A 57,671-nucleotide genomic window follows, 5' to 3' on the forward strand; every position below is an offset into this window, starting at 1 on the left:
TTGTATGATCAGGGATATGCATGCGTGATCCAGGTACTGAATTATCACTATGTGGCAGTAAAAAATGTTAGCGGATCCACAGTAGAAATCATGGACCCTGGATACAGTAACCGCCCGACCATAGCATCTTATGCGAATCCACTCAGGATTTATTATTACAAAGTGTCAGGAAATCCGTCACCACAGTTTAAATGCCACCTTGATTTTCCACAGGAAGGCGGCAGTTATGTCGACTCTGTATATATTCAGGGATGGGCAGTAGTTCCGTCAGGATGTACCCATGTTACAGCATGGTGTAATGGACAGGTGTTTGATGTTCCGTTATATGACAGGGGCGATGTGCCGGATGGTAAGGGATTTGCTACATATATTCCTGTAGAGTATTTAAAAAATGGCTCCAATACGCTGGATATTTTTGCATATCATGATACAGAAACATGGAATGTATGCAGCATCAAGATCAACTATACAGACAGTGAAGGACCAACCATCTCAAATGCAAAGATTACAGATCTGACATCTACTGGTTATACGATCACCTGCGAAGTGACAGATAATGCCAAAGTTGCATCGGTACAGTTTCCAACCTGGACACATAACAATGGACAGGATGATCTGATCTGGCATGAAGGAACCATATCAGGAAATCAGGTTTCCTGCAGAATCAATGTATCGGATCATAATGGCGAGGTAAACTGTGTCTATCAGACAGACATATATGCATATGATACTGCAGGCAACTGCACTTCATATATCAATCAGTTCTTACCATATGTAGATGCTACAGCGCCGACAATTTCAGATGTGGAGATTGTGGATGTATCTGAAAACGGATATACAGTAAAATGTACGGCAACAGATAATCACGCGATAGACAGGGTACAGTTTCCGACATGGTTTGAAGCAGATAATCCATTTAATGGAGACGGAAGCTGGAAAACATCATCCGCGTATAAAGGAAAGCTTGAAAATGGAAAGTATGTATTCAGAGTAAATACCAGTGATTATAAGAAACAGGTAGGAACGTATCACACGGATATCTATGCGTTTGATGAATGTGGAAATTATACCAAATACAGTACAGATACGCTTATAAAAAGAACACCGATCACTGCAAAACTGACAATGAGTCCGTCAGGAAGCGCAGTGAAAGGAAGTCAGGTAAAACTGAACGCAAGTGCAAGCGGAGGAAGTGGAAACTTTACATATAAGTTCTGGATCAGTGATGAAAACAATGAAAACTGGTATCTGCTGAGAGATTACGGAAAGAGCAGTACCTATACCTGGACTACAGGAGCAGTTGGAAAGAAACATCTGTATGTAGATGTGAAGGACAGTTATGGAACAGTAAAAAGAGTCGGAATTACATTCGAAGTGAAAAATAAGGCAGTAACAGCAAGTCTGAGTGCAAGCCCGTCCGGAAGTGCCGTAAGTGGAAGTCAGGTAAAACTGACAGCAGGTGCAGGTGGAGGAAGTGGAAACTATACGTACAAATTCCTGATTTGTGATGCAAAAGGAAATTGGTACAAACTTCGGGATTATGCCAAAAGTAATACCTATACCTGGACTACAGGAACAGTTGGAAAGAAAACTTTGTATGTAGATGTCAAAGACAGCAATGGAACAGTAAAAAGAGCAGGAATCACGTTTGAAGTAAAAAACAAAGCATTGACTGCGAGTCTGAGTGCAAGCCCGTCCGGAAGTACCGTAAGTGGAAGTCAGGTAAAACTGACCGCAGGTGCGAGTGGTGGAAGTGGAAACTACACGTATAAGTTCCTTGTCTGCGATGCCAAAGGAAACTGGTACAAACTTCGTGACTATGGAAAAAGCAATACCTATATCTGGACTACAGGTGCAGCAGGAAAGAAAACACTGTATGTAGATGTTAAAGACAATAATGGAACGGTCAAGAGAGCGGCATTATCTTATGAAGTAAAAAGCAAAACTGCCTTGTCGGTAACACTTTCTGCAAGTCCTTTGGGAAGCACAGCCAGTGGATCAAATGTAGTTTTGATAGCAAAAGCTACAGGTGGAAGTGGAAAGTATACGTATAAGTTCCTGATCTGCGATGCCAAAGGAAACTGGTACAAATTACAGGATTACAGTACAGATAATGCCTGTGTATGGAAGACCGGAGCAACCGGAAAGAAAACTTTATATGTGGATGTAAAAGATTCTACAGGCCAGTATGTGCGTAAACCAGTTACTTTTACAGTAACTGCAAAGAAATAGAATCTGATGTAAAGATAAATGCAACCTCTTGAACAGTGGAGTCAGGGGTTGCATTTACTTTTTCAATTAAGTGGGGATAAAAATTGGGTGATAAAAATTTTTATATAAATTAGCACTCAACTCTTGATAATGGAAGTCGATTTTTGTCCTGCTTTGTGTATAGCAGAAATGCCTATTTTACAGGCTTTCTGAGCATTCAGTCATTTTGTCTGGTATCGTAGAGTATCGTCAAATTTATCGCAAATGTCGTAAATTTGTCGTAAAAAAATGATGAGAAATGGAGAGTGCTAATAAAATGAAACTGACTTATACAAATGTGAATGGATATCTGATTCCCAATCTCACCTATAAATCTGGTGAGCAGATGGAACAACTTGGCAAGTATGGATTTTTACGCAGAGACTATCTGAAGAATCATAGAAATTCATTGTATCAGGTGATGCTTTTGCAGGATAGCATTGGTGAGCATCTGTTGGAAGTAGACAAGGCAGCCAGAGAACGGGAAGAAATGATTCTGAAACAGTTGGAAGAAAAAGATCCATTGCCGGATAAAGAGAAAGACCAGATGGCATGGGTAAGAGCAGCCAATGGTCACAGAGCGATTGCGGAAGAAGTTATCCTGAAAGAATTGATCTATGTATAAGATAGATGAACACAGGAGATAACAGATAAATTTACAGAAAATTGAATATTGTGAGCAGGTAAGGCGTGAGTCATAGAAATGTGGCCCACGTCTTTTCTTTTTGCTCTGAAAGGAAGTGATGAACATGAATAAGAAGTTCCTGAAGCATTATATGGAAACAGAACCGGAAGGTACTTCCAAGAAGTATATCTTTTTGGTGGACAATCAGGATATTGCAATGAATATTGTGATGTCCGGTTATCAGGCACTTTATCTGGGGCAGGAAGATGATGAATACTATTTCAGCGTAAACAGTTTCATAGAAGATATGCGGTCTATTCAGTTTCATGGAACCTGTCAGAGTGCGTACCACTATGTGGCTGCTTGCACGACCAAATGGATGAATGACCGGATTCTGGAATTCTGCAAGGATGCTGGTCTGGACGGAAAAGTCGGATGGCAGTTGTTTAAAGAAAAAGAGTATCTGGGGAAACTGGACAATCAGCCAGAAGTAGGGAAAGCTCTGGAGCAGTTTATCCTGCGGTTTGAACGGGAACCGAAGAATGATCCGGAATTAAGCCGTTTTCACAAGTTTGATTCCAAAGGGAAAGTTACCGGTGTGCGGGACATGGAGATTGTGGATTATATTGTGGAGAATGTGAGCTTCTTTGTAAGGGGAGAGATTCCCTATTATTATGAGCATGGCGTTTTTATTGAGGACACTAAGGGGGTAAAGCTGAAATACCGGATTCAAAAGTTAATTTATCGAGATCAGGTTAACAGCAGCACGATCCAGAGAGTTTATAACCTTTTGATTACACAGCCACAGATTTACCGGAATTCGTATGAACTGAATAAGCAGCCTGCCCACTGGATCAATTTCAAAAATGCTTATTATGATGTGCTGACAGGTGAACTGGTAGAGCATGATCCGAAGTATCTGACAATTAATCAGATCCCCTTCCCATATTATCCGGAGGACAGGGAAAAAGTCCTGGAAGGTGGGGCAAATATCAGAAAATATCTGGATTCTTCCATACCGGACAAGGTGGAACAGCAGATGTTCTGGGAGTATTTTGGATATTGTATGACTACGGATACTCAGTTCCAGAAATTTTTGATGTTGAAAGGAAATGGAGGTACCGGAAAGTCAGTTGCAGTTGCACTGATCCAGCATGTAATCGGGAATGAAAATACGTCCAGTATCTCATTGCAGGACTTGAACAAACGGTTTTATGCAACCGGGATGTACGGAAAACTGTTAAATGCCTGTGCGGACATTCCATGTAAAGCAATGGACACAACCGATGTACTGAAAAAGGCAGTTGGTGAAGATACGCTTTTGTATGAGAAAAAGGGAAAAGATGCCGTTTTTTACAAGGCGTATGCAAAGCTGCTTTTCTCAACCAATGAAATGCCGCAGAATCTGGAAGATAAATCGGATGCTTTCTACCGGAGACTCCTTGTGTTGGATATGAATCAGATGATTCCAAGAGAGGAAAAAGATATACGCTTGAAAGAAAAAATCAAGGCAGAAGCGGATTATGCAATTCATATGGCAGTGACAGCACTGAAAGATGTCTATGAACGTGGGGAACTTATTGAAAGCGAACACAGCAAAGAATGCGTCCGGGAACTGCGGCGGTTATCAGACAGTGTATGTGCTTTTCTTGAGGACAAACTGGTGAAGGAAAAAGGAAAGCGGCTGAAACGCAGTGACGTGTTCCGGATGTATGAAGAATACTGCGAGGACAATGGACGTCAGGGACATGCAAAATCAGGATTTTTCAAAAATATGGAGGGCAAGGGGTTTCAGGCAAGGAAATATAACGGTGATTACTGCTACCAGGATATTGCAATCCGGGAAGAAGATTTCCAGCCTCTGGAAGCAGGGGAGAAAACACCCTTTGATGAACACTCTGAACAATTAAAATTGAATATATAACAGATGGTTTGGGGCATTTGGGGCAAAAAAGGCAAAAATGAACGAGGTCAGGACAGGGCAAAAAAATGGAAAGGCTGTCAGGAGGTTCAGAAAAATGCCCTTTTTGCCCCAGTTGTTCTTTTATCAATAAAAATAAAGAAGAAAGAATGAGGTATGATTATGAGAATGATGAAAACAAACAAAAACGAGACAATTATGGTGATCGGGATTGATCATGGTTATGGCAACATGAAAACTGCAACCAGGTGTTTCCCATCCGGTGTAGTCAGATACGAGAAGGAGCCGATTTTTCAGAATAACCTTCTTGTTTACCATGGTATGTTTTATCAGATTGGTGAGGAGCATAAGGAGTTCTGTGCGGAGAAAACGCAGGACGAGGACTATTATGTGCTGACACTGGCTGCGATTGCGAGAGAACTGGAAGGAAAAGGAATGAACAGGGCAAAGGTACACCTTGCTGCCGGATTGCCTTTGACGTGGGTGGCTACTCAGAAAGAGGATTTTCAGAAATATCTGCTTCAAAACGAGAGCGTGGATTTTACGTTCCGCAATAAACAGTATCATATTGAGTTTGAAGGAGCGGATATTTACCCACAGGGATTTGCGGCAGCTTTTTACCGCTTGCAGGATTTTAAGGGGATCAATATGCTGGCTGATATTGGAAATGGAACCATGAACATCATGTATATCAACAACTCCCGTCCGGTGGAGAAGAAATGCTTTACAGAAAAATATGGAACGTACCAGTGTGTGCTTGCAGTCAGGGAAAGTCTGCTGAAAGAACTGGGAACGGTGGTAGATGATCTTGTGATTGAACAGGTAATTCGTACTGGGACAGCAGATATCGGAGAAAAATATCTGGCTGTGATCCGTAAAGCTGCCAGTGATTACACAAAAGAGATCTTTCACAAGCTGAGAGAACGGGAATACAACCCAGAGCTGATGCGCTTATATGTAGTTGGCGGTGGTGGCTGTATGATTCAGAATTTCGGGGAATATGACAAAGAACGGGTGACGATTGTACGGGACATTTGTGCAACCGCAAAAGGATATGAAGCTATGACGGTGAGAAAAATTCAGAAGAACGGAGGAATGCTGGTATGAGAAAAGAACGGAAAATTATCAACACCAATATTCGGTTGAACCTGTGTGATGAACAGGATAGGAAAGCATGGGAATATCTTCAGACCATGGACAGGCAGAAATATAAATCCTATACGAAAGCAGTTGTGGCAGCTTTGAATGATTACTTTGCGAGAGAGTACCAGAATGAAGAAGATCCATATCTGGAAACCAGAGAAAAGGAAGATGCTTTTCTGGAAAGAGTAGAGAAAGCTATCCGAGATGGAGTGAAAGAATCCGTTCCAATGGCTATGGCAAAAAACTTATTTGAGATGCTTGCACCGTTTGTAAAAGAATCAGCAGGAGAAAAAGCATTGCCTGATCTCATAAAAGAAAAGGCGAGTGAGCAGCACACGGAGGCTATGACGGACTGGGAACAGGAGGCAGATCTGGATGCAGCATTGGATTTTGCGGATAGCTTTTAAATGGCTATAAATAAAATAAAGCAGTCCGGCTTTCTTACAAAAATCGGGCTGCTTTAAGTGGAGCTGTTTTTACTTCTTGGATATGGACGTTTATCATCCGTCAGGTTTAACAGATAATCAACACTGGTATTATGAAATTCTGCCAGCTTAATCAGAATCTGAGTGGGAATATCAACATCGCCACATTCATAATTACTGTAAATACGCTGGCTGCAGTTTAAGATTTCACCCATATTTTTCTGTGTCAGGTCACGATCTTCACGCAGATCACGAATTCGTTTATACATGATTTCCACCTCATGCCTAATAATAAACTAGCGAGATATTCACTATTGAGATATAGCGAGAAATTCGCTACAATGAGTTCATAAACTTAGGAGGGAGAAGAAACAGAATGAAGAAGAAGCTGAAAAAGGTTTTGATATGGTTTTTTGAACTGAGTTTATTTTGTGGATATTTTTATATTTTATTCGTGAATCTGGTATGTGGATTTGGCTATGGTGGGATAGAAAGCAGGGGACAGGCGATTAAAATTCTGGCTGTTGCGTTCCTGCTGGCAGCCGGACTGCCGGGACTGATCTGGTATCAACACCGCAGGATCATGAAATTGGAAAAGTTAATGGATGAAGTTTTTGATATCGTCAAAAAAGTAAAATAACAGAACAAATGGAGTCAAGTGACAGCGTAGAATAGATTCACAAAAACAGAATAACAGAGAAAAAGGTGGCAGTGATGGCATTTTTCAGGGAGAAAATCCTGGAGATGTTCATGACTGCCAATTTTTATGCCTTTGAACAGGAAAGAAGATGAGTCGAAAGAATAGAAACAGCAATAAAAGGAAATCTGGCAGAAGAAAAGGCAGATGTGGTCAAAAAGAATGGAGTGCCGGATACGGCACATGATTGTCCGGTACTCCGCACCGGAGTGGCATGTGAAAAGCCTGTTACGGAAATCAAGATTCTCTGCAAAGGGGAGTAATCTGGTTTTCCTACACAGCCTTTCCACACACCACAAGACCACCGTCATCAGCCGCTTTTTATTCTGGAAGATGCCGCAGGGAAAATGGTGATCCGGTTCTTACAGTGGGCGGCAGATGACAGGCAAGTTTCGCAAAGTGGCAAGCCACTATGCACCGGAGCCAGCCTTTGGGCTGTTCCTAAACTTGCCAGAGGGCTCCGCCCCTTGGAACCCCGGCACGTCAATAGCGTAAATATCCCTGCGAAATGTCCACCGGACATTCCTACGGAACACTTACTGATTGACTAGGACTTGTCTCCGCTGCCGCTCCGGTCGGTGCAAAGCTGACGTCCACTGGACGTCATGCACCCTGCACCTGTATAAGAGAGCGTTGCACTCTCTTATAAATCTCCTGCTAATATGCTACCAGAACGATGTACCTGTTAATAAAGAATGAAAAATCAGGCAAAGAAAGGAGATAAAAGCCTATGAGAAAACGAAATTATACAGTAACCATACGGATGAATAAAGCAGAATATGATCTGCTTCAAAACAAAGTGAAAGAATCTGGAAGAACACAGCAGGAAGTTGTGATAAAAGCAATCGCAGACTTGAAGATAGCATCGGCAGAGGAAGTGGAAGAACTGAAAAGACTGAACCAGATGTTTGCAGACATCCTTTGTCAGCTCCGGGGAGCGACTACAAATATCAATCAGATTGCAAGAAAACTGCATACAGATGGAGAAATCCCAAACGACAGTATGTTGTATTTCCTCAATAAAAATATTTTCAAGTATCGGAAGGAGAGTGAGAGGATATGGCAGTTAATAAGACGATTAATAAGCGGACAAATACACATGGAGCAATGAGAAACTGCATCGAATATGTGTTGCGACAGGACAAGACCAGCGAATTGCTTACCTATGTAACAGGCCCGTACCGCTATGATGAGATTACTTATGATCTGGTGTACAGAGCCTTTCTGGAAGAAAAGAAGATGTGGGATAAAGACACCGGGAGAATGTACGCCCACAACATTATTTCCTGGCATAAGGACGAGCAGATCACCCCAGAGCAGGCATTTGAATTTGGAAAAGAGTTTGCAGAAAAATGGTTCAGTGGATTCCAGACCTTAGTAGCGGTACATAAGGATAAAGATCATATCCATTGTCATCTGGTTACAAATTCGGTGAGTTATGAAGATGGGAGAAAGCTGCATAACACCAGAAAAGATCTGGAACGTATGAAACAGTTTACCAACCAGATGTGTCGGGAGCGAGGACTGACAGTTGCCGAGAAAGGAAAGCATTTTGATGGAAGTCAGATTGAAAAAGGGGAAGTCATTGCATGGAGCAAAGACAAATATAATCTGTTCCGTCAGCAGGTAAAGGACAGCTTTGTAGCGGACTGTGCAATAGCGGTGTTAAAAGCAATGGAAAATTGTATCAGTAAGGAAAAGTTTATAGAAAAAATGAAGCAGTTTGGGTGGAACGTAAACTGGACAGAGAAACGGAAGCACATCACATTTCAAAATCAGGATGGAAAGAAAGTGCGTGACAGTAATCTGTCCAAAACATTCCATCTGGACATCAGCAAGGAGGGGTTAGAGAATGAATTTAATGGAAATAGGCAAAAAATCAGAGATGCAGCCAATAGAAACTGCGGAGCAGCCGAAGAACTCAGAAACTATTACAGAGAGCTTGACGCAGCAATCGCAGATACCAGAGGAATCACCGATCAAGCTCAAAGTGGAGAGAGATATTCTCGTACAGAGTTTCGAGAAAGCGAAAGAGTTTATGCGAACACAGAAAAAGCAGATACAGACACTGGAAGAAGAGAAACGGATGATCTTATCCGACAGGCAGAGATTGCGAGAAGAAGTTCGGAAATCAACCGTAGAAATTCAGCGTCTGACAACCGAACTGTCCGAAACGCAGAAGCTGAATCAATCGCTTCAGCAGAGCAACGACGATCTGAGGAACAGAAATGGCTTAATGAGCAGGAGCGAGCAAGAGCAGCTCGAAGGAGAAATAAAAGACGTTCGGGACCAGAACTCTAAATTGCAGATACAGGTAAACAAATCATCGGTTGAGGCAGTAGATGAAGCCCAGAGAAAGCAGAAAGAAGCGGAGAAAAAGACAGAACAGGCAGAAGCAAAAGCCCGTAATGAAAAGAAAAGGGCAGAGCTGGAAATCCGTAAAGCGAAAAAAGAAGTAAAGGACAGAACGGAAAATATGAAGGCTATGGAATATTTCTGGGGAATGGGATACGTTACGGTAATTCTGTTTGCAATCGTACAGAATGGTGCTTTTCAGAATGACTTTATAGATTTTTTCAGGACTCCATTCGTGTGGTATGTTCGATTTTGTGAATGGTTGGTACATCCAACCTATGATAACGGATTCAACCAGAAAATAGCATATACAGGTGGAGAAGCGTGGGTTATCAGGATTCTGGCAATCGTAGCTGTGCTTTTTATATTGGCTATCGTGATGATAATAACCGTGGAAGTAGTAAAACGATACAAAGAAATGTGGGATGAAATTTCACAGATGTTTTTAGTTGGAAGTCTTTCAGGGATTGTAGTACTTGGAGATGTAATCAGAGAATATCTACCTGTGAATTTGATCTTGTTATTTGGATTTATTAATGTGGGAATGATGTTGCTACGAGTGCATCTTCAAAAGAAATTTGATTATCTGTAAAATGAAATAGGGTGAAAAGGGTGTAACCACACTATAGATTTACACCCTTTTGGAGTTAATTTTGTGATAATTTTCTATCTTTATCAAGGAAAAAAGTGCAATGGTGTCAGGCCTGACATGACTTCCGGTGCAGAAATCATAGGAAATGTTAATAAAATCATCGTAGTAGGTTATTTTTTCATAGTCCTGGTGTTTTATTTTGGAAAATAATTCCTAATCTAAATCTTTATACAATCTTAATACAGAATCAGAGACTCTTATACCATCTTTGAAAGCAATTATATATAATAAAAACAGCACAAAGATAGCATTATTTAGAATCAATAATAAGGAGTTCTGATTATTTATGACAGAAAAAGCATATAAGAAAAAACATCTGACATCCTTTCAGTTAATTATTCTGGGGTTTGCAGGAGTGATTCTTTTTGGAACCGTTCTGCTGATGCTTCCATTTTCCACTTTGGATAAAGTGACAACCCCATTTCATGATGCTCTTTTTACAGCCACTTCCGCAGTATGTGTGACAGGTCTTGTGGTGAAGGACACCGGAAGCTACTGGTCTATGGCAGGACAGGCGATTATTCTTGCACTCATACAAATTGGCGGGCTTGGTGTGGTAACGGTGGCAGCATCTGTTTCCCTTCTTTCTGGGAGAAAAATATCTCTTATGCAAAGAAGCACCATGCAGGATGCGATATCAGCACCTAAAGTGGGAGGAATTGTCAGATTAACAAGATTTATTTTAAAAGGGACATTTCTGATTGAAGCTGCAGGGGTGCTGTTGTTATTGCCAGTTTTTTTACCTGATTATGGTGGAAAAGGAATCTGGATGTCTGTCTTTCATTCAATCTCAGCTTTTTGTAATGCCGGGTTTGATATTCTGGGAACGGCCGACAATCCCTTTCCTTCCCTGACCGGGTATTCTGGAAATGCCCTTGTAAATGTGGGAATTATGCTGCTGATCATTGTAGGGGGAATTGGTTTTCTCACCTGGGATGACATTTATACGAATAAACTGAATTTTAAACGTTACCGTATGCAAAGCAAGATTATTCTGATGACTACCGCAGGCCTGATCTTATTTCCGGCATTTTTTTTCTTCGCCTGTGATCTAAAAACTCTATCCGCGGGGAAACGTCTGTTAGCTGCGGTGTTCCAATCGGTAACGACAAGGACGGCAGGATTTAACACGATTGACATTTCAAAGATGAGTGAGGCTTCAAAAGCAGTTATGATCCTGTTAATGCTGGTTGGTGGTTCGCCAGGTTCTACAGCTGGTGGAATGAAAACGACAACCTTTACGGTGCTTAGTTTAAATGCGATTGCGACATTTCGAAGCCAGGAAAATGCAGGGGCTTTTGGGCGAAGGCTGGAATGTCATGTGATAAAAAATGCAGCAACGATAGCTATGCTTTATTTTACCCTGTTCTTTTGTGGTGGAATTGCAATCAGCGTATACGAAGATCTTCCACTTTTAGACTGTCTGTATGAAGCTGCTTCGGCTGTAGGCACGGTAGGGCTGACACTAGGGATTACACCGGGACTTCATGTCTTTTCACAAAATGTGCTGATTATACTAATGTATCTGGGACGTGTGGGCGGTCTGACCTTGATTTATGCGGTGTTTTCTGGAAGAAACAAGGGGAATGCAAAGCTGCCCCTGGAGAAGATTACAGTTGGATGAGAAGGAGAAAGATAAAATTATGAAGAATGTATTGCTTGTTGGACTTGGAAGATTTGGAAGACATATTGCTATGCAGTTAAGCCAGCTGGGACATGAAATTATGGCGGTTGACTGGAATGAAGAAAGGGTGGATAAAGTACTGCCATTTGTGACTAATGCACAGATTGGTGACAGCACTAATGCGGAATTTTTACGCTCCCTTGGGATTGGAAACTATGATATCTGTTTTGTAGCCATTGGAGGAAGCTTCCAAAATTCCCTTGAAACAACGTCACTTCTAAAAGAGTTAGGAGCAAAACTGGTAATCTCCAGGGCTGAACGTGATGTTCAGGAAAAATTCCTTTTACGCAATGGTGCCGACAAAGTGGTTTATCCGGAAAAACAGGTTGCAAAATGGGCCTCTATCCGTTACACAGATGACCATATCCTTGACTATATGGAGGTGGATGCTTCCCATGCGATTTTTGAGGTAGAAGTGCCAGAAGAATGGGTTGGAAAGACAGTAGGTGAGCTGGATATCAGGAAACGTTACAACATTAATATCCTGGCGGTAAAGGGTGAAGGGGAATTCAGTATTGCAGTTTCCCCGAATACATATTTTGCAGAGAATAATAAATTACTGGTGTTAGGAGAATACAGGGCGCTTCAGAAATGCTTCCGTATATAATTAAATTGCCAGAGTGACTGATAAAGAGGTGATGGTAATGGTACAGGGAATGCTAGCGGTTGCTGTATTTTGCATGTTTGGGTTTGGCTTTTATATTGCCAATAAAATAGATCAGTTTTTGGATACCATACAGGAAACTGTCAAAGACAAACCGGAAGGAAAGCAGACTTTATCGAAGATACTATTTTTGAACAATCTTTCGGATAAAGAATTGTTAAAAGAGGTTCACGAGTGTAAAAGCCAATATAAAGAAGCAGAAATTATCATTTTTGATGGACAGGCTGAAGAGGCAGAAAAGATTTTGACCATAACACAGTCACATGATATAATTTCCAAAACAGCAGAAAAAGGGGATAGGCAGGATGAATCAGAAAATTGAAGATGATACTCAAAAGGCAGATGACCATATTCTTGTATGTCTGTCCGCAGCACCCTCGAATCTAAAAATAGTAGATACAGCAGCAAAGATGGCAAATGCGTTGCAGGCTCGTTTTACAGCTTTGTATGTGCAGACCGGTACAAAAGCAGAATCCATGGATAAAGAAAAGCTGGAAGAACATATCCGGTATGCGGAAAAACTTGGGGCAGAAATAGTAATGACTCATGGGGAAAATGTGCCCGTGCAGATTGCAGAATATGCCAGACTTTCCAGTGTTACAATAATTGTTATCGGACAAAGCAATGCCAGACGAAATCACTTTTTCAGCAAATCAACTCTGACGGAAAAGCTGATTGAAATTGTGCCGGACATCGATATCCATATTATCCCGGAGGCGGTAAAAAACAGAACCTATCCGAAGCGGTCATTTACATGGTATGCGGAAAAACCATCTGTAAAAGATTATTTTCTGACCGTTTTTATATTTGCAGTATGTACTTTAATTGGTTTGCTATTCCAGAAGCTAAATTTCACGGATACGAACATTGTAACCATATATATTCTGGGAGTTCTGCTTACCTCAATTGTGACAGATGGATACCTTTGTAGTATAGCAGGCTCCTTTTTGAGCGTATTCTTATTTTGTTTTTTTCTCACAGAGCCAAGAATGTCTTTTCAGACATATGCAGTGGGATATCCGATAACCTTTCTTATCATGCTTATTTCATCCGTACTTATGGGAGTACTTGCGGCAAAGCTGAAAACACATGCAAAGCTTTCTGCACAGCTTGCTTTTCGCACACAGATTCTGTTTGATACAGACTGCCTGATACAGAAGGCAAAAGGGGAAACAGAGATTCTTGGAGTTACCTGTACACAGCTTATCCGCTTATTAAACCGTAATATTACAGCATATGTAGTGGTAAATGGAACTTTATCAGAGGGAAAACTTTTCTCTGGGGAAAAAGAAAATATTGAGGATTTTTTAACACCAGAAGAGCAGAAGGTAGCCAAATGGACTTATGAAAACAAACAGCGTGCCGGCGCATCCACGCACCATTTCCCCCAAGCCAAATGTTTATATCTGGCAATCAGAAGTGGGAATAATGTTTACGGTGTAATTGGGATACCGCTACAAAAAGAAACACTGGATTCTTTTGAGTACAGTATTCTGCTATCTGTAATAAATGAATGTGCGCTTGCCATGCAGAATGCACAAAATGCCATGGAAAAAGAGAAAAATGCTGTTTTAGCCAAAAATGAGCAGCTCCGTGCAGATCTTCTCCGTGCAATCTCCCATGATCTTCGGACTCCGCTCTGCTCTATTTCCGGCAATGCAGATATGCTTCTTAGCAACAGCGACCGCTTGGACGAGGTTACCAGGCATCAGATTTACACCGACATCTATGATGATTCCGAATGGCTGATCGGAGTTGTGGAGAATCTTCTTTCCATTACCAGATTGAATGATGGAAGATTGAAATTTAAATTTACGGATCAGCTTTTGGATGAAGTGATTGCAGAATCACTTCGACATATCAGCAGGAAACATGATGGTTATAAAATTGTGACAGACTGTGAAGAACTGGTTCTTACACGTATGGATGTTCGCCTTATTATACAAGTTTTTGTAAATTTAATTGATAATGCCATAAAATATACGCCGCCAGGTTCTGTAATCCATATTCAGGGAAAGAAATCTGGTGGGAAGGCGCAGATAAGCGTGGAAGATAACGGTCCTGGAATCCCAGAAGAAATGAAGCCTCATATCTTCGAGATGTTTTATACAGGGAAAACAACAGTTACGGACAGCTATCGGAGCCTGGGACTTGGTCTGGCACTTTGCCGCTCTATTATAGAAGCACATGACGGAACACTGGTTCTGACAGACTATACTCCGCATGGATGCAATTTTACTTTTACTTTACCCTTAAGCGAGGTGACATTAAATGAATAAGACATTAATCCTGGTAGTGGAGGATGACAGGCCCATACGAAATCTGATTGTCACTACATTAAAAACACATGACTATAAATATCTGTCGGCAGAAAACGGATTTTCGGCTATTTTGGAGGCTTCTTCCCACAATCCGGATATTGTTCTATTGGATCTCGGGCTTCCTGATATGGAAGGCGTGGAGGTAATAAAGAAAATCCGTACCTGGTCCAACATGCCGATCATTGTGATCAGCGCCAGAAGTGAGGATACGGACAAAATAGAGGCATTGGATGCAGGGGCTGATGATTATATTACAAAACCATTTTCCGTGGAGGAATTACTTGCACGTATCCGTGTCACCCAAAGAAGGCTTGCCATAACGCTGGCAGGGGAGCAGCTGGAGATTTCTGTTTTTGAAAATGGTGAATTAAAAATAGATTATACAGCCGGCTGTACATATCTGAAGGGAGAAGAACTGCATCTGACACCCATTGAATATAAGCTGATCTGCCTTCTATCCCGTAATGTGGGAAAGGTATTGACGCATACGTATATTACCCAGCAGATTTGGGGGCGGTGTTTGGAAAACGATATTGCATCTCTTAGGGTTTTTATGGCGACATTACGAAAAAAACTGGAACCTGAGAAAAATGGGGTGCAATACATCCAGACTCATATTGGTATTGGATATCGTATGCTTAGAATTGAGAAAACTGAGCAGGAGACTGACAACTAATGGTTAGTCTCCTGCTTAATTATATGCTCCAGTTTTAATTCTGAGAATGCTTTTCGTTGTGTTTTCTGCGGTTTTCTTTCCAAAGCTTGTCTGCTACCGGTTTCCAGTGTTCTGCATAATGGTCACATTTTGAACAGAGATGTTCAGCACTTTCCGGTGACGGCAGGTCAGTGGAATGTGCACCGGCAGTAGTAACCATTTCGCGAAGTTTCTGCGGATTTTCCAGCATCAGACACGGGCGGAGCATATTTTCATTGAATGGCTGATTCCTGTGATAAGCCATCATCATTGGAGAACGCAGGGTTTCAAGTAAAGTCTTTTCACGGATGTTTGAATCAGAATAGTGAATGAATACACAAGGATCAATATCGCCATTCTGATACTGTACGGAATAAAACGTGAAGAATTTGGAACTTTAGACAATTTGTTCTTGGCGATATTATTTCTGACTATTATACCAATTTGTTCCTACCCAATTGCTATCAAGAAAAATTCTCAAAGAGAAAATCGTAATAATCAACGAAAAATGGCATTTGTTTTTAATTTTATATCATATCTGGCGGCAATGCTGATTGGCTATTTGGCAGGTTGCAGCAAAATGTTGCAATGGATTTTTAACGCTTATTTTTTAGCAGTTATGATACTTACGATTATAAATAAAGGATTTAAAATTCGTGCCAGTGGACATGCGTGTAGTTGTACATTACCTTATCTAATTTTAAGTGATTGCTTAGGATGGATAGTAGCAATAATATGTATGGTTTTCTATTTGGCGGAATTCTGGTCTTCTATTGAATTAAAGAGACATATTGTGAAAGAATTTCTTTTGGGAAGTGTCGTGGCGTGTCTGGCTTTTTTGATAACTGTATGGATATGAAAAAAGCACTGAAACCGTTTGATTATTGGTTTACAGTGCTTTTTCTTTTGCCGAAGAGGAAAAATGCGGTGAATTTAAGTTTTGCTAAGCTTCACTCAGTTCTGCTTTTACGAACACCATTTTTTCTTAGGTTCATATTTCCCACATCCATCACAGGTTTGAGGCCAGTTGATTTTCCATTCAAAATATTCATCTCTGGTAATCACACCGGATTTCAGCTCATCCATCCGAACTACCCATTCTTTCAAAAAATCATTCAGAATTCCATAATCAAACCACATACAGACAGGTGCATGAGCAGGCCAGTTATCATTATCATGGTAGTAAACGGATGTGTCAGCTACTTCATTACATTTTTCTCCGGGAAATTTTTTGGGGAGAAACAGATGCAATGCAGATGGATTAAATTCATCCAGCCAGAAAAGTAGTTCCATCATTTCAGGAGCATCCCGTCCAGCAGTGTCGTAGAGAGTATACGGGTTGACATCAAGTGCTTTTGCCATCTTATCGACCAGATCTTTTTTCGGGACACGAACGCCTTTTTCATATTGTACAATTCTATGCTGATCGGTCAGTCCAATCTTCTCTGATAATTCTTTTTGCGTCATTTTCCGGAATGTCCGGATTTTTTTTAATTTCAGATTAAAATTCATAAAGCCACCTCTGTATTAGTCCTGATAAATTTCATTTAATATAGAAAAACCAAGAAATGAATAATTATTTGTCCATATTATAACATAAATTAACAAAAAATCAATGAAAAAGAGTACAAAAAAGAACCTAAAATGCATGAGATGGTATTGACATTGGCAGTAGAGGGGGATATAATGGCATTAAATCAAATAGGTACAAAAATGTATACCTACAAAAATGTGCAACTTTGATTACAGAACCTTGAAAATTAAATGAGCTGTATAGGTGCCTTTCAGGGCTTAAAGGATAATACAGGGTTCCACCGCTGTACCAGAGAGTAGGATGTGGGAGCCGAAGATACTCCGGCAACGGCTGGTATGTTTGAGAAGAAGCTGCCAGTATTCAGAAAGATTTCTGATAGAGGTCAACTTCCCTTAGGATGTCGATAAATGTGCCAGTGGCACATTTTCGGTAGTAACGTTGACACCGCCTATACGAATGGAAGCCAACACGCCGAACAGAATGGAAAATCATTGTAAGCAGTCCAATCAAAAATAAAATGCACTGACAACGGGCATAACCGCTGTCTGGGAGGTGATGCAGAAGAATACGGAGGAAAGGAGGTATGTGCATCATGAGGAAAACAACAGAATATAATGCGGAGAATCGTCTGACCGTAGACATTGAAGGCTTAATGGCAATGTTATCCTGCGGAGAAGTAACTGCAAAGAAAATTGCAGACTATGCAGAAGCAAAAGTGATTGTTGGAAGACGTGTTCTTTATAACGTGGATAAGATAAAAAAATATCTTGATGCAATGGCAGTGTAATGAAAGATAAAAGGATAAAATACAACAACTTTCCTTCGGAATGAAAAAGGGGCAAAATATTCCTGTAAAAACAGCGGATAAAAAATTAGCATTTTGCAGGAATTTACCCTTGGAAATCTTAAAATATTATGTTAATCTGTGAGCAGATATCAGACAAAAATGACTGATACGACAGGACAAAAATCATTCCGAATAACAAAGAAATGAAGTGAAAGGAATGATCGATATGGCAAGAAAAGATAATAAAGGCAGAAATTTAAAAACAGGTGAATACCAGCGTCCGGATGGACGTTATGAGTATCGTTATAAGGATGAAATTACTGGAAAGCGTAATTCGGTTTATGCAGCTGATCTGGCGAGTCTGCGGGAAATGGAAAAGAAGATCAATAAGGATATGGATGATCTGCTTATTACCGATGCATCAGTCAAGAAGCTGACCGTAAATACGTTGTTTGAGCGATACATGGCAACAAAGAATATCAAGGAAAGAACAAAAAAGAATTATATCCGTATGTGGGACTATCGGATACGAAATACTTTGGGAAATATTCGTGTTGTGGATTTTAAGACATCTCACGTAAGGACATTCTTTTCAGCATTGTCAGATGAAGGACTGGCACACAGTACGATCAAAGGTCTTTATGGCTTATTGAATCCCAGTTTTGAACTGGCAGTGGAAGATGGAATTATCCGTAAGAATCCGGTAACAGGAACACTTGGAGATTATGGGACTCCGGCAAAGGAGAAAGAAGCTCTGACGCTTGCACAGCAAGAGAAACTTCTGAAGTTCGTAGAGCAAAGCAAAGTGTACAAGCCACATCTTCCAATGATGCAGGTTATGTTTGGAGCCTGCCTGCGAGTGAGCGAGACAATCGGCTTAACCTGGTCAGATGTGGATATGAAGAACAGGGAAATCCATGTAGGTGGACAGCTTGTATATTATGAAGGCGATGAGGGATATTGTTTCCATGATTCAGAAACCAAAACGGATGCAGGTATCAGAGATATTCCTATGACGCAGATGGTATATGATGCATTCCGCAAGCAAAAAGAACTGAATCTGATGCTTGGGTTACAGAGCAAGGTGGAGATCGGTGGACGTAGTGGATTCATCTTCAATACAAAGCATGGACGTCCGATCATGCCAGCAGGAGTAAACAGTTTTCTGAAAAATATTGTCAATGCTTACAATAAGAAAGAAACCACACTGGCAGAAAAAGAGAACAGAGAACCGGAGCTGATGCCTCATATTTCTTCGCATATCCTCCGGCATACAGGATGTACCAGACTGGGTGAGAACAATGTTAATCCAAAGGTTATGCAGTATGTGATGGGCCATTCAGATGCACAGATTACCATGAATGTCTATAATCATATTGCAGAGAAGTCTCATGTGGAGAACGAGATGTCCAAAATGAACCTGCCAGAAACGGTACCTGCTGTGGTATGAACCATAAGTCGTTGTCGTAAAATGTGGTAAGAAAATCAGGAGAATATATTTTTCCAAAGATTTGTCGTAAAAATGTGGTCAAATCAAGAAAATCGAGTGCGAAAGCAAGTGAAAAACCTCTGTGAAGCCCATAAAATCAAGGATTCACAAATTCTTCACAAAAAATTAGCACTCACCTCTTGACTTGGCTAACGACACGTGTTATATTACCAGTATAACAAAGATAACCCAAAGGGTACGGAAAGAAATTTCGGTATCCTTTTCCTACGATATAGAGGAGGAAAGCCTATGAATATCAGTAAATTTACACAGAAATCCATTCAGGCTGTTCAGGACCTTGAAAAAGTTGCTTATGAGTATGGCAACCAGGAAGTAGAGCAGGAGCATCTTCTGTATGCGCTGCTGACACAGGAAGACAGCCTGATTCTCAAGCTGATTGAGAAGATGGAAATCAATAAAGATTATTTTATCAACGTAGTAAAGAAAGCTCTGGATGCGAAGGTTAAGGTATCTGGCGGTGATCTGAGATTTGGTCAGTATCTGAACAAGTCGCTTGTAAATGCGGAGAACGAAGCAAAGGCAATGGGAGATGAATATGTTTCCGTTGAGCATCTGTTCCTGTCCCTGCTGACACAGCCGAGCCCGAGCATGAAGAAGATCTTCAATGAATTCGGTATTACCAGAGAAAGATTTCTCCAGGCACTTTCTACCGTGAGAGGCAACCAGAGAGTTGTCAGCGACAACCCGGAGGCAACTTACGATACCCTGAATAAATACGGTGAGGATCTTGTCGAGAAGGCAAGAAATCAGAAACTTGATCCGGTCATCGGACGTGATGCAGAGATCCGCAACATTGTCCGCATCCTTTCCCGTAAGACAAAGAACAACCCGGTACTGATCGGTGAGCCTGGTGTTGGTAAGACAGCAGCAATCGAAGGTCTGGCACAGCGAATCGTCGCAGGCGATGTCCCGGAAGGTCTGAAGGACAAGAAGATTTTTGCCCTGGATATGGGTGCTCTGGTTGCAGGCGCGAAGTACCGTGGTGAATTCGAGGAACGTCTCAAAGCCGTTCTCGAAGAAGTGAAGAAGAGCGAGGGTGAGATCATCCTCTTCATAGATGAGCTTCATCTGATCGTCGGAGCCGGTAAGACAGACGGTGCGATGGACGCAGGTAACATGCTGAAACCTATGCTTGCCAGAGGTGAGCTGCACTGTATCGGTGCAACTACACTGGATGAGTATCGTCAGTACATCGAAAAAGATGCTGCACTGGCACGTCGTTTCCAGCCAGTCATGGTAGATGAGCCAACGGTAGAAGATACCATTTCCATCCTTCGTGGACTGAAAGAAAGATACGAAGTTTTCCATGGCGTTAAGATTACAGACAGTGCCCTGGTAGCCGCAGCAACCCTTTCACACAGATACATCACAGACAGATTCCTGCCTGATAAAGCCATCGACCTGGTCGATGAAGCCTGTGCCCTGATCAAGACCGAACTGGATTCCATGCCGACTGAGCTGGATGAGCAGAGACGTAAGATTATGCAGATGGAGATCGAGGAATCTGCCCTTAAGAAAGAAACAGACAATCTGAGCAAGGAACGTCTTGCAGAACTGCAGAAAGAACTTGCAGAGATGCGTGACACCTTCAATACTCAGAAAGCCCAGTGGGATAATGAGAAACATTCCGTAGAGAAGCTCCAGAAATTACGTGAGCAGATCGAGGATATCAATAAACAGATCCAGAAAGCGAAACAGAACTACGATCTGGAAAAGGCTGCAGAACTGCAGTATGGTGAACTTCCGAAACTCCAGCAGCAGCTTGAGATTGAAGAAAAACAGGTCAAAGAAAGTGATCGCAGTCTGGTACATGAAGCTGTTACAGATGATGAGATCGCAAGGATCATCTCCCGCTGGACCGGTATTCCGGTAACAAAACTGACCGAAGGAGAGAGAACCAAACTTCTCGGACTGGAAGATGAACTTCACAAACGTGTGATCGGACAGGATGAAGGGGTTCGCCTTGTTACAGATGCAATCCTTCGTTCCAAAGCAGGAATCAAAGACCCGTCCAAACCGATCGGTTCCTTCCTGTTCCTTGGACCTACCGGTGTTGGTAAGACAGAACTTGCCAAGACTCTGGCAGCGACTCTGTTTGATGACGAGCAGAATATGGTGCGAATTGATATGAGTGAGTACATGGAGAAATATTCTGTATCCCGTCTGATCGGAGCGCCTCCGGGATATGTTGGATATGAAGAGGGCGGTCAGCTTACAGAAGCTGTTCGTCGTAAACCATACAGCGTAGTACTGTTTGATGAGATTGAGAAAGCACATCCGGATGTATTCAATGTACTTCTGCAGGTTCTGGACGATGGTCGTATCACCGACTCTCAGGGCAGAACGGTAGACTTCAAGAATACCATCCTGATCATGACTTCCAATATCGGTTCTCCGTATCTTCTCGATGGAATCGACGAGAACGGAGACATCAAACCGGATGCACAGGAACTGGTCATGAATGACCTGCGTGGACATTTCCGTCCAGAGTTCCTGAACCGTCTGGATGAAATTATCATGTTCAAACCATTGACAAAAGACAACATTGGCGGCATAGTAGACCTTATGGTGCGCGAACTCAGTGACCGTCTGGCAGACCAGGAACTTTCTCTGGAACTGACTGATGCAGCAAGAACTCAGGTAATCGAGAACGGCTACGACCCGGTATACGGTGCACGTCCGCTGAAACGTTATCTGCAGAACTATGTAGAGACACTTGCAGCCAAGAAGATCCTTTCCGGCGACGTTCATCAGGGAGACACTCTTGTGCTCGATGTCAGAGACGGTGAGTTTGTGATCAATACGAAATAATCTGTTGCTGTGTAAAGTATTCAGCGGCAGAATACCACAGGAGGTAAATTATGATACCAAAAGATCCGGTGATGCTGTTGAGCTACGTCAACACACAGCTCAGAGATTTTTATTCTTCTCTGGATGCTTTTTGCGAAGACAAAGATGTGTCCAGGGAAGAACTGGTGGAAAAACTCGCGTCGATTGATTACGAATACGATGCGGAGAAAAATCAGTTTTTATAAAGGATTCCCGGCGATGATGGGAGAGTAAAAGAAGACTTAGACTGGAGATTTTCGATGAAAGATTCTCTGTGTCTGTCTCAATTCAAAACTTCTAAGGTGTCAAGGCATACAGAACTTTGCTAAAAACGATACAGAAAAGAGCTGAACTCGCATCAAAGATGCTCAGACAGCAGCATTTTCTGTATCAACGCAAAAACCTGTATACCAGAAACCTTCACGAAGTTTTTCAGGCGAGCCAGAGGCAGAGAATCTTCCCGAAAATCATCGGCCACGGGTCTTCTTTTTTTATACTTCCATTTATCCCCGTACTTTATAGCGGGTAGTGTGGTGAATGGGGAAGAACCCGGCCGGAGGTCAGCGTAGCCCGATACCTCGCGGTGCCTGATAGATGATTAGCCCAGCGCGAAGCGCGGTCCGGGGAGTGGCAGCCCACCGTGAAGCTAATAAATTAGAGCAAGAGAATAGCTCTGGGTATAAACAGTCCCGTTCAGGAAACCTCTGGAGGAATTTATGGTAACACTTAGGTTCTCTACAGTCTGCGTTATGGAGAAAAAGTGCATTGTTTGAGCCGTGAGGCGAGTTATGCACTTTTTCTTCATGTATTTAGCAGAATGGAAAGAACCATAGTGTTTCCAAATTCCGAAGCTGTTTTCGAACGGGACTGTTTATATACCAGAGCATTACTTTTCTTATATTTATTAGCCTGCCAAATCATTTATTAGCTACAAAATCTAAAAATTCTGTGAAATCTTCAAAAACCAGTTGCTTTTTTTGTGCAAATCCATATAATAAACAATTAGCCGACTAATTAATAGCCGCCTAATCAATTGAAAATATTTTTACGGAGGTGAAGAGGTGTTTATAGACGAAGAACCAGGGTTTTGCCAGGAACACAGCCAGAGCTTTCTGTCAATGTTCATGCGGATCGACCGCCGGTTTATGGGCAAATGCTTTGGTCAGATGCAGGAAGTAGGGATTTATCCGGGACAGATTCCGGTGCTGGGACTTCTGGCACACAGGGACGGACTGAGCCAGCGGGAGATCGCAGAGCATTTGCGGATCAAGCCGCCGACCGTCAACGTGACCGTCCAGCGACTGGAAAAGGCAGGATTTCTCTACAGAGAAGCAGATGAAAAAGATCAGCGTATCTCCAGGATCTACCTGACAGAGAAAGGCAAACAGGCGAAGGAAAATGGCATGAAGAAAGTGAAAGAGAATGAAAAGATCCTCCTCAGCGGTCTCAGTGATGCAGAACTTTGCCTTTTGAGAAGAATGTTGGAGCAGATCACGGAGAATATTGATAAGATACCGGGCAGCTCCGGAAAAAATGACACAAAGAAAGCGAGGCAGCAAAAGTGATCAAACTGATGAAGTATCTGAAAAAATCAGCAGGCTATGTAGTTCTGATCATAGCACTTCTGTTTCTGCAGGCATACTGCGATCTGTCTTTGCCGGACTACACATCCAAGATCGTGAATGTGGGTATTCAGCAGAGTGGTATCGAAGATAATGTGCCTGAAAAGATCAGACAGACTTCCATGGACAGCTTACAACTGTTTATGGACGATGACGACAAGGAAACCGTAGATTCTTTTTATGAAGAAGATGGAGATGATCTCGTACTCAAAGAAGATATAACAAGTGACGAACGAGACGAACTGAACAGCATCTTCGGCAAGCCGATGATGATCGCAGCAAGCTTTTCATCCGGAAGCGATGAAGTTACAGCCATGCTCTCCCAGATGGGCGTTCCGGAGGGAACCGACCCGATGCAGGCGATCGCCATGATGCCAGAGGAAGCACTTGACGCGATGACTGAGCAGATCAGCGAGAAGATCGACAGCATGCAGGATTCCATCATCACCCAGGCAGGCGTTGCTTATGTAAAGAGTGAATACGAGGCGATGGGCGAGGATGTCGATGCGATCCAGATGCATTACATCAAGATCGCAGGTGTCAAGATGCTTGGCATGGCACTGGTAACGATGCTCTGTGCGATCTGTGTGGTATTTCTTTCTTCCAGAGTGGCAGCAGCACTTGGACATGACCTGAGAAATGCCGTGTACCGCAAGGTTATCACCTTCTCAAGCCGTGAATACCATAAGTTTTCCACAGCATCCCTGATCACCCGCTGTACGAACGATATCCAGCAGGTGCAGCAGGTAATGGCAATGCTTTTCCGTATTGTTCTTTATGCCCCGATCCTTGGTATCGGAGGTGTGATCCGTGTACTTAAGACCGATTCTTCCATGACCTGGATCCTTGGTCTGGCAGTCGGACTGATCCTGGTAGTTATTATCGTTCTATTCCAGGTGGCAATGCCGAAATTTACCGCATTACAGACACTGGTCGACAAGTTGAATCTGGTAACACGTGAGATTCTTACCGGTATCCCGGTCATCCGTGCATTCAGCCGTGAGGAACACGAAGAAGAACGTTTCGAAGAAGCAAACGAGCGACTGACAAAGACCAACCTGTTTGTCAACAGATGTATGACCTTCATGATGCCGACCATGATGCTGATCATGAACGGTGTTTCCGTACTGATCATTTACAGCGGTTCCTATGCCGTTGATAACGGAACCATGCAGGTAGGTAACGTTATGGCATTCATCCAGTACGCGATGCAGATCATCATGTCCTTCCTGATGATCACAGCCATGTCCATCATGCTCCCGAGAGCAAACGTGGCAGCACTCCGTATCAACGATGTCCTCAAGACAAAAGTAAGCGTCACAGATCCGGAAAATCCGGTTCAGCCAGCCGAAAATGTCAAAGGAACGGTTGAATTCGACCATGTAAGTTTTGCTTATCCGGAAGCAGGAGAAAATGTCCTGACGGACATTTCCTTCAAGGCGGAGAAGGGTGAGACGATCGCCATCATCGGAAGTACCGGAAGTGGCAAGAGTACTCTTGTAAACCTGATTCCTCGTTTTTACGATGTGACAGAAGGTAAAGTTCTGGTGGACGGTATCGATGTCCGTGATATGACACAGAAAGAAGTAAGAGCCAGACTTGGATATGTGCCGCAGAAGGGAGTTCTTTTCTCTGGTACGATCGATTCCAACATCCGTTACGGTAAGACGGATATTTCAGAAGCAGAAGTAAAAGAAGCAGCAGAAGTTGCCCAGGCAACGGAGTTTATTGAGACAAAACCGGAGAAATACACATCCCCGATCGCACAGGGAGGAACCAACGTATCCGGTGGACAGAAACAGAGACTTTCGATCGCGAGAGCGATTGCCAAGAAACCGGAGATCTTTATTTTTGACGACAGCTTTTCCGCACTGGACTTCAAGACTGACAGTACACTGCGTAAAGCACTCAAAGCACATACAAAAGATGCGACAACGATCATTGTTGCACAGCGTATCAGTACGATCCTGAATGCAGACAAGATCATTGTCCTGGATGATGGACATATGGCTGGTATCGGTTCTCACAAAGAGCTGATGAAGAACTGTGAGGTTTACCGCCAGATCGCAATGAGTCAGCTGTCAGAGGAGGAATTGGCATGAGTGAACAGAGACGACGTGGACCGATGGGCGGTCATGGAAGAGGCATGCGCCCGACAGAAAAAGCAAAAGACTTCAAAGGTGCGATGGGCAAACTGTTCCGCTACATGGGACGCTATAAACTGCGTTTTGTGATGGTGTTCATTTTTGCGATCGCAGGAACAATCTTTAACATCGCAGGACCAAAGATTCTTGGTAAAGCGACGACCGAACTTTATACAGGTCTGGTTGCAAAGGTAAACGGAACCGGAGGCATTGATTTCACGAAGATCGGAACGATCCTTCTGTGGACACTGGGATTATACCTGGCAAGTGCATGTTTCTCCTTTATACAGGGATGGATCATGACCGGAATTTCCAATGATGTAACCTATAATTTAAGAAAAGATATTTCAAAGAAGATCAACAAACTGCCACTCAACTATTTTGAGAGCAGGACAAACGGTGAAATCCTCTCCCGTGTAACAAACGATGTTGATACACTGCAGATGAGTCTGAACCAGAGTCTGACACAGCTTATCACATCTGTGACAACTCTGATCGGTGTATTTATCATGATGCTTTCCATCAACGTGTGGATGACACTGGCAGCACTTCTGATCCTGCCGGTTTCCATGTTTATCATCCAGGCAGTGATGAAGCATTCACAGAAATACTTCCAGGCACAGCAGAATTACCTTGGTGCAGTCAATGGTCAGATCGAAGAAAATTTCGGCGGACATGACGTAGTAAGAGTATTCAACAAAGAAAATGATGTTCTGGAAGAATTTGAAAAAGACAACAAGAAACTTTATGAATCTGCATGGAAATCACAGTTTTTCTCAGGAATGATGATGCCGATCATGCAGTTCGTAGGAAACCTCGGATATGTAATGGTAGCACTGCTCGGTGGAGTTTTTGTTATCAAAGGTTCCATCGAAGTCGGTGATATCCAGTCATTTTTCCAGTATATCCGTAACTTTACACAGCCGATCCAGCAGATCGCACAGGTAACGAACCTCCTGCAGTCTTCGGCAGCGGCATCAGAGCGAGTATTTGAATTCCTCGAGGAAGAGGAAGAAGTACAGCAGCCGGAACATCCGGATTCTATCGAAGGTCTGAATGGAAATGTGCAGTTCGAGCATGTAGAGTTCGGCTACAACCCGGATAAGATCATCGTTCATGATTTCTCCGCAGATGTGCATGACGGACAGAAGATCGCAATTGTAGGTCCAACCGGAGCAGGTAAGACGACCATGGTCAAACTCCTGATGCGTTTCTATGATGTAAATAAGGGCGCGATCAAGGTAGACGGACACGATGTCAGAAACTTCAACCGAAGCGAACTTCACGAGATGTTCGGTATGGTGCTTCAGGATACCTGGCTGTTCTCCGGAACGATCATGGAAAACATCCGTTACGGCCGGCTGGATGCCACCGATGAGGAAGTGATCGCAGCAGCAAAAGCAGCACATATCCACAACTTTATCATGCAGCAGCCGGGTGGATACCAGATGGTGCTGGATGAAGAGACCAGCAACATTTCCCAGGGACAGAAACAGCTTCTTACGATTGCGAGGGCAATCCTTGCGGACAACAAGATCCTGATCCTTGATGAAGCGACATCTTCCGTCGACACAAGAACAGAAATGCAGATCCAGAAAGCGATGGATAATCTGATGAAGGGACGAACCAGTTTCGTTATCGCACACAGACTTTCCACAATCAAAGATGCAGATCTGATCCTCGTTATGAAGGACGGAGATATCATTGAGCAGGGTAATCACGAAGAACTTCTGGCAGCCAAAGGATTCTATGCAGACCTTTATAACAGCCAGTTCGACAATGGTTCTTCGGAACTTTGCTCATAAAGCCAGAAATAAAACCAGAATTTTAAGCCATCGAAAAGGCAGCTATTGGCAGGAGTCAGCTCTTGTCAACGGCTGTCTTTTTCGGTATAATATCTCTCTAAAGCTATGGACAAGATCTGGAAAGAAACAGTTTACAGCATCCAGATCTGTATATGATAGGATAGAGGAGAAATCACGAATGGAAAATGGCAGAGAGTATCTTCAATATGTAATGAAGTGTCTTCACACAAGACTGGCCCAGATCGACCAGGCAATCCTCGAAGGTGAAAAGGAAGTTGAGGATATGCATGAATATTACTGGGAAAATTATACGGAGATGGACGAATATGGTTATGAGAATTATGATAACCAGCAGGCTCTGTTCCATCAGATGCATGCAAATGAAGAACAGTTTCTTTTAAGAAAGCGATTCAAAAAGATGCTGGATTCCCCGTTTTTTGGCCGGGTGGATTTTCAGTATGACGGAGATGATGAGCCGGAGACTTTCTATATCGGGATCGGCAATCTTTCTGAGACGGCCGGAAGCCTGCCGCTGGTATATGACTGGAGAGCACCGGTCAGTGGGCTGTTCTATGATTATGACAAAGGACCGGCATCCTATGAGGCACCATCGGGGACATTTACAGGCGATGTGGTTTCTAAATGGCAGTATAAGATCCGCCGTGGAAAAATGCTGTATGAATTTGAGAGCGATGTCAAAATCGATGACGAGATCCTGGGTGCAGAGCTTGGAAGTAAAGGCGAAGTACAGCTTAAGAATATTGTAAGGACAATTCAGAAGGAACAGAATGCGATCATCCGCAATACGCAGGATCGGATCATGGTGATCCAGGGAGCAGCCGGAAGTGGAAAGACTTCTGTGGCATTGCACAGAATCGCATATCTTCTTTATCATGACAGGGAAAATCTGAAATCATCCAACATACTTGTCCTTTCACCGAATGGTGTATTCACAGATTATATTTCACATATTCTTCCGGAACTGGGCGAAGAAAACATCCGGGAGATGAGCTTTGACCTGTTTGCCTATCGGGAGCTCAGGGGAATTGCAGCAGATTGTGAAGACAGGTATGACCAGATCGAGCGTGTGATTCTTGTCCCGGAGATGCAGGAGCTGTGCAGAAAAAAACAGTCTGTGGAATTTGCTGCAAAGCTGGATGGGTTTATGCTTGGGCTGGAAGACGAACTGATGAATTTCCGGGATGTGGAATACAAGGGATGCATCCTCAAAGAAAGAGAGATCATTGATCTGTTCTATTTCAAATTTCTGGATATTCCGCTTCTTTCCAGAATGGAAGCAGTCGCAGAATATTTTATTGACCAGGTGGAAACACTGAGAGACAGGGATCTTGTGGACGAAGAAAAGGAAGAACTGACGGAGAAATTTCTGCGGATGTATGAGACGAGAGACTGTTATGTACTGTACAGTCGTTTCCTTGCACAGGAGGGCTATAAGCCGCTTCCCCGCATACCTGCAGAAAAAAGAAAACTTCGCTATGAGGATGTTTATCCGATACTGTATCTGAAATATTCTCTGTTCAGATGTCGCAGCCATCATGGGATCAAGCATGTCGTAGTTGATGAGATGCAGGATTATTCCTGGATGCAGTTTGTTCTTCTGAAAAAACTGTTTCCATGCAGGATGACCATACTGGGGGACAAGGCACAGACCATGGAAGAACAGCAGCAGGATGTCCTTACATTCCTGCCGAAGATTTTTGGCAGAGATATCCGTAAGATCGTGATGAACCGCAGCTACCGAAATACCATGGAAATCGCACAGTATGCAAATCAGCTTACCGGGATTTCGGACATAGAGCTGTTTGAACGTCATGGGGAACCTGTGGAAACCAAAACCTTTGAAACAATGGAAACAGCGCTGGATACGATAATTGAACAATGGGAACAGCACAGGGCAGAGTATGAGACAGAGGCACTGATTCTGTTTACAGAAAAGGAAGCGGAACATGCATTCCTGTACCTGGAAGAAAAACTGAAAACGCGTGATTCACAGGGCGAATATCAGATTACCTATATGAATCGCGACAGTCAGAGTTTTAAGAAAGGTCTGACGGTGACGACTTTTTATCTCGCAAAGGGACTGGAATTCGATCAGGTTTTTGGGGTATATCGAACAGAAGAAAACAGCGGACTTGCTTCACAGGCGAAGTATATCACGGCAACCAGGGCACTGCATGAACTGCATATGTATGAGGTCAGATAACGAGGGCAAAGGTGCTTTTCTGACAAGCCTGCCAGGGAAATTTGTTGACTTATTTGTAATAAAATTGTAAAATATAGCATGTTATGCGAGTTGAACTTAACGATCATTAAGGAGGTTATTATGAGAAATAAAAGATTACTTGCAATTTCTGCAATCGCGATTTCCGCATCTGTTTTTATGACAGCATGCAGTTTTGGCGGAGATACAAAAGATAATGCAGAATCGGTAGTGTCTGTGACAGAGACACCGACACCGGAAGCGACTGAGACGCCGGCTCCGACACCGACAATTGCACCAGATGTGCAGAACAGCACAACTTATACTTCTGCAGATAAATCCATAGCGATCAACCTTCCGGATGCTACATGGGCAAACAAGACGGATGAGACAGATATGGTCAGCTTTGAATCACCGGATAAAGGTAACATCCTGATTCTGCACGGACAGGGAGAGGATACCATGGCGGCAACTGTTGTTCCAAGTACACAGGATATGGCAGTATCTCTGGAACAGGCAGACGGAGACAAGGTCAACGGAACCGACTTTGAGATTCAGGAATATACATCCAATGATGTCAGTGGAATCGGTGTATACAGCTATACGACTAAAATGCTGAATACAGAAAAGAGCAATGGAAATCTCTATGTTGTTCACAAAGTATTTGCAAACGATACAGAGTATTATACAATTGAAGCCGGAGTAAAAACAGAAGATGCACTTGCTTCTGTTAAGGCAGCGGTAGAGTCTTTCCAGATCCTTGGAGATTCCACACTGAAGGAAGCAGCTCCGCAGCAGGCTGCATCCAATACGCAGGCAGCTGACAACAGTTCAGCAGATGCCAATAATGCAGATGCTTCCACAGATCAGCAGGCAGCCGACAATGCCGGTACAACAGACGCAGCGGCAGCAGATAGTTCATCAGATGCCTCTGCAGATAGCGGAAGTGACAATTCCGGAAGTACAACAAATTCCGGCGGATTTACCGACGAACAGCTGTCCAATACCGATGAGACAAGAACACTGTACCGCAACTCTGACGGACATGCATTTGTGATCACACCGGACGGAAACGGAAACTGGGTTGACTTTGATGGAAATACTTACAATTTCGTTGATGAACAGGATGCGTATGATGCAGATGGCAACAGCTATTACTGGCACGGAGAAGCGGCAGACGTATATTATATGCCTGTTCAGTAGTGATTTGGTAATGATTCAGTAACAGGATGTTATTGTTCATGGGAACAGTAACAAGGCGAAAGGCAGGTGAGAGATCATCTGCCTTTTTAAGCAGCATGGAGAGTGGAGATCTGAAATGCTGTCTCATCAAATTAAGAGGGAGTAGATTATGGGCGCATATGAGAAATTTGCACAGGTATATGACCTGTTCATGGATAACATTGATTATGAGGGCTGGGCAGAGTATGTGACAGACCGGCTGAAAGAGTATAACATCACAGAAGGACTGGTCCTGGAGCTTGGATGCGGAACAGGAACAATGACAGGATTGCTTGCAGGCAAGGGTTATGATATGATTGGTGTGGACAATTCTGAGGAAATGCTTGCAGAGGCAATGGAGAAAAAAGTAGAATCCGGTCAGGATATCCTGTATCTTCTTCAGGACATGCAGGAATTTGAACTGTACGGAACGGTACGGGCAGTGGTGAGTGTCTGTGACAGTCTGAACTATATCACAGACAGAGAGGAACTGCGGCATGTATTTGAGCTGGTAAACAATTACCTGGATCCGGAGGGGATTTTCCTGTTTGATATGAATACCGTACATAAGTACAGAGATCTTATGGGAGATACTACGATTGCAGAAAACCGCGAGGAAGGAAGTTTCATCTGGGACAACAGTTTTGATGAAGAAGAAAGCCTTAACTACTACGAACTGGCTGTGTTCCTTCCGAGAGAAGACGGCCTGTATGAGAAGTCCGAAGAAGTGCATTGTCAGAAAGCATATCCACAGGAAGAGATTGAAGCATTGATAAGAGAGGCAGGAATGGAACTCCTTGCCGTTTATGATGCATATACACTTGCTCCGGCTACAGAAAACAGTGAACGGCTTTTCTTTGTGGCACGGGAAAAAGGCAAGAAGAAATCATAAAACAGAGAGGTTTACAGAGAATGAAAGACTATATTGTAAGAGCGATTGCAGCAGACAGTCAGATCCGTGCGTTTGCGGCAGTAACAACAGAAACTGTAGAGACAGCAAGAAAGGATCACAATACCAGCCCGGTTGCGACTGCCGCTCTGGGACGCCTTCTTACCGCTGGCTCTATGATGGGTGTTATGATGAAAGGAGATAAGGATATTCTGACTCTCCAGGTAAAAGGCGACGGACTGATTCAGGGAATCACCGTAACCGCAGATTCCAAAGGTCGTGTCAAAGGTTATGTTGGGAATCCGGAAGTGATCATTCCGGCCAATGCAAAAGGCAAGCTGGATGTATCAGGAGCAGTTGGAAATGGATTCCTTCAGGTTATCAAAGATATGGGTCTCAAAGAGCCTTATGTAGGACAGGTGGCATTGCAGACAGGTGAGATCGCCGAAGATCTGACGTACTATTTTGCAGCAAGTGAGCAGGTACCATCCGCAGTAGGTCTTGGGGTACTGATGAACAAAGACAACACTGTCCGTCAGGCGGGTGGCTTTATCGTACAGGTTATGCCGTTTGCGGAAGAAGAGACCATTGCAAAGCTGGAAGAAAATGTCCAGAAGATCCAGTCTGTTACGACACTTCTGGAACAGGGGCATACGCCGGAAAGTCTTCTGGAACAGGTACTGGATGGATTTGATATTGAGATCAATGACACGATTCCTACAGAATTTTACTGTAACTGCAGCAAGAGTCGTGTGGAGCGTGCGCTGATCAGTATTGGACGTAAAGAACTGAATGAGCTGATTCAGGAAGGCAGGGAAGTAGAGCTGAACTGTCATTTCTGCAATACCAATTACACATTCAGTGTGGAAGAATTAAAAGAAATTCTCAGGAAGTGCAAATAGGAGGACGAAGCGGTGAAAGACGGGTTTATCAAGGTGGCTGCCGGAACGCCGGATGTACGGGTGGCAGACTGTGAATTTAATGCTGCGGAGATCATCCGCATGGTTCATGAAATGGAAGAACAGGGTGCAAAGGTCATGGTCTTTCCGGAACTCTGCATCACTGCCTATACCTGCGGTGATCTGTTCTGGCAGGAAAATCTTCTGGAAGAAGCGAAGGTACAGCTTGTCCGTATCACGGAAGAGACCGCAGAAGTGGATGCGATCATTTTTGTGGGACTTCCGCTGGAATATAATGGCAAACTGTACAATGTGGCAGCCGGTCTGAATCATGGAGAGATCCTTGGATTTGTGCCGAAACTTTATCTGCCGAACTATAATGAATTCTATGAGGCAAGATATTTCACATCAGGAGAATGCCTTGATGGAATCGTGCGTATAGACAGAAGTGCCTGCAAAGAACGTTACGGAACAGTTTCCAAAGAAGCATATGAAGAGGAAATCTGGATTTCTCCGAATACGATCTTTACCTGTGAGGAGATGCCGAAGCTTCAGATCGCAGCTGAGATCTGTGAGGATCTCTGGGTACCGAACCCGCCAAGTGTTGCGCATGCGTATCACGGCGCAAATCTGATCGTAAATCTGTCTGCGAGCGATGAAGTTGTCGGAAAAGATTCTTACAGAAAGAGCCTTGTGAGTGCACAGTCAGCAAGACTTCTCTGTGGCTATATTTATGCAACGGCAGGTGAGGGAGAATCTACACAGGATGTAGTTTACGGAGGTCAGAACCTGATTGCCGAGAATGGAAGTATCCTTGCCGAGAGCAGAAGGTTTGTGAACGGTGTGATCTATGCAGATCTTGATATGCATCGTCTTGATAATGAGAGAAGAAGAATGACGACCTGCCAGTTTGCACCGGATCTGGCACCGGACGGACAGGATATCAGCTATAACGAAGCAATATTCTCGATCAAAAAGACAGAGACGGTTCTTTCAAGAAAATTCGATTCCAGACCATTCGTACCGGGAGTCCGTGAAGAGAGAGAACGCCGATGTGATGAAATCCTGAATATCCAGGCAATGGGACTGAAAAAACGTCTGGCACATATCCACTGCCAGAATGCGGTCATTGGTCTTTCCGGAGGTCTGGATTCTACACTTGCACTTCTTGTGACGGTACGTGCATTTGATATGCTGGGGATGGATCGGAGTAAGATCACGGCTGTGACCATGCCATGTTTCGGAACAACGGACAGAACATACAACAATGCCTGCAGTTTGAGCGAATGTCTGGGAGCAACTCTGAAAGAAGTCAATATCCGGGAAGCAGTAAATCTGCACTTTCGTGATATCGGACATGATCCGGAAGTTCATGATGTTACTTATGAGAACGGACAGGCACGCGAGCGTACGCAGATTCTGATGGATATTGCAAACCAGTCCGGTGGGATCGTGATCGGAACCGGTGATCTTTCGGAGCTGGCACTTGGATGGGCGACCTATAATGGAGATCATATGTCTATGTATGCGGTCAATGCATCCGTACCGAAGACACTGGTGCGTCATCTGGTAAGATACTATGCGGATACCTGCGAGGATCAGAAGCTTGCAGAGATTCTTCTCGATATTCTGGATACACCGGTAAGCCCGGAACTTCTGCCTCCGAAGGATGGTGTGATTTCTCAGAAAACAGAAGATCTGGTGGGACCGTATGAACTGCATGACTTTTTCCTGTATTATATGCTTCGTTGGACTTTCCCGCCGAAAAAAATCTTCCGTCTGGCACAGAATGCATTTGCCGGAGAATATGATGATGAGACGATCCTGAAATGGCTCAGGACATTTTATCGCAGATTCTTTATGCAGCAGTTCAAACGCTCCTGTCTTCCGGATGGCCCGAAGGTCGGAAGTGTTGCAGTATCACCACGAGGAGATCTGCGTATGCCAAGTGATGCAAGTGCAGCTCTGTGGATGAAAGAGATTGATCAGATTCAGATCTAGTCAGAGGTTTCTGCTTTTGTGACAGCTTCATCAATGGCATGGATCAGCATCAGCGCAGTATATTTCTGGTCACTGGAATATTCGAGATTATCCAGGGACTGACGGGAATAGATCTGGCTGGAAAGAGAGTCCAGTACAGGTTCTACAAGCGGGAACATTGCAGAAGTACTCTCACTTAAATTGGCAAGATGGATTGCTTTTATCTGGTCCTGGTCTACGGTGACTTCCACATCAAAAGTATTGTTATTCAGACGGATGGAGGTACGATAGATTCCAGGCGTGTATTTTGAGACGGCATCGGTAGATGCCGTTTCTGACTTTCCGGAACCAAACATGAGAAAGATCAGCACACCCAGAATCAGGAGCAGCAGCAGAAAAATTCCTGTATAGATTACTTCTTTCATATGTAGAACGACGATCTTTGTTTTGGAACTCATGATTCAAGCCTCCTGATTTTCAATAATATGGTTTCCGTTCAGAGGATTTCGTGGGAGCAGATTCTGTATATCTTATTACAATTCGAACAGATTTATGTTACATTAGAAAAAATTATTTTTGAGGAGGGCATGTATGTCGCTTCAGTTTATCATTGGAAATTCCGGTTCGGGCAAATCATATACGGCATATCAGAATGTGATACGTCAGGCCTCCTGTCATCCGGAAAAAATGTATTATGTAATTGTTCCGGAACAGTTTACAATGCAGACACAGAAAACACTTGTAGAAATGCATCCGCAAAAAGGAATCCTGAATATCGATGTGCTGAGTTTTGAGAGACTGGCGTATCGTGTATTTGAGGAGGTTGGCGGAGATACCCGCAAAGTACTGGAAGAGACAGGCAAAAATATGGTTCTTCAGAAACTGGTACAGGACAGCAGAAATAAACTGAGTTATCTCAAAAACCAGATGAAAAAACCGGGATACCTGGATGAGGTAAAATCTCTGATCTCCGAATTCATGCAGTATGAGGTGCATGAGGAAGAACTGGACAAAATGATCACAGATGCGGCAGATAAACCGCTGCTGCAGATGAAGCTGAAAGATGTAGCAGTGCTGTATCAGGCATTTCGTGAGTATCTGTCAGAACATTTTATGACATCGGAGGAAGTGCTGGAAGTTCTTGCAAAAGAGATTCCGTTTTCCGAAAAACTGCGGGGAAGCACCGTTGTGCTGGATGGGTATACCGGGTTTACACCAGTACAGCATACCGTGATCCGGGAATTGCTGCAGGTCTGCGAACGGATATCGGTAACGGTGACGATGGATACCAGGGAGGAACTGCTGGCAAAAGGCAAACCACATGAGCTTTTTTACATGAGCCACAAAATGATACGGTCACTTGCTGAGTTTACAAAGGATATGGAAGATCCGATATGGATAAGACCAGATGAAAGATCACGCTTTGCTGATGCGCCTGCATTGAATTTTCTGGAGCAGAATCTGTTTCGCTATCATAAAAAGGTTTATGGGCAGGAACAGAGAGATGTGCAGATCTTTCAGGCAGGAACGCCGGAAAAAGAGATGGAGGAAACGGCAAGAAGAATCATTCGACTGGTGCGTGAGCAGGATTGCCGTTATGGACAGATTGCAGTGATCACAGGAAATCTGGAGGAATACGGCAGCATTGCCAGACATGTGTTTGCGGAAGCAAAGATTCCGTTCTTTGTAGATGAGAAGCATTCGGTTCTGATGAATCCGTTTGTGGAATATATCCGTGCAGCGCTTGAGATGGCAACACAGGGGTTCAGCTATGAGAGTGTATTTCGTTATCTGCGTTGTGGAATGTCTGATCTTTCGCGGGAAGAAACAGACCGCCTGGAAAACTATGTGATCGCACTGGGAATCCGGGGATTCCGTAAATGGGATGAGACATGGGTAAGAATCTATCGGGATATGGATCCTGCATCAATTATGGAACTGAATCAGATCCGCGAACATTTTGTGGAGGAAATTCGTGAACTGGCTGAGGGATTTTCCGGCAAAAAGAAAACCATAGAGGAATATAGTCGGTGTCTTTATGCGTTTATTGTGAAAAGTCGGGTGCAGAAAAAACTGAAATGTCAGGAAATGAACTTTAAACAGCAGGGTGAACGTGCGATGGAGAAAGAGTATGCGCAGATTTACGGCATTGTTATGGAGCTGCTGGACAAGATCGTCAGCATACTCGGAGAAGAAGTGGTATCGGCAGAAGAGTTCCGACAGCTTCTGGAAACAGGCATGAGTCAGGCGAAGGTAGCACTGATTCCGCCGGGGGTCGATCAGGTGCTGATCGGTGATATGGAGAGAACACGACTGAAAGATATTCGTGCGTTGTTTTTCGTTGGTGTGAATGAAGGCTGTATACCGAAGAATACGGAATCGGGTGGAATTCTTACTGAAATGGACCGTGATTTTCTTGGAGGGCAGGGAATTGAGCTTGCGCCGGGACCAAAGGAACTGATGAATATGCAGAGATTTTATCTGTATCTGAATCTGACGAAACCAAGTGAAAAACTCTGTCTTTCTTATAGTCAGGCCAATGGAAAGGGGGAGGCGGTCGGACCGGCATTTCTGATCAGGACCATACAGACACTTTTTCCCAAAATCTCTGCAGAACGTGCGGAAGAGCCGGATAATGAGATGGATCTTCTGGAAACTCCGAATACATCTGTAAGTTATTTTCTGGAAAACCTGACAGAGGAAGAAAAGCGTAAGGATAATCCGGTGTTTGAAGAATTGTACAGCTGGTATCTGAACAGTCCGGAATATCGTACAATGGCAGAAAGACTGACGGATGCGGCATTTCTGCGAAAACCGGAAGACCAGATCAGCAAAAGTGTGGCGAAGGCACTGTATGGGGAAATATCTCCGAACGGAGCAACCAGACTGGAGCGTTTCTGTGCGTGTGCATTTGCGCATTTTCTTAAATATGGTCTCGAAATCACGGAGCGGGCAGAATATGAATTTCGGGCGATGGATATGGGAAACATCATTCATCAGGCACTGGAGGATTTCGCAACAGAGCTTCGACGCAAAAAGCTGAACTGGAGCGAACTTTCTGATGAGGAACGAAATGAGATTGCAGATGCATGTCTGGATAAGGTGGCTGCGGATTACGGAAATACGATCCTTCAGAGCAGTGCGAGAAATCATTATATGATCGAGCGTACAAGAAGAATCCTGAGAAGGACCGTGTGGGCGTTGCAGGAACAGCTTAAAAACGGAAAGTTTGAGCCGGAGGGATTTGAAGTTTCCATAGGCGGAGGACGTATTGACCGTCTGGATGTAATGAAGGAAGAGGACAAAGTTTATGTAAAGATCATCGACTATAAGACAGGAAATACTTCGTTTGATCTGGTAAGCATTTATTATGGCCTGCAGATGCAGCTGGTTGTGTACATGGATGCGGCTATGCAGGCTGAGCAGCGAAAACATCCGGATTGTCAGGTAAAACCGGCAGGAATCTTTTACTATAATGTGAAGGACCCGATGCTTCAGAAAGAAATGGAAGAGGATCTGGATGAACTGGATCCGGAACTTTTCAAAAAGCTGAAAATGAACGGACTGGTCATGGCAGACAGGGATGTGATCGAAAGCCTGGACAGAACAACGATTTCACTGCCGTTGTCATATACGACCAAAGGAGCCCTTCGCAAAGGTTCGTCGGTGGCAGAAGAAAGGCAGTTTGCACTTCTGGATACCTATGTCAAAAAGAAGATCATGGATATCCGGGAATCTGTCATGAGCGGAAATGCAGACGTTTCGCCATACGAGATGGGAAATCGGAATGCATGTACGTACTGTCCGTATCAGGGGACCTGTGGATTTGACCGTAAGATTCCGGGCTATGAATTCCGGAGACTGAAACAGTTTGCGGATGAAGAAATATGGAAAGCATTTGAAAAGGAGGTGGATGACGGATGGGAGTAATGTGGACAGAAGAACAGCAAAAAGTCATTTCACTTCGTGACAGGAATATCCTGGTCAGTGCTGCCGCCGGCTCAGGTAAAACGGCGGTGCTTGTACAGCGTATCCTGAGCAAAGTGCTGGATCCGGAGAGACCGGTAGATATCGACCGTCTGCTGATCATGACATTTACCCGTGCCGCTGCAGGGGAGATGAAAGAACGAATTTCAGCGGCGATCGATCAGGCATTGTTTGAACATCCGGAGCATGAACATCTGCAGAGACAGGCGACACTGATCCACAATGCGCAGATCACAACGATTGACGGGTTCTGCGCTTATATTATCCGAAACTATTTTCATATGATCGAGCTGGATCCGGGATATCGTACTGCAGAAGAAGGAGAGCTGAAACTTCTTCGGGAAGATGTCATGAAGGAAGTTCTGGAAGACGCTTATGCGAAAAAGAATGAAAAGTTTTTAAATCTTGTCGAATGTTATGCGACCGGAAAGACCGATGATGAGATTCGTGATATGATCTACAAACTGTACGATGCTTCCATGAGTCATCCGTTTCCGGAGGAGTGGCTGGAGGAATGCCTGCAGGTCTATCGGGTGGATACCCTGGAAGAACTGCGCAAAACCGTGTGGATGGACCTGATCTGGGAGGCGGCACAGGAAAGTATTGCACAGATTCGGGAATTTTTGTCGAGGGCAACCGGGATCTGCAGAGAAGAGGGCGGCCCGTATTTTTACGAAACAGCACTGGAAGATGATATTTTGCTGTTAAGGGCGGTTGAAGCACTGGCAGAAGAAAGGGATTATGACAGGCTTTCGGAAATGCTCCGAAATCACAAATATGCCAGACTTTCCACCAGGAAAGATCCTGCAGTTGACGAAGAAAAGAAGGCACAGGTGAAAGACCTTCGAGACAGTGAAAAAGAACTCTGGAATGAACTGGAAGAAAAATATTTTAATCAGACAGAAGAAAAAATTCTGGAATATCTGCAGTACTGTCGTATACCGATGGAGGGCCTGACAGAGATCACGCTGCAGTTTAAGGAGGCTTTTGCGGCCAAAAAGAGAGAAAAGAATCTGCTGGATTTTACTGATATGGAACATTTCGCACTGGAGATCCTGATGCACAGAGAGGGCGATACGGTGACTCCGAGTGCCGCTGCCCGGGAATTGTCGTCACGTTATGACGAAGTTATGGTGGATGAATACCAGGACAGCAACCTGGTCCAGGAAATGATCACCAATCTGGTGTCTGGCTGGGCAGATAAACGCAAAAATATTTTTATGGTAGGAGACGTAAAGCAGAGTATTTATCGTTTTCGACTGGCAAGACCGGAGCTTTTTATGGAAAAATATCACAGTTATTCACTGGAAGACAGCAAAGAGCAGAGGATTGACCTGCACAAAAACTTTCGAAGCAGAAAAGAGGTGCTGGCTTCTGTGAACTATCTGTTCCGGCAGATCATGGGGGAAGACCTTGGCGGGATTGCATACGATGATGAAAATGCACTTTATGCGGGGGCATCTTTTCCGGAGAGAGAAGACAGGAAAGAGCCGGAAACAGAGGTACTTCTGATTGAAAAGGACGGAGAAGAACTGGAAGAACAGGGAAACCAGACGATTCAGGAACTGGAAGCTCTGGCAATCGCACAGAGGATTCAGAAACTTGTAGGCACAGAGGAAGTACTGGACAAAGAGACCGGCACATATCGAAAAGCCGGTTACGGAGATATTGTGATACTTCTTCGGACTTCTACCGGCTGGGCGGAGCCGTTCAGTCAGGTGCTGGCAGCCAAAGGAATCCCGGTTTATACGGCATCCAGAACCGGATATTTTTCTGCACAGGAAGTAGTGACGGTACTTAATTATCTGCGAGTGTGTGATAATCCGCTGCAGGATATTCCGCTGACGGGCGTCCTGCATTCGCCCATTGTCGGATGCAGTGCACAGGAGCTTGCGATGATTCGAAGCACCTGCCCGGATGGCATGCTGTATGAGAGCCTTCAGGCTTACTGTGAGAGAGAGGCACAGACAGAAGAAGAGATTCTGCTGAAAGAAAAAACAGGGCATTTTCTGGAACAGCTTGAAAAAATGCGTGACCGGTCTGTCTATACACCGGTGCATGAACTGATTCAGATGATTCTTGTGGAAACAGGATATGGAAATTATGTGAGAGCAATCCCGGGAGGTGCACAGAGAGGCGCAAATCTTCATATGCTGGTGGAAAAAGCCATGGATTATGAAAAAACGAGTTACCGTGGTCTGTTTAACTTTGTTCGTTATATCGAAAAACTTCAGAAATATGAGGTAGATTTCGGAGAGGTCAATCTGGCAGATGCCGGAAGTGGTGCGGTACAGATCATGACGATCCACAAGAGCAAGGGGCTGGAATTTCCAATCGTATTTGCAGCAGGCATGGGAAAACAGTTCAATTTTCAGGATATCAATAACCGTTTCCTGATTCATCCGGATATGGGTTTTGGCGTGGATGTGATCCTGCCGGAAAAAAGACTGATCTTAGCAACTGTACACAAGCAGATCATAAGAAGACAGCTCAAGAGAGAAAGCCTGGGAGAGGAACTGAGGGTACTTTATGTGGCTCTGACCAGAGCAAAAGAAAAACTGATCATTACAGGCACGCTCGGAAAGATTGCAGATGTACTTACGGCAGTGTCCTGGCAGATGCGTCGCAGGGAGACTTTGCTTCCAATCGGCACACGAGGGGAGGCAAGAAGTTACTGGTCTTATATTTTGCCTGCGTTGGCACGGCATGAGGCTATGCTTCCTCTGTTCAGAGAATATGGAATCACAGAACGTCCATTTCCGGTGTGTGAGATGGAAGATGCAAGGTTTGTGGTGCATAAGGTGACGGTGGCAGAACTTGTGCAGGGAGAAATCCTGGATCAGACGGACAGCCAGATGCAGGAAAAACTGCTGAAAGAATGGGACAGCAGCCGGATTTATGAGAAAGAGATTCATGAGATTCTGGCAGAGAGATTTTCTTTTCAATATCCGTATGACTATCTGAAGGAACTTCCGGTGAAGGTCAGTGTTTCAGAGCTTAAGAAGCGAAGCTGGCAGGGAGAAGCGGAAAAAGAAGAAGCGGTGTTTTATGAGACGGATGTGGAGGAAATCATTCCGGCATTTATTTCCGGAGTAAAAGAAGAATATCGTGGAGCTGCGAGAGGAACGGCATACCATCGGCTGATGGAATGCCTGGATTATGCAAATGCAGAGAACGCACGTCAGATCCAGAAACAGATACGCCAGCTTGTCGATACTAAAAAAATGTCACAGGAAGAAGCAGAATGTATCAGGATTTCAGATGTTCTGGAGTTTGTGGACTCGGAAGTCGGACAGCGGATGAAAGCAGCGGCAGAGCGGAATGCGCTTTACCGGGAGCAGCCGTTTGTCATCGCACAGAAGATGAAGCAGATTGAGACAGGATGGAATGGAGAAGAGACTGTGCTGGTACAGGGAATCATAGATGCATATTTTATAGAGGATGAGGAGATCGTACTGGTGGATTATAAGACGGATAAGGTTTCCCCTAGTGGAGAACAGCATCTCGTTGATCTGTATCACACACAGCTGGAGGATTATGGGGCTGCATTGGAACGCATGCTTCAGAAGAATGTAAAGGAAACATATATTTATTCTTTCACACTTGGAAAGATGATACAGTTATAAGAGAAAATATGAAAAAATCATGGGGACGGAGTTTTTCGCGGCATTTTGGTGCTGCAAAACCGTCCCCGTATTTTTTATACTCTCCATCCGGCAGGATATTTGTTTTTGAGCGTTGCACCGACCAGTTTGCCAAATCCGATCGGATATCCCTCCGCACAGAGCAGATGCCAGCCTTTGGCATGTGTGGCTTCTTCCGGTTCGATATTTAATGTCTCACCTTTTAAATAGCGTGTGAGACGCTGGTCAGATACAGGAAGCGAGATGACGGCTTCTGCATTGCCTTTACGAAGAGCCAGAGCGAATGGCTGAGAAGGCTCAAAACGATTCTTTTTCAGATCACCGAGATACAGACCGTTTCGAAGAAAGGTAAGGCCGCGAAAATCTCCGCTGACTGGTGGCAGATAGTAGACTTTGTCTTTGCGGGTTTCAACGCGGTTCCAGTCGAATGGCTGTCCGCCAAGAGTTTTAAGGCCGATTTCTTTCAGGAACAATTCCAGCCATTTTCGTGTCTCGGCATTTGGTTTGGCTATGGAAAACTGTCCGATCAGATCTGTTTTGCCTTTTTTGCGGAACAATGCGAGAAAATGCCCTTCCCCCTGCATTTTGTGAGGAAACAGATGTACACATTTCTTTAGCTGTGGGTCGCCATTGCCCCATTCCGGGACACCCGGGGCGAATCCTTCGTATGCAGGAAGTTCCAGAAGTTCCATATCCGGACGGTTTTCCAGAAGGTGAGAGACGACAGCTTCATCTTCTTCCGGGGCAAAGGTACAGGTTGAGTACAGAAGCTGCCCACCTGGCCGGAGCATATCCGCAGCCTGCAGGATCAATTCCTTCTGCAGGACAGAAAGTTCCCGGGATTTTTCAGGTGTCCAGTCACGGGCAAGTGCTTCTTCCTTACGAAACATGCCTTCACCGGAACATGGGGCATCGAGCAGAATCTTATGGAAAAATTCAGGAAAGCGTTCACCTAAATGTGCTGGTGTTTCATTTGTGACAAAAGCATTGGTAATGCCAAATAATTCTACATTGCGAAGCAGTGCCTTGGTTCGGGAGGAGCTGATGTCATTCGCAACAAGCAGTCCGCTGCCATTTAACATAGCTCCAAGTGCAGTTGCCTTGCCTCCTGGTGCAGCACAGAGATCCAGGACATTTTCGCCGGGAGTGACCGGAAGGCAGGCGGCTGGTGTCATGGCGCTTGGTTCCTGCAGATAATAAAGACCTGCCTGATAAAGCGGACAAAAAGACGGACGGACATCTTCCGGGTAGAAATAACCGTTCGAGATCCATGGAATCGGCGTGACCGGGAACGGAACGATCCGCTCGAATTCCTCACAGCTGATCTTGGCAGTGTTGACACGAAGCCCGTAGGTACGTGGTGCTTCATAGCTTTTCAGAAAATCTTCGTATTCGTCACCCAGCATATTTTGCATACGATCAAGAAATGCAGGGGAAAGAAGTTCAGTAATGGTGTGTTCAGACATAAAAATCTCCCTATTTAGTAAAATATGATACCAGGGTCAAAAGTGCATGGCACGAAATAATCTGTATGTATCATAAAAATTATAAAGTAGTTGAAGAAAATAGAAAATACTATTGACAAAACTATATTATATAACGTATAGTATTGCTAACGAAATAATATTATATCGGTTGACAATATTACAGAAAATATAAGAAGGAAGTGAGAGCATGGTATTTAACACAGGTGCGGCACTTCTGGACGCGATCGTTCTGGCTGTAGTATCGAATGAGAAAGACGGGACCTACGGTTACAAGATTACCCAGGATGTACGGAGTGTGCTGGATGTATCCGAATCAACGCTGTATCCGGTGCTGCGGAGACTGCAGAAGGATGAATGCCTGGAGACTTATGATCAGGCATTCGCGGGCAGGAACCGCAGATATTACAAGATCACAGAGAAAGGCATGGCACAGCTGAATCTGTACAGAGTTGAGTGGAAGAATTATTCGACAAAGATTTCGAAGCTGTTTGAGGGAGGCATAGAGTTATGAACAGAGTGCAGTTTATGGAACAGTTAAAGAGACTGCTTTCTGATATCTCTGAGGAAGAAAGGCAGGAGGCTCTTGATTACTACGAGAGTTATTTTGACGATGCAGGGGAAGATCAGGAGGCAGAGGTGATCCGGGAGCTTGGAAGTCCGGGCAAAGTAGCCGCTATCATAAAAGAAGATTTAAAGAACAGTTCACAGAATTACGGGGAATTTACCGAGACAGGATTTCAGGACGAACGAGTGGAGGATGAGCGTCAGATGCCGCAGAGCCGTGCAGAGCGTGGGTATCATGCAGAACGAAAAGGTGGAAAGGCAAGCAAAGCCAGTGTGATCCTGGTACTGATTCTGCTGGTATTTGTTTCTCCGTTTATCAAAGGCGCAGTGGGAGGAGTCCTTGGATTTATTGTAAGCCTGGCATTGCTTCCGTTTCTGATCGTATTCGGGATCGGAGCCGCAGTAGTTGGACTTTTTATAGCAGCAGTCGCAGTAGTCGGAGCCGGAATAGGAACCTGCTTCAGTGCACCGCCGTTTGGAGTCCTGATCGTTGGACTTGGCTTGATACTGTTTGCACTGGCACTTGTCGGACTCGTGTTTCTGAAATGGGCAGCGACCCGTGCACTTCCGGCAGTTCTTCGTAAGTTTACAGATTTTTGCTGTCGGATTGTGAACAGAGGCGTAAAGGAAGGTGAACGGGCATGAAAAAATCTTCAAAAGTGATGTTACTTACAGCTGCAGTTGTTGGTGTGGTCGGAATCGGCATGAGCATCGGAGGCGTGGCGATGGGGGCAACGATCACAGGCCTGAATTTATCAAAATATGGATTCAGCGAAGCAATTAAGCAGACAACGAAATATGTCAGTCTGGATGATAAAGATGACTGGGAACAGGACTGGGATGAGATCATGCAGCTTAAACCGGTTAAAACAGATACTGACAAAGAAATGTTTGAAACAGCACCAACTTCTGATCTGGAATTTTCACTGAGTGGAGATGAACTTGAGTTTCAGTCTTATGATGGAGATAAGATTCGCATAGAGGTGTCCGGTTCGAAGAAAGATAAAGTAAAAATCGGCACAGAGGATGACTGTTTGATTCTTGAGACGACCGGCAGGATCCAGGACCGTAAGATTACAGTGAGTTATCCGAAGGGGTTGAGATTTAAGGAGACTTCTATTGATGTTGCGGCGGGTACAGTTACAATGTCTGATGAATTCCGGACAGATGATCTGGATGTATCTGTAGGAGCAGGAGAGTTTACAAATACAGGGAAGATCAGTGTAGCCAATGATACAACGATCACAGTCGGCACAGGAAATGTAGAATTGTCAGAGCTGGATATATGTGATCTGGAAGTTAAATGCGGTATCGGAAATGTTGACCTTGACGTTCTGGGAAAAGAAGCAGACTATAATTATGCGATTTCCTGTGCAGCAGGTAACGTTGATATTGGTGACAGTTCCTACAGTGGTCTTGGTCATGAAAGGGATATCAGTAATCCTGGAGCGTCCGACAGGATGAACCTGGACTGCGGGGTCGGAAATATCACGGTAAATTTTGAAAAGTAATTTTATTTATATATCATTTTATTAAGAAAGAAGGAATCTGTTATGAGTAACAAAAGACTTTACAAATCTTCTGTAAATTATATGCTGTGTGGTGTGTGCGGCGGTATTGCGGAATATTTTGACATTGATCCAACGCTGGTGAGACTGGCATGGGTAGTCCTTACCTGCTTTGGCGGTGCCGGAATCTGGGCATATATCATTGCAGCAATCATCATTCCGAAAGGCTGATCCTGCAAAAAACTGAGAATACCATATAGAGAATGTGAAGCAGTGTATATTCTCTGAAAAATCTGTCCATACTCTGAAAGAAATGTTGAAAGAAAGACTGCTGTGTGGGAAGTGCAGCGGTACAAAGGAGTTATGGACATGAAGAAAGAAAAAGAAGTGGAAGCTTATCTTAAGGGGGAACTCCCCGAAGAGCAGAAGCTGAAATATGAGATCGCACAGGAGCTGGGTGTGCTGGATAAAGTGCTGGAGAGCGGCTGGAAAAGTCTGTCGGCAAAAGAGACCGGGCAGATTGGAGGTCTGCTTGCCAGCAAACGAAAAGAAAATAACATATAACACACAGAAAAAACACAAAAAGCATCGACCGGGAACTATTCCGGACGGTGCTTTTTGTGGTATACTTATAACACTGACATCAGGACAGGATTGCAGGAGTGCGCGGCACGCAGCAATCTGCAGAGATATTAAAGATCATGAGAGTTGTGAGAGACAGGAGAAAAGAATGGGCAGCCTTCAAAAAGCATATGTAAAGTTAGATAAAGTTTCAAAGATATACAAAATGGGCGAAGTAGAGATCCGTGCAGTAGATGAGATCAGTTTTGAAATCGCCAGAGGAGAGTTTGTTGTAGTGGTTGGACCGAGTGGAGCAGGAAAAACCACGGTCCTGAATATTCTTGGCGGCATGGATACGGCTACCAGGGGAGCGGTACTGGTAGATGGCAGTAACATAGCAAAATATAACAGTCGCCAGCTTACCGCATACCGCCGGGATGACATTGGGTTTGTGTTCCAGTTTTACAATCTGGTTCCGAACCTGACGGCACTGGAAAATGTAGAACTTGCCATGCAGATCTGTAAGAATCCACTGGATGCGGCAGAAGTTCTCAGAGAAGTTGGCTTGTCTGACCGTATGGGGAATTTTCCGGCACAGCTTTCCGGAGGAGAGCAGCAGCGTGTTTCCATAGCAAGAGCACTTGCGAAAAATCCGAAACTACTGCTGTGTGATGAGCCGACGGGTGCCCTGGATTATCAGACCGGTAAGTCAATCCTGAAACTGCTTCAGGACATGTGCAGGGAAAAAGGAATGACTGTAATCGTTATCACGCATAACTCTGCACTGACACCTATGGCAGACCGTGTGATCCACATCAAGAATGGAACGGTATCTGCGATGGAAATGAATGAACATCCTACACCGGTGGAGGAGATCGAATGGTAGGAAAAAGAAGAAAGAAGGCATTACATAAAGATTTCTGGCAGGAGATCCGAAAGAGCAGAGCACGTTTTATTTCCATTTTCTGTATTGTGGCGCTGGGAGTGGCATTCTTTTCGGGAATCCAGGCAGCGTCGCCGGATATGAGACTTTCCGGGGATGCTTATTATAATGAATCGAACCTCATGGACATCAAAGTTATTGGGACACTGGGGCTTACGGAAGATGATGTAAAAGCAATCCAGTCAGTTGACGGTGTGGAGAGTGCGGAGGGTGCGTATTCGACAGACGTCATCTGCGGAGAGAATGAGACGCAGAAAGTGCTTCATATTGAGTCTATGAATAAAACGGTCAATCAGCTTACTGTGACGGAAGGTCGTCTTCCGGAAAAAAGCGGCGAGTGCTTCCTGGATTCTACATTTGCTGCGGGACAGGGATATGAGATCGGCAGCACGATCAACATGCGTCAGGATGAAGACAGCGAACTTCTGCTGACAGAGACTTATACGGTAGTCGGATTGGGTAAAAGTCCACTGTATATTTCATTTAACAGAGGAAATACGACAGTCGGTTCCGGTGAGGTAAATGGATTTGCCTATGTGCTCCCGGAGGATTTTGATCAGGAAGTTTTTACACAGGTCTATGTGCGGGCACATGGAACAGATCGGGTGATCAGTTATACCGATGCCTATGACAATCTGATCGAGAAGCTTCAGGACAAGGTCGAGGCCATTCAGGCGGAACGCTGCCAGATCCGCTACGATGAGATCATTTCTGAAGCTCAGGATAAGATCTCTGACGCAGAGCAGGAACTTGCCGACGGCAAAAAAGAAGCGGACGAGAAACTTGCTGATGCAAAGAAAAAGCTGGATGACGGCGAAAAAGAACTTGCCGATGGCAAAAAACAGTACGAGGACGGAAAGAAACAGCTTGCTGATGCAAAGAAAGAACTTGCCGACGGCAAAAAACAGATCGCAGATGCCAAAGCGCAGATCGCCGACGGAAAGGAACAGCTTGCTTCGGCGAAAGCACAGCTCTCCGATGGGCAGTCCCAGCTATCAGCGGCACAGGCAAAGCTGGATGACGGATGGGCACAGTACAATGCCGGAAAGCAGCAATATGATGAAGGCAAAGCCGAATTTGATAAAGCCAGGCAGCAGATAGAATCCGGAAAGCAGCAGATTGCTGACGGAAGAGCGCAGCTTGAACAGAAACAAAAAGAGCTGACAGCAGGGATTGCACAGGTAAAAGAAGGACAGACAGCCGTAGATGCGCAGATTACGCAGCTGGAAAGTCAGATCGCACAGATTCAGGCAGGACTGGAACAATTTTCCGGTGTAGAGGATCAGCTTGCCGCGGCACAGCAGGTTTATAATCAGACAAGTGGCGCAGTACAGGCGGCCCAGGAAGCTGTAAACAGTGCCCAGGCAGCGTACGATGCGGCGAAACAGCAGGCTGAGGCAGGCGAACTTGCAGAAGATGAACTGGCAGGATATGAGCAGGCACTTGGAGAAGCACAGGGACAGCTGGAAACAGCAAATGGTGCTCTTGGTCAGGCTCAGGCAGCTCTGGATGCCTGTCAGCAGGCAGTAAATCAGAAAACAGAACTTCAGAACAACTTAAGTGCGGCCCAGGGGGGACTCAGTCAGGCACAGGCAAAGAAAACAGAACTGGCCTCTACGCTGCAAAACCTGAATGCCGGTCAGCAGACGATCGAGCAGAGCCGGACACAGCTTGACAGTGAAGAAGCCAAACTTGTAGCAGGAGAAAAAGAACTTACTTCTAATGAAAAAACGCTGGCTGCGAGTAAAAAGAAACTTGATGCAAGTCTCGTACAGCTTCAGAGTGGACAGGCAGAGATCGATGCAAACTGTGAGAAATTGCAGAGTGGACAGAATGAGATCGAAGCTAATGAAGCGAAACTTTCTTCCGGAGAAGCAGAGATCGCGGCCAATGAGAAGAAGCTTGCAGACGGCGAGAAAGAAATTACTGAAAATGAACAGAAACTTAAAGATTCCGAACAGAAACTTGTCGATGCCGAGAAAGAATTAAAGGACGGAAAGAAAGAATATGAAGATGGCAAGAAGGAAGCGGAAGATGAGATCCGCGATGGTGAGCAGAAGATCAGCGATGCAAAAGAAGAACTGAACGATCTCAAAGAACCGGAATGGATCATCACAGACCGTAACGGTCTTCCGGAATATTCCGACTATGGCGATAATGCAGACCGAATCAAAAACATTGGTCAGGTATTTCCTGTCATCTTTTTCCTGGTTGCGGCATTGATCAGTCTTACAACCATGACAAGAATGGTGGAAGAACAGCGAATACAGATCGGAACGATGAAGGCGCTTGGCTATAAGAAATTTGACATTGCATCCAAGTATCTGAGTTATGCATTTCTGGCAACAGCGGGAGGAAGCGTGACGGGAATCCTGATCGGCGAAAAAATTCTTCCATATATAATCATCAAGGCATATGGAATGATGTACCATAACGTTTCCAACAGCCTGCAGATTCATTATGAGTGGAAATATGCGCTGACGGCTTCCATAGCGGCACTTGTATGTACTGTGGGGGCAACGATTCTTTCCTGTCGGCAGGCACTGGCAGAGACACCTGCATCTCTGATGCGTCCGCCGGCTCCGAAGGAAGGAAAGAGAATCCTTCTGGAGCATATCCCGTTTTTGTGGAAGCATCTGAACTTTACCTGGAAGTCATCGCTTCGAAATCTTTTCCGTTACAAGAAACGTCTGTTTATGACGATTTTTGGTATCGCGGGAAGTATGGCACTGATGCTGGTAGGATATGGAATCCAGGATTCTGTTTCGGATATCGTTAATCTTCAGTATGCAAATATCCAGCATTATGACGGCACGATCATCTCCGATGATGATGCAACGGAGCAGGAAAAGACAGCACTCACAGAAGAACTGGATGCAACGGAAACACTGGATCATTATACGAAGATCCAGCTTTCCAAACTCACTGCACCGAACGGAAAATCAAACTTAAGCGTATATGTTTATGTTCCGGAAAATCTGGACAATTTTAAAAAGGACGTAACACTCAGAAACCGTAAGACAAAGGAAGAATACGAACTGACGGATGAGGGGGCAGCAGTCAGTGAAAAAACAGCCAGTCTTCTGGGCCTCAAAGTGGGAGATGAACTGACAGTCAAAAAAGACGATACAGAGTACCAGGTGAAGATCGCTGTCATCACAGAGAATTATGCCGGTCATTATGTTTATATGACGCCGAGCGTTTATAAGGAAACCTTTGGTGAAGATCCGGATTATGCAGATATTGTTTTTGCTGTCAGAGATGAGTATAAGGATCAGACAGAGACGATCGGACAGAAGATCATGGAATCACCGGCAGTCTTGAGTATCAGCTATACGGCCAGTACCATGGATATGGTAAACCGTATGCTCAGTACACTGGGAATCGTCATCATTGTGCTGATCGTATCAGCGGGAATGCTGGCATTTGTGGTACTTTACAATCTGAATAATATCAACATCACGGAACGCCAGAGAGAGCTGGCGACACTCAAAGTACTGGGATTTTTCGACGGGGAAGTTTCACAGTATGTGCTGAGGGAAAATATTATCCTGACCATAGCCGGAATCCTTTTCGGCGCGGGATTTGGTATTCTCCTGCACCGTTATATCATTGTGACAGTAGAGGTTGACGCAGTCATGTTCGGAAGGAACATCCGGCCGATAAGCTTCGTATACTGTGCGGTGATCACCTGTATTTTCTCGATCATCGTAAATATCTTCATGCACAGGAAACTCAAGAAGATTGACATGGTAGAATCGCTGAAATCTGTCGAATAACGAAAACTCTGGAATTCAAAGACAAAAAAGGAAACGAATATCTGTGAATTTTCATCAATCCTTCTTGACAAGGTCGAAAAATGCAATTATAGTAGTTTTCATAACTATGAGTTTCATAGCAAAGGCAGAGAAAAAGAGGAGTAGGCGATATTCGCTGACAGAGAGGGGTTCTCGGAGGCTGTAAGGAACCCTCAGAAAGAGATTGTCGAAGGTAGCTTTGGAGCCGGAAAGCTGAGAAAGGACTGCGTCAGGCAGAATCAGTAAGCTTTCACGTTTCCTGCGTTAAGGGAGAATGAGATGTGTAGTTCTATCATCTGCACAATGAAGGTGGTACCGCGATTTAATTGCCCTTCACACAGGTTCTGTGTGAGGGGCTGTTTTTTCAATAAGCAAAATGCACCTATCAAAAATTCAGGAGGACATTATGAGCAAAGAACTTGCAAAGACTTATGACCCGAAAGGGCTGGAAGAACGTCTCTACCAGAAATGGATGGACAACGGATACTTCCACGCAAAAGTAAATCCAGATAAAAAACCATTTACCATCGTTATGCCGCCGCCGAACGTAACCGGTCAGCTTCATATGGGACATGCACTCGATGAGACCATGCAGGATATCCTGATCCGCTTCAAGAGAATGCAGGGATACGAAGCACTCTGGCAGCCGGGAACTGACCACGCAGCGATCGCAACAGAGGTCAAGGTTATCGACAAGCTGAAAAAAGAAGGAATCGACAAACACGACATCGGACGTGAAGAATTCCTCAAGCATGCATGGGCATGGAAAGAAGAGTACGGCGGAAAGATCATCAACCAGCTCAAGAAGCTCGGTGCATCTGCTGACTGGGAGAGAGAACGTTTCACCATGGACGAAGGATGCTCCAAGGCAGTACAGGAAGTGTTCATCCGTCTCTATGAGAAAGGTTACATTTACAAAGGTTCCAGGATCATCAACTGGTGTCCGGTATGCCAGACTTCCATCTCTGATGCAGAAGTTGAGCATGAGGACCAGGACGGATTTTTCTGGCACATCAACTACCCGATCGTAGGTGAAGAAGGAAGATTCGTAGAAATCGCAACTACACGTCCGGAAACACTGCTCGGTGATACCGCAGTAGCAGTAAACCCGGAGGATGAGAGATACAAAGATCTGATCGGCAAGATGCTGAAACTGCCTCTGACCGACCGTGAGATCCCGGTTATCGCAGATGAGTACGTTGACAAAGAATTCGGAACAGGCTGCGTTAAGATCACACCGGCACACGACCCGAACGACTTCGAAGTAGGCAAACGCCACAACCTCGAAGAAATCAATATCCTGAACGATGATGCTACCATCAATTCCCTTGGCGGCAAATACGCAGGAATGGACCGCTACGAAGCACGTAAGGCAATGGTGGCAGACCTCGATGCACAGGGACTTCTGGTCAAAGTTGTTCCGCACAACCACAGCGTTGGTACACATGACCGCTGCGGCACAACCGTAGAGCCGATGATCAAACCTCAGTGGTTCGTCCGCATGGACAAAATGGCAAAAGCAGCTATGGACGCTCTGAAACCGGGCGAGCTGGAATTTGTTCCGGCAAGCTTCGGAAAGACATACCTGCACTGGCTGGAGAACATCCGCGACTGGTGTATTTCCCGCCAGCTCTGGTGGGGACACAGGATCCCGGCTTACTACTGCGATGAGTGCGGTGAAGTAGTCGTTGCAAGAGAAATGCCGGAGAAATGCCCGAAATGCGGCTGCACACATCTTCATCAGGATGAAGACACTCTGGATACATGGTTCAGCTCCGCTCTGTGGCCGTTCTCCACACTTGGATGGCCGGACAAGACACCGGAACTGGAATACTTCTATCCGACAGATGTCCTGGTAACAGGATACGATATCATTTTCTTCTGGGTTATCCGTATGGTATTCTCCGCACTGGAGCAGACAGGAGAAGTTCCATTCCATCATGTACTGATCCACGGTCTGGTACGTGACTCTCAGGGACGCAAGATGAGTAAATCCCTCGGAAACGGTATCGATCCTCTTGAAGTTATCGACAAATACGGTGCAGATGCACTTCGTCTGACTCTGATCACAGGTAATGCACCTGGAAATGACATGCGTTTCTACTGGGAGCGTGTAGAGTCCAGCCGTAACTTTGCAAACAAGATCTGGAACGCATCACGTTTTATCATGATGAACCTGGAAGGCAAGACAGTCACCGAACCGGCAGACCTTAATGATCTCTGCTTCGAGGACAAATGGATCCTTTCCAAACTCAACACCGTGATCCGTGACGTAACAGACAACATGGATAAATACGAACTTGGAATCGCTGTACAGAAGGTTTATGACTTCCTGTGGGATGAGCTCTGCGACTGGTATATTGAGATGGCGAAGGTACGTCTCTGGAAAGCAGACGAAAATCCGAAGGCAGCCAATGATGCACTCTGGACACTGCGTACAGCCCTGACAGAAGGACTGAAACTGCTTCATCCGTATATGCCGTTCATCACAGAAGAAATCTACTGCACACTTCTTCCGGAAGAAGAGTCTATCATGATCTCTGACTGGCCGGTATTCCAGGAAGCATGGGTATTCCCGGAAGCAGAAAAAGCAGTAGAGAGCTTCAAAGAAGCAATCCGCGGAATCCGTAACACACGTACAGAAATGAACGTACCGATGAATCGCAAGACAAATCTTTACATTGTAGGTAAAGATGCAGAAACCTGTGCAAGATACGAGGCATGCAAGAAATCCTTTGTAAATCTCGCATTTGCAAAAGAAATCCACGTGCAGGAAAGCAAAGACGGCATTGGTGAGGATGCGGTATCTGTTGTCGTATCCGATGCAGTTGTTTATATGCCGCTGGAAGATCTGGTTGACAGAGAAAAAGAGATGGAACGCCTTAAGAAAGAGCGGGAGCGTCTCACAAAAGAAATCGCAAGATGCCAGGGTATGCTGAATAACCCGAACTTTGTCAACAAGGCACCGGAAGCAAAAGTAAACGCAGAAAAAGAAAAACTTCAGAAATATGAAGAAATGATGGAAAAGGTAAAGACACAGCTTACACAGATGGAGAAGTAATAAAGGAGCATTTGGATGAGATTGTATAAGATATGCAATAAGATTTCCCTGCTGCTTCATGCACTTTGCAGTGCGGCCGGCTATTTTCTGATCGAGGCGATCAGCCGTCATTCCTTTACGGAAGCATGGACTTTTATGACAGGAAAACCACTGGTATTTGCGTATAATGCAGGATTGATCTTTACGACGAGCCTGCTTGTATATCTGTTCCGGCGGAGAACCTTCTGGCGTGTCCTGGTATCCATGTTCTGGCTGCTTCTTGGAATTATAAATGGTGTGATTCTGTCCAACAGGGTCACTCCGTTTACCGGGCCGGACCTGCATCTTCTGACAGATGGTATGGCAATTCTGAACAAATATCTGCCGGCATGGGGTGTGGTTCTTGCACTGATCGTTCTCGGCGTATTTGTACTCATTTTGCTTGCACTGCTGATCAAGGGACCGAAGTATCAGAGAAAAGTAAAATTCCGTTATGACCTTCTTCTGGTGGTTGTGGGAGTTGCGGCATTTGCCGGAATCACACAGCTTGCACTGGAAAAAAGAGTGCTTTCCAATTATTTTGGAAATATTGCATTTGCCTATGAAGATTATGGCTATCCATATTGCCTTGCTGTTACGATCTTTGACACGGGCATCAGCTGCCCGAGGGATTATTCAGAAGAAGAAATCCAGCGGATTGAGAAAAGCGAGGATAATCTTCCGGCAACAAATGAAAACAGCAAACCAAACATTATTTTCCTTCAGTTGGAATCATTTTTTGATCCGACGCTGGTTAATTATCTGAAGATTTCCGAAGATCCGATTCCGAATTTCCGCAAACTGATGAAGGAATATTCTTCCGGATATTACAAGGTGCCGTCTGTAGGCGCCGGTACAGCAAATACAGAGTTTGAATCCATCACAGGCATGAGCCTTCATTATTTTGGACCAGGTGAATATCCGTACAAGAGCATTCTGAAGGAAACGACCTGTGAAAGTGCACCGTATGTGCTGAAGAATCTTGGATATTCGACACATGCCGTACATAACAATGAAGCGAATTTCTATGGGAGAAGGACGATTTTCCCGAATCTGGGATTTGATACCTTCACTTCAGCAGAATACATGCCGGAGGAAGAGGATAAGAATCCGCTTGGCTGGACCAAAGATGAAGTGCTGACAGATGAGATCATCAAATGTCTGGATTCCACAGAAGGTCCGGACTATGTATATACGATTTCCGTGCAGGGACATGGGGCATATCCGGAAGAAGAACTGATCGATGATCCGGAGATCACTGTCACCGGTGCTGCGACAGAGGCACAGAATAATCAGTGGGAGTATTACTGTAACGAGATTCATGAGATGGATAATTTCGTGAAAGAGCTTACAGATGCGCTTGCGGACTATCCGGAGGATGTGATCCTTGTGATGTATGGCGATCATCTTCCGACGATGGGACTGAAAGTGGAAGATCTCAAAAACAAGTATCTTTTCCAGACCCAGTATGTTATGTGGGATAATTTCGGAATGGAGAAGAAAAATGTCAACCTGGCGGCTTATCAGATGGCAGCAGAAGTTATGGACCGTGCCGGAATTCACGAAGGTACGATCTTCCGTTATCATCAGGCAAGAAGAAGTACCCGCAACTATCAGGTGGATCTGGAGACACTGCAGTATGACCTTCTCTATGGAGAAAAGTATTCCTACAAAGAAGATGGCGAATCCTTCGAGAGAACAAAGATGAGGATGGGACTGTATGATGTGACTCTTGATTCCATGGATCTTGTATCGGCTTCAGATTCGACTTACCGTCTGAAAGGAACAAATTTCACACCATCCAGTCAGGTCAAACTGAATGGAGAATGGATCGATACCGTTTATGTAAATCCAACGACTCTGATGATATCAGGTACAGAACTGGATGATTTTGACAGGATCTCTGTGACACAGCGGAGCAACAGTTCAACCAGAAAGGCATTGAGCAAGAGCTACGATCGCTCGGTTTATATGCTGTATTCTGAAAATAAATGGAAACTTCCGACGGAAGAATCCTGATTCTGACGAATAAAAGATTACGATTAGTACTGGACATCTTTCACCACTCATATATAATGATATCGTAGTGGTTTGAATCCCGGAGATTCAGACCGCTGCGAATACATTAGATGAAGTGGTGAATTTTTTTATGAATTACGAAGAAGCAGTTGCTTATATTGAAGAAACTCCGAAATTTACAACAAAGAACAAGCTGGAGCATACAAAGGAATGTCTGCACCGTCTGGGGGACCCGCAAAAGAAATTCAGGGTCATACATGTGGCAGGAACAAACGGAAAAGGAAGCACCTGTGCATTTCTGACTTCTGTTCTGAGGGAGGCAGGTTATTCCTGTGGTCTGTTTACTTCCCCGCATCTGGTCGTGATCAATGAACGTTTTCAGATCAACGAGAAGAATATTGATGATGAAGCATTTTTGAATGCGTTTGAAAAAGTAAAGAAACTGTCAGAGGAACTGGTAGCAGAGGGAAACTATCATCCGACCTATTTTGAATTTCTGTTTCTGATGGGAATGGTAGTCTTTGCGGATGCAAAAGTAGATTATGTGATTCTGGAGACTGGACTGGGTGGAAGACTGGATGCGACAACAGCTGTAGAAGATCCGGCAGCGTGTGTGATCACGTCGATCAGTTTTGATCATATGCAGTATCTTGGAGATACGATCGAGGCGATTGCCGGTGAAAAAGCAGGAATCATAGTACCTGGAGTTCCGGTGATCTATGACGGGAACAATCCTGTGGCAGCAGAAGTGATACGTAAACATGCACAGGAACTGGGAAGCCCGTATTATGAAGTCAGGAAAGAAGATGCAAAAATCGTGCGCAGCACAAGGTCAGGCATTGATTTTTTGTTTGAGAATGAGTATTATGGAAATACAGTTTTCTCATTGCCGTTTATTGCAGAATACCAGGTGATGAACGGATCTCTTGCACTGAAAACGATTGAAGTACTGAAGAATCAGATTCCGGTATCTCTGGAGGCAGTCAGAAAAGGACTTCAGGAGACTCGCTGGCAGGGACGAATGGAAACCGTACTTCCGGGAGTTATCGTGGATGGAGCACACAATGAGGATGGTGTGGAGAAGTTTGTGGAGACAGCAGCTCACTTTCAGGAGGACTGTCCGCTGACACTTCTTTTTTCGGCAGTAGATGACAAGGATTACACAGATATGATCCGGACGATCCTCGGCAGAATTTCGTTCCGTCATGTG

At 44.4% G+C, this 57,671-nt stretch carries 44 protein-coding genes and 1 other annotated feature (1 of these 45 running past the window's edge); of the genes, 39 read left to right on the forward strand and 5 right to left on the reverse strand.

Annotated features, from left to right (window positions below):
- From KQI91_RS07990 to KQI91_RS08010, 5 genes are all read left to right on the forward strand, one after another.
- The coding region (locus KQI91_RS07990) for a GBS Bsp-like repeat-containing protein (RefSeq protein WP_216392321.1) at positions 1-2,232 on the forward strand (2,232 nt) is incomplete at its 5' end.
- A 295-nt stretch (positions 2,233-2,527) separates the two neighbouring features.
- Positions 2,528-2,875 (forward strand): TnpV protein, encoded by a 348-nt coding sequence (locus tag KQI91_RS07995; RefSeq protein ID WP_216392322.1) that lies wholly within the window; start codon positions 2,528-2,530, stop codon positions 2,873-2,875.
- A 124-nt stretch (positions 2,876-2,999) separates the two neighbouring features.
- A complete protein-coding gene (locus tag KQI91_RS08000; RefSeq protein ID WP_253288456.1) occupies positions 3,000-4,799 on the forward strand; it encodes a DNA primase family protein in 1,800 nt (599 codons plus the stop codon).
- A gap of 159 nt (positions 4,800-4,958) precedes the next feature.
- Positions 4,959-5,903 (forward strand): ParM/StbA family protein, encoded by a 945-nt coding sequence (locus KQI91_RS08005; RefSeq protein ID WP_216392323.1) that lies wholly within the window; start codon positions 4,959-4,961, stop codon positions 5,901-5,903.
- Positions 5,900-6,346 carry a hypothetical protein gene (locus KQI91_RS08010; RefSeq protein ID WP_216392324.1) on the forward strand — a complete coding sequence of 149 codons (447 nt, stop codon included), beginning with the start codon at positions 5,900-5,902 and terminating at the stop codon, positions 6,344-6,346. The genes KQI91_RS08005 and KQI91_RS08010 overlap by 4 nt, the downstream gene beginning before the upstream one ends.
- Before the next feature lie 53 nt (positions 6,347-6,399).
- Here KQI91_RS08010 and KQI91_RS08015 read toward each other — a convergent pair whose 3' ends face one another.
- Positions 6,400-6,633: a helix-turn-helix domain-containing protein gene (locus tag KQI91_RS08015; RefSeq protein WP_119213667.1), complete on the reverse strand. Its 234-nt coding sequence runs from the start codon at positions 6,631-6,633 to the stop codon at positions 6,400-6,402.
- A 107-nt stretch (positions 6,634-6,740) separates the two neighbouring features.
- On the opposite strand from KQI91_RS08015, the gene KQI91_RS08020 reads away from it, so the two are divergent.
- The 9 genes from KQI91_RS08020 (at position 6,741) to KQI91_RS08060 (ending at position 15,413) form a co-directional block, all read left to right on the forward strand.
- Complete coding sequence (locus tag KQI91_RS08020; RefSeq protein ID WP_216392325.1) at positions 6,741-7,004, forward strand: hypothetical protein; 264 nt, start codon at positions 6,741-6,743, stop codon at positions 7,002-7,004.
- A 787-nt stretch (positions 7,005-7,791) separates the two neighbouring features.
- Positions 7,792-8,172 carry a plasmid mobilization protein gene (locus KQI91_RS08025; protein ID WP_216392326.1) on the forward strand — a complete coding sequence of 127 codons (381 nt, stop codon included), beginning with the start codon at positions 7,792-7,794 and terminating at the stop codon, positions 8,170-8,172.
- The gene (locus tag KQI91_RS08030) at positions 8,121-9,362 is read left to right on the forward strand and encodes a relaxase/mobilization nuclease domain-containing protein (RefSeq protein WP_216392327.1); all 1,242 of its coding nucleotides are present in this window, start codon (positions 8,121-8,123) and stop codon (positions 9,360-9,362) included. The genes KQI91_RS08025 and KQI91_RS08030 overlap by 52 nt, the downstream gene beginning before the upstream one ends.
- Before the next feature lies 1 nt (position 9,363).
- Entirely contained in the window at positions 9,364-10,008 is a 645-nt protein-coding gene (locus KQI91_RS08035) for a DUF6040 family protein (RefSeq protein WP_216392328.1), read from the forward strand.
- 346 nt (positions 10,009-10,354) lie between these two features.
- Positions 10,355-11,692, forward strand: a complete 1,338-nt coding sequence (locus KQI91_RS08040) for a TrkH family potassium uptake protein (protein ID WP_216392329.1) — start codon at positions 10,355-10,357, stop codon at positions 11,690-11,692.
- A gap of 19 nt (positions 11,693-11,711) precedes the next feature.
- A complete protein-coding gene (locus KQI91_RS08045) occupies positions 11,712-12,359 on the forward strand; it encodes a potassium channel family protein (RefSeq protein WP_216392330.1) in 648 nt (215 codons plus the stop codon).
- 37 nt (positions 12,360-12,396) lie between these two features.
- Complete coding sequence (locus tag KQI91_RS08050; RefSeq protein ID WP_216392331.1) at positions 12,397-12,738, forward strand: hypothetical protein; 342 nt, start codon at positions 12,397-12,399, stop codon at positions 12,736-12,738.
- Positions 12,722-14,695 (forward strand): ATP-binding protein, encoded by a 1,974-nt coding sequence (locus tag KQI91_RS08055; protein WP_216392332.1) that lies wholly within the window; start codon positions 12,722-12,724, stop codon positions 14,693-14,695. Before KQI91_RS08050 ends, KQI91_RS08055 begins: the two co-directional genes overlap by 17 nt.
- Positions 14,688-15,413: a response regulator gene (locus KQI91_RS08060; RefSeq protein WP_216392333.1), complete on the forward strand. Its 726-nt coding sequence runs from the start codon at positions 14,688-14,690 to the stop codon at positions 15,411-15,413. The genes KQI91_RS08055 and KQI91_RS08060 overlap by 8 nt, the downstream gene beginning before the upstream one ends.
- Before the next feature lie 34 nt (positions 15,414-15,447).
- Here KQI91_RS08060 and KQI91_RS08065 read toward each other — a convergent pair whose 3' ends face one another.
- Positions 15,448-15,702: a hypothetical protein gene (locus tag KQI91_RS08065; RefSeq protein WP_330654492.1), complete on the reverse strand. Its 255-nt coding sequence runs from the start codon at positions 15,700-15,702 to the stop codon at positions 15,448-15,450.
- Positions 15,703-15,756: 54 nt separating this feature from the next.
- On the opposite strand from KQI91_RS08065, the gene KQI91_RS08070 reads away from it, so the two are divergent.
- Entirely contained in the window at positions 15,757-16,290 is a 534-nt protein-coding gene (locus KQI91_RS08070; protein WP_216392334.1) for a hypothetical protein, read from the forward strand.
- Between the two features lie 107 nt (positions 16,291-16,397).
- Here KQI91_RS08070 and KQI91_RS08075 read toward each other — a convergent pair whose 3' ends face one another.
- Entirely contained in the window at positions 16,398-16,943 is a 546-nt protein-coding gene (locus KQI91_RS08075; RefSeq protein ID WP_216392335.1) for a helix-turn-helix domain-containing protein, read from the reverse strand.
- 614 nt (positions 16,944-17,557) lie between these two features.
- Here KQI91_RS08075 and KQI91_RS08080 point away from each other — a divergent pair.
- The 12 genes from KQI91_RS08080 (at position 17,558) to KQI91_RS08135 (ending at position 34,893) form a co-directional block, all read left to right on the forward strand.
- Positions 17,558-17,752, forward strand: a complete 195-nt coding sequence (locus tag KQI91_RS08080; protein WP_216392336.1) for a hypothetical protein — start codon at positions 17,558-17,560, stop codon at positions 17,750-17,752.
- Positions 17,753-17,978: 226 nt separating this feature from the next.
- Positions 17,979-19,202, forward strand: a complete 1,224-nt coding sequence (locus KQI91_RS08085; RefSeq protein WP_216392337.1) for a tyrosine-type recombinase/integrase — start codon at positions 17,979-17,981, stop codon at positions 19,200-19,202.
- A gap of 288 nt (positions 19,203-19,490) precedes the next feature.
- Positions 19,491-22,073 (forward strand): ATP-dependent chaperone ClpB, encoded by a 2,583-nt coding sequence (gene clpB, locus KQI91_RS08090; RefSeq protein ID WP_216392338.1) that lies wholly within the window; start codon positions 19,491-19,493, stop codon positions 22,071-22,073.
- Positions 22,074-22,123: 50 nt separating this feature from the next.
- Positions 22,124-22,297, forward strand: coding sequence for a DUF4250 domain-containing protein (locus KQI91_RS08095; RefSeq protein WP_216392339.1), 174 nt, complete (start codon positions 22,124-22,126; stop codon positions 22,295-22,297).
- An 855-nt stretch (positions 22,298-23,152) separates the two neighbouring features.
- Entirely contained in the window at positions 23,153-23,656 is a 504-nt protein-coding gene (locus tag KQI91_RS08100) for a MarR family winged helix-turn-helix transcriptional regulator (protein WP_330654494.1), read from the forward strand.
- Entirely contained in the window at positions 23,653-25,815 is a 2,163-nt protein-coding gene (locus KQI91_RS08105; protein ID WP_216392340.1) for an ABC transporter ATP-binding protein, read from the forward strand. Before KQI91_RS08100 ends, KQI91_RS08105 begins: the two co-directional genes overlap by 4 nt.
- Positions 25,812-27,662 carry an ABC transporter ATP-binding protein gene (locus KQI91_RS08110; RefSeq protein ID WP_216392341.1) on the forward strand — a complete coding sequence of 617 codons (1,851 nt, stop codon included), beginning with the start codon at positions 25,812-25,814 and terminating at the stop codon, positions 27,660-27,662. The genes KQI91_RS08105 and KQI91_RS08110 overlap by 4 nt, the downstream gene beginning before the upstream one ends.
- A gap of 178 nt (positions 27,663-27,840) precedes the next feature.
- Positions 27,841-29,886, forward strand: coding sequence for a HelD family protein (locus tag KQI91_RS08115; protein WP_216392342.1), 2,046 nt, complete (start codon positions 27,841-27,843; stop codon positions 29,884-29,886).
- A 120-nt stretch (positions 29,887-30,006) separates the two neighbouring features.
- Complete coding sequence (locus KQI91_RS08120) at positions 30,007-31,086, forward strand: hypothetical protein (RefSeq protein ID WP_216392343.1); 1,080 nt, start codon at positions 30,007-30,009, stop codon at positions 31,084-31,086.
- A gap of 148 nt (positions 31,087-31,234) precedes the next feature.
- Entirely contained in the window at positions 31,235-31,996 is a 762-nt protein-coding gene (locus KQI91_RS08125; RefSeq protein WP_216392344.1) for a class I SAM-dependent DNA methyltransferase, read from the forward strand.
- A gap of 20 nt (positions 31,997-32,016) precedes the next feature.
- On the forward strand, positions 32,017-32,895 hold the full coding sequence (gene hslO / locus KQI91_RS08130) for an Hsp33 family molecular chaperone HslO (protein WP_216392345.1): 879 nt from the start codon (positions 32,017-32,019) through the stop codon (positions 32,893-32,895).
- Positions 32,896-32,907: 12 nt separating this feature from the next.
- Positions 32,908-34,893 carry an NAD(+) synthase gene (locus KQI91_RS08135; protein ID WP_216392346.1) on the forward strand — a complete coding sequence of 662 codons (1,986 nt, stop codon included), beginning with the start codon at positions 32,908-32,910 and terminating at the stop codon, positions 34,891-34,893.
- Here KQI91_RS08135 and KQI91_RS08140 read toward each other — a convergent pair.
- Positions 34,890-35,330, reverse strand: a complete 441-nt coding sequence (locus KQI91_RS08140) for a hypothetical protein (RefSeq protein WP_216392347.1) — start codon at positions 35,328-35,330, stop codon at positions 34,890-34,892. The genes KQI91_RS08135 and KQI91_RS08140 overlap by 4 nt on opposite strands.
- Positions 35,331-35,463: 133 nt before the next feature.
- Between KQI91_RS08140 and addB the strand changes: the two genes are divergently transcribed.
- Entirely contained in the window at positions 35,464-38,802 is a 3,339-nt protein-coding gene (gene addB, locus KQI91_RS08145) for a helicase-exonuclease AddAB subunit AddB (RefSeq protein ID WP_216392348.1), read from the forward strand.
- The gene (gene addA, locus KQI91_RS08150) at positions 38,793-42,485 is read left to right on the forward strand and encodes a helicase-exonuclease AddAB subunit AddA (RefSeq protein ID WP_216392349.1); all 3,693 of its coding nucleotides are present in this window, start codon (positions 38,793-38,795) and stop codon (positions 42,483-42,485) included. The genes addB and addA overlap by 10 nt, the downstream gene beginning before the upstream one ends.
- Positions 42,486-42,559: 74 nt before the next feature.
- Here addA and KQI91_RS08155 read toward each other — a convergent pair whose 3' ends face one another.
- Positions 42,560-43,969: an RsmF rRNA methyltransferase first C-terminal domain-containing protein gene (locus KQI91_RS08155; protein WP_216392350.1), complete on the reverse strand. Its 1,410-nt coding sequence runs from the start codon at positions 43,967-43,969 to the stop codon at positions 42,560-42,562.
- 208 nt (positions 43,970-44,177) lie between these two features.
- Here KQI91_RS08155 and KQI91_RS08160 point away from each other — a divergent pair, with 208 nt between their 5' ends.
- The 10 genes from KQI91_RS08160 to KQI91_RS08205 form a co-directional block, all read left to right on the forward strand.
- Positions 44,178-44,501 carry a PadR family transcriptional regulator gene (locus tag KQI91_RS08160; protein ID WP_216392351.1) on the forward strand — a complete coding sequence of 108 codons (324 nt, stop codon included), beginning with the start codon at positions 44,178-44,180 and terminating at the stop codon, positions 44,499-44,501.
- A complete protein-coding gene (locus KQI91_RS08165) occupies positions 44,498-45,199 on the forward strand; it encodes a DUF1700 domain-containing protein (RefSeq protein WP_216392352.1) in 702 nt (233 codons plus the stop codon). The genes KQI91_RS08160 and KQI91_RS08165 overlap by 4 nt, the downstream gene beginning before the upstream one ends.
- On the forward strand, positions 45,196-46,065 hold the full coding sequence (locus tag KQI91_RS08170; protein ID WP_216392353.1) for a DUF4097 family beta strand repeat-containing protein: 870 nt from the start codon (positions 45,196-45,198) through the stop codon (positions 46,063-46,065). The genes KQI91_RS08165 and KQI91_RS08170 overlap by 4 nt, the downstream gene beginning before the upstream one ends.
- A gap of 42 nt (positions 46,066-46,107) precedes the next feature.
- Positions 46,108-46,293 (forward strand): PspC domain-containing protein, encoded by a 186-nt coding sequence (locus KQI91_RS08175; RefSeq protein WP_216392354.1) that lies wholly within the window; start codon positions 46,108-46,110, stop codon positions 46,291-46,293.
- A 138-nt stretch (positions 46,294-46,431) separates the two neighbouring features.
- Positions 46,432-46,626: a small, acid-soluble spore protein, alpha/beta type gene (locus KQI91_RS08180; RefSeq protein WP_216392355.1), complete on the forward strand. Its 195-nt coding sequence runs from the start codon at positions 46,432-46,434 to the stop codon at positions 46,624-46,626.
- 166 nt (positions 46,627-46,792) lie between these two features.
- Entirely contained in the window at positions 46,793-47,509 is a 717-nt protein-coding gene (locus tag KQI91_RS08185) for an ABC transporter ATP-binding protein (protein ID WP_216392356.1), read from the forward strand.
- Complete coding sequence (locus tag KQI91_RS08190) at positions 47,503-51,345, forward strand: FtsX-like permease family protein (RefSeq protein ID WP_216392357.1); 3,843 nt, start codon at positions 47,503-47,505, stop codon at positions 51,343-51,345. The genes KQI91_RS08185 and KQI91_RS08190 overlap by 7 nt, the downstream gene beginning before the upstream one ends.
- 118 nt (positions 51,346-51,463) lie before the next feature.
- Positions 51,464-51,700: a binding site (T-box leader), on the forward strand.
- 69 nt (positions 51,701-51,769) lie between these two features.
- On the forward strand, positions 51,770-54,424 hold the full coding sequence (locus KQI91_RS08195) for a valine--tRNA ligase (RefSeq protein WP_216392358.1): 2,655 nt from the start codon (positions 51,770-51,772) through the stop codon (positions 54,422-54,424).
- A 15-nt stretch (positions 54,425-54,439) separates the two neighbouring features.
- Positions 54,440-56,461, forward strand: a complete 2,022-nt coding sequence (locus tag KQI91_RS08200; protein WP_216392359.1) for an LTA synthase family protein — start codon at positions 54,440-54,442, stop codon at positions 56,459-56,461.
- A gap of 130 nt (positions 56,462-56,591) precedes the next feature.
- Positions 56,592-57,671: the 5' portion of a bifunctional folylpolyglutamate synthase/dihydrofolate synthase gene (locus tag KQI91_RS08205; protein ID WP_216392360.1), read on the forward strand. Its footprint extends 222 nt past the window's final position; the window shows 1,080 of its 1,302 coding nt (coding positions 1-1,080); the start codon lies at positions 56,592-56,594; its stop codon lies off the right edge, out of view.

It is taken from the genome of Blautia sp. MSJ-19, assembly GCF_018918125.1.
In the GTDB taxonomy this organism is placed as follows: Bacteria; Bacillota; Clostridia; order Lachnospirales; family Lachnospiraceae; genus Blautia_A.

Bases quoted from the DNA above. Each gene is read 5' to 3' on its own strand.
- KQI91_RS07995 (WP_216392322.1), top strand. From the start codon at position 2,528: ATGAAACTGACTTATACAAATGTGAATGGATATCTGATTCCCAATCTC.
- KQI91_RS08000 (WP_253288456.1), top strand. From the start codon at position 3,000: ATGAATAAGAAGTTCCTGAAGCATTATATGGAAACAGAACCGGAAGGT.
- KQI91_RS08005 (WP_216392323.1), top strand. From the start codon at position 4,959: ATGAGAATGATGAAAACAAACAAAAACGAGACAATTATGGTGATCGGG.
- KQI91_RS08010 (WP_216392324.1), top strand. From the start codon at position 5,900: ATGAGAAAAGAACGGAAAATTATCAACACCAATATTCGGTTGAACCTG.
- KQI91_RS08015 (WP_119213667.1), bottom strand. From the start codon at position 6,633: ATGTATAAACGAATTCGTGATCTGCGTGAAGATCGTGACCTGACACAG.
- KQI91_RS08020 (WP_216392325.1), top strand. From the start codon at position 6,741: ATGAAGAAGAAGCTGAAAAAGGTTTTGATATGGTTTTTTGAACTGAGT.
- KQI91_RS08025 (WP_216392326.1), top strand. From the start codon at position 7,792: ATGAGAAAACGAAATTATACAGTAACCATACGGATGAATAAAGCAGAA.
- KQI91_RS08030 (WP_216392327.1), top strand. From the start codon at position 8,121: ATGGCAGTTAATAAGACGATTAATAAGCGGACAAATACACATGGAGCA.
- KQI91_RS08040 (WP_216392329.1), top strand. From the start codon at position 10,355: ATGACAGAAAAAGCATATAAGAAAAAACATCTGACATCCTTTCAGTTA.
- KQI91_RS08045 (WP_216392330.1), top strand. From the start codon at position 11,712: ATGAAGAATGTATTGCTTGTTGGACTTGGAAGATTTGGAAGACATATT.
- KQI91_RS08050 (WP_216392331.1), top strand. From the start codon at position 12,397: ATGGTACAGGGAATGCTAGCGGTTGCTGTATTTTGCATGTTTGGGTTT.
- KQI91_RS08055 (WP_216392332.1), top strand. From the start codon at position 12,722: ATGAATCAGAAAATTGAAGATGATACTCAAAAGGCAGATGACCATATT.
- KQI91_RS08060 (WP_216392333.1), top strand. From the start codon at position 14,688: ATGAATAAGACATTAATCCTGGTAGTGGAGGATGACAGGCCCATACGA.
- KQI91_RS08065 (WP_330654492.1), bottom strand. From the start codon at position 15,702: ATGATGATGGCTTATCACAGGAATCAGCCATTCAATGAAAATATGCTC.
- KQI91_RS08075 (WP_216392335.1), bottom strand. From the start codon at position 16,943: ATGAATTTTAATCTGAAATTAAAAAAAATCCGGACATTCCGGAAAATG.
- KQI91_RS08080 (WP_216392336.1), top strand. From the start codon at position 17,558: ATGAGGAAAACAACAGAATATAATGCGGAGAATCGTCTGACCGTAGAC.
- KQI91_RS08085 (WP_216392337.1), top strand. From the start codon at position 17,979: ATGGCAAGAAAAGATAATAAAGGCAGAAATTTAAAAACAGGTGAATAC.
- clpB (WP_216392338.1), top strand. From the start codon at position 19,491: ATGAATATCAGTAAATTTACACAGAAATCCATTCAGGCTGTTCAGGAC.
- KQI91_RS08095 (WP_216392339.1), top strand. From the start codon at position 22,124: ATGATACCAAAAGATCCGGTGATGCTGTTGAGCTACGTCAACACACAG.
- KQI91_RS08110 (WP_216392341.1), top strand. From the start codon at position 25,812: ATGAGTGAACAGAGACGACGTGGACCGATGGGCGGTCATGGAAGAGGC.
- KQI91_RS08115 (WP_216392342.1), top strand. From the start codon at position 27,841: ATGGAAAATGGCAGAGAGTATCTTCAATATGTAATGAAGTGTCTTCAC.
- KQI91_RS08120 (WP_216392343.1), top strand. From the start codon at position 30,007: ATGAGAAATAAAAGATTACTTGCAATTTCTGCAATCGCGATTTCCGCA.
- KQI91_RS08125 (WP_216392344.1), top strand. From the start codon at position 31,235: ATGGGCGCATATGAGAAATTTGCACAGGTATATGACCTGTTCATGGAT.
- hslO (WP_216392345.1), top strand. From the start codon at position 32,017: ATGAAAGACTATATTGTAAGAGCGATTGCAGCAGACAGTCAGATCCGT.
- KQI91_RS08140 (WP_216392347.1), bottom strand. From the start codon at position 35,330: ATGAGTTCCAAAACAAAGATCGTCGTTCTACATATGAAAGAAGTAATC.
- addB (WP_216392348.1), top strand. From the start codon at position 35,464: ATGTCGCTTCAGTTTATCATTGGAAATTCCGGTTCGGGCAAATCATAT.
- addA (WP_216392349.1), top strand. From the start codon at position 38,793: ATGGGAGTAATGTGGACAGAAGAACAGCAAAAAGTCATTTCACTTCGT.
- KQI91_RS08155 (WP_216392350.1), bottom strand. From the start codon at position 43,969: ATGTCTGAACACACCATTACTGAACTTCTTTCCCCTGCATTTCTTGAT.
- KQI91_RS08160 (WP_216392351.1), top strand. From the start codon at position 44,178: ATGGTATTTAACACAGGTGCGGCACTTCTGGACGCGATCGTTCTGGCT.
- KQI91_RS08165 (WP_216392352.1), top strand. From the start codon at position 44,498: ATGAACAGAGTGCAGTTTATGGAACAGTTAAAGAGACTGCTTTCTGAT.
- KQI91_RS08170 (WP_216392353.1), top strand. From the start codon at position 45,196: ATGAAAAAATCTTCAAAAGTGATGTTACTTACAGCTGCAGTTGTTGGT.
- KQI91_RS08175 (WP_216392354.1), top strand. From the start codon at position 46,108: ATGAGTAACAAAAGACTTTACAAATCTTCTGTAAATTATATGCTGTGT.
- KQI91_RS08180 (WP_216392355.1), top strand. From the start codon at position 46,432: ATGAAGAAAGAAAAAGAAGTGGAAGCTTATCTTAAGGGGGAACTCCCC.
- KQI91_RS08185 (WP_216392356.1), top strand. From the start codon at position 46,793: ATGGGCAGCCTTCAAAAAGCATATGTAAAGTTAGATAAAGTTTCAAAG.
- KQI91_RS08190 (WP_216392357.1), top strand. From the start codon at position 47,503: ATGGTAGGAAAAAGAAGAAAGAAGGCATTACATAAAGATTTCTGGCAG.
- KQI91_RS08195 (WP_216392358.1), top strand. From the start codon at position 51,770: ATGAGCAAAGAACTTGCAAAGACTTATGACCCGAAAGGGCTGGAAGAA.
- KQI91_RS08200 (WP_216392359.1), top strand. From the start codon at position 54,440: ATGAGATTGTATAAGATATGCAATAAGATTTCCCTGCTGCTTCATGCA.